Origin of the sequence: Paenimyroides marinum (assembly GCF_900108395.1) — a bacterium.
Lineage (GTDB): Bacteria > Bacteroidota > Bacteroidia > Flavobacteriales > Flavobacteriaceae > Flavobacterium > Flavobacterium marinum.
Genome location: NZ_FNXE01000024.1, coordinates 1 through 49,646, shown reverse-complemented (window position 1 = coordinate 49,646; position 49,646 = coordinate 1). Strand labels below are relative to the sequence as shown.

51 protein-coding genes, 2 tRNA genes and 1 pseudogene are annotated in these 49,646 nt (G+C 36.4%); 18 read left to right on the top strand and 36 right to left on the bottom strand.

All coding sequences use genetic code 11. The features are described from left to right. The 4 genes and pseudogenes from BLW20_RS09130 to BLW20_RS09115 form a co-directional block, all read left to right on the top strand. A pseudogene (locus BLW20_RS09130) lies at positions 1 to 578 on the top strand (DUF3050 domain-containing protein); the annotation flags it as partial. A 250-nt stretch (positions 579 to 828) separates the two neighbouring features. Further along, positions 829 to 1,719 carry an endonuclease/exonuclease/phosphatase family protein gene (locus BLW20_RS09125; RefSeq protein WP_245725302.1) on the top strand — a complete coding sequence of 297 codons (891 nt, stop codon included), beginning with the start codon at positions 829 to 831 and terminating at the stop codon, positions 1,717 to 1,719. A 196-nt stretch (positions 1,720 to 1,915) separates the two neighbouring features. Next, positions 1,916 to 3,172: a putative DNA modification/repair radical SAM protein gene (locus BLW20_RS09120; RefSeq protein ID WP_091099436.1), complete on the top strand. Its 1,257-nt coding sequence runs from the start codon at positions 1,916 to 1,918 to the stop codon at positions 3,170 to 3,172. Positions 3,173 to 3,174: 2 nt separating this feature from the next. Next, complete coding sequence (locus BLW20_RS09115) at positions 3,175 to 3,942, top strand: TIGR03915 family putative DNA repair protein (RefSeq protein ID WP_091099432.1); 768 nt, start codon at positions 3,175 to 3,177, stop codon at positions 3,940 to 3,942. A gap of 48 nt (positions 3,943 to 3,990) precedes the next feature. On the opposite strand, the gene BLW20_RS09110 is transcribed toward BLW20_RS09115, so the two are convergent. The 9 genes from BLW20_RS09110 to BLW20_RS09070 form a co-directional block, all read right to left on the bottom strand. Beyond that, positions 3,991 to 4,398 (bottom strand): RidA family protein, encoded by a 408-nt coding sequence (locus tag BLW20_RS09110; protein ID WP_091099429.1) that lies wholly within the window; start codon positions 4,396 to 4,398, stop codon positions 3,991 to 3,993. A gap of 142 nt (positions 4,399 to 4,540) precedes the next feature. Then, complete coding sequence (locus BLW20_RS09105) at positions 4,541 to 4,978, bottom strand: antibiotic biosynthesis monooxygenase family protein (RefSeq protein WP_091099425.1); 438 nt, start codon at positions 4,976 to 4,978, stop codon at positions 4,541 to 4,543. Between the two features lie 43 nt (positions 4,979 to 5,021). After that, positions 5,022 to 5,435: a nuclear transport factor 2 family protein gene (locus BLW20_RS09100; RefSeq protein WP_218143516.1), complete on the bottom strand. Its 414-nt coding sequence runs from the start codon at positions 5,433 to 5,435 to the stop codon at positions 5,022 to 5,024. Then, the gene (locus tag BLW20_RS09095) at positions 5,423 to 6,028 is read right to left on the bottom strand and encodes a hypothetical protein (RefSeq protein WP_143037767.1); all 606 of its coding nucleotides are present in this window, start codon (positions 6,026 to 6,028) and stop codon (positions 5,423 to 5,425) included. Before BLW20_RS09095 ends, BLW20_RS09100 begins: the two co-directional genes overlap by 13 nt. Before the next feature lie 59 nt (positions 6,029 to 6,087). Then, positions 6,088 to 6,924: a sigma-70 family RNA polymerase sigma factor gene (locus BLW20_RS09090; RefSeq protein WP_091099419.1), complete on the bottom strand. Its 837-nt coding sequence runs from the start codon at positions 6,922 to 6,924 to the stop codon at positions 6,088 to 6,090. Positions 6,925 to 7,022: 98 nt separating this feature from the next. Next, entirely contained in the window at positions 7,023 to 7,442 is a 420-nt protein-coding gene (locus BLW20_RS09085) for a RidA family protein (protein ID WP_245725301.1), read from the bottom strand. 47 nt (positions 7,443 to 7,489) lie between these two features. Beyond that, positions 7,490 to 7,948, bottom strand: coding sequence for a carboxymuconolactone decarboxylase family protein (locus BLW20_RS09080; protein ID WP_091099412.1), 459 nt, complete (start codon positions 7,946 to 7,948; stop codon positions 7,490 to 7,492). Between the two features lie 55 nt (positions 7,949 to 8,003). Further along, positions 8,004 to 8,636, bottom strand: a complete 633-nt coding sequence (locus BLW20_RS09075) for a hypothetical protein (RefSeq protein WP_091099408.1) — start codon at positions 8,634 to 8,636, stop codon at positions 8,004 to 8,006. A 94-nt stretch (positions 8,637 to 8,730) separates the two neighbouring features. Beyond that, positions 8,731 to 9,621 (bottom strand): helix-turn-helix domain-containing protein, encoded by an 891-nt coding sequence (locus BLW20_RS09070; RefSeq protein WP_091099405.1) that lies wholly within the window; start codon positions 9,619 to 9,621, stop codon positions 8,731 to 8,733. A 371-nt stretch (positions 9,622 to 9,992) separates the two neighbouring features. Between BLW20_RS09070 and BLW20_RS09065 the strand changes: the two genes are divergently transcribed. Continuing rightward, positions 9,993 to 10,394: an energy transducer TonB gene (locus BLW20_RS09065; RefSeq protein ID WP_177165064.1), complete on the top strand. Its 402-nt coding sequence runs from the start codon at positions 9,993 to 9,995 to the stop codon at positions 10,392 to 10,394. Positions 10,395 to 10,412: 18 nt separating this feature from the next. Here BLW20_RS09065 and BLW20_RS09060 read toward each other — a convergent pair. From BLW20_RS09060 to mraZ, 16 genes are all read right to left on the bottom strand, one after another. Continuing rightward, positions 10,413 to 10,484: transfer RNA gene (locus BLW20_RS09060), tRNA-Arg, on the bottom strand. A 14-nt stretch (positions 10,485 to 10,498) separates the two neighbouring features. Beyond that, positions 10,499 to 10,948, bottom strand: coding sequence for a GatB/YqeY domain-containing protein (locus BLW20_RS09055; protein WP_091099398.1), 450 nt, complete (start codon positions 10,946 to 10,948; stop codon positions 10,499 to 10,501). 89 nt (positions 10,949 to 11,037) lie between these two features. Next, positions 11,038 to 13,014 (bottom strand): cell division protein FtsZ, encoded by a 1,977-nt coding sequence (gene ftsZ / locus BLW20_RS09050; protein WP_091099394.1) that lies wholly within the window; start codon positions 13,012 to 13,014, stop codon positions 11,038 to 11,040. Positions 13,015 to 13,034: 20 nt separating this feature from the next. Further along, positions 13,035 to 14,462, bottom strand: coding sequence for a cell division protein FtsA (ftsA, locus tag BLW20_RS09045; protein ID WP_091099390.1), 1,428 nt, complete (start codon positions 14,460 to 14,462; stop codon positions 13,035 to 13,037). Between the two features lie 6 nt (positions 14,463 to 14,468). Continuing rightward, positions 14,469 to 15,194 (bottom strand): cell division protein FtsQ/DivIB, encoded by a 726-nt coding sequence (locus tag BLW20_RS09040; protein WP_091099386.1) that lies wholly within the window; start codon positions 15,192 to 15,194, stop codon positions 14,469 to 14,471. Between the two features lie 4 nt (positions 15,195 to 15,198). After that, a complete protein-coding gene (gene murC / locus BLW20_RS09035; protein WP_091099383.1) occupies positions 15,199 to 16,548 on the bottom strand; it encodes a UDP-N-acetylmuramate--L-alanine ligase in 1,350 nt (449 codons plus the stop codon). Then, positions 16,541 to 17,638, bottom strand: a complete 1,098-nt coding sequence (murG, locus tag BLW20_RS09030; protein WP_091099379.1) for an undecaprenyldiphospho-muramoylpentapeptide beta-N-acetylglucosaminyltransferase — start codon at positions 17,636 to 17,638, stop codon at positions 16,541 to 16,543. Before murG ends, murC begins: the two co-directional genes overlap by 8 nt. 3 nt (positions 17,639 to 17,641) lie before the next feature. Then, entirely contained in the window at positions 17,642 to 18,901 is a 1,260-nt protein-coding gene (locus BLW20_RS09025) for an FtsW/RodA/SpoVE family cell cycle protein (protein ID WP_091099376.1), read from the bottom strand. Between the two features lie 6 nt (positions 18,902 to 18,907). After that, positions 18,908 to 20,239: a UDP-N-acetylmuramoyl-L-alanine--D-glutamate ligase gene (murD, locus tag BLW20_RS09020; protein ID WP_091099372.1), complete on the bottom strand. Its 1,332-nt coding sequence runs from the start codon at positions 20,237 to 20,239 to the stop codon at positions 18,908 to 18,910. 2 nt (positions 20,240 to 20,241) lie between these two features. Next, complete coding sequence (gene mraY / locus BLW20_RS09015; protein WP_091099369.1) at positions 20,242 to 21,450, bottom strand: phospho-N-acetylmuramoyl-pentapeptide-transferase; 1,209 nt, start codon at positions 21,448 to 21,450, stop codon at positions 20,242 to 20,244. A gap of 1 nt (position 21,451) precedes the next feature. Then, complete coding sequence (locus BLW20_RS09010) at positions 21,452 to 22,915, bottom strand: UDP-N-acetylmuramoyl-L-alanyl-D-glutamate--2,6-diaminopimelate ligase (RefSeq protein WP_091099365.1); 1,464 nt, start codon at positions 22,913 to 22,915, stop codon at positions 21,452 to 21,454. Between the two features lie 178 nt (positions 22,916 to 23,093). Beyond that, complete coding sequence (locus tag BLW20_RS09005) at positions 23,094 to 23,465, bottom strand: hypothetical protein (RefSeq protein WP_091099362.1); 372 nt, start codon at positions 23,463 to 23,465, stop codon at positions 23,094 to 23,096. 57 nt (positions 23,466 to 23,522) lie between these two features. After that, positions 23,523 to 25,520 (bottom strand): penicillin-binding protein, encoded by a 1,998-nt coding sequence (locus BLW20_RS09000; protein WP_091099357.1) that lies wholly within the window; start codon positions 25,518 to 25,520, stop codon positions 23,523 to 23,525. After that, complete coding sequence (locus BLW20_RS08995) at positions 25,511 to 25,855, bottom strand: FtsL-like putative cell division protein (RefSeq protein ID WP_091099354.1); 345 nt, start codon at positions 25,853 to 25,855, stop codon at positions 25,511 to 25,513. Before BLW20_RS08995 ends, BLW20_RS09000 begins: the two co-directional genes overlap by 10 nt. Beyond that, positions 25,851 to 26,762, bottom strand: a complete 912-nt coding sequence (gene rsmH / locus BLW20_RS08990; protein ID WP_091099351.1) for a 16S rRNA (cytosine(1402)-N(4))-methyltransferase RsmH — start codon at positions 26,760 to 26,762, stop codon at positions 25,851 to 25,853. The genes BLW20_RS08995 and rsmH overlap by 5 nt, the downstream gene beginning before the upstream one ends. Further along, complete coding sequence (mraZ, locus tag BLW20_RS08985; RefSeq protein ID WP_091099347.1) at positions 26,752 to 27,213, bottom strand: division/cell wall cluster transcriptional repressor MraZ; 462 nt, start codon at positions 27,211 to 27,213, stop codon at positions 26,752 to 26,754. Before mraZ ends, rsmH begins: the two co-directional genes overlap by 11 nt. 325 nt (positions 27,214 to 27,538) lie before the next feature. Between mraZ and BLW20_RS08980 the strand changes: the two genes are divergently transcribed. Together BLW20_RS08980 and yihA are read left to right on the top strand one after the other, a co-directional pair. Further along, positions 27,539 to 28,306 carry an alpha/beta fold hydrolase gene (locus BLW20_RS08980; protein WP_091099344.1) on the top strand — a complete coding sequence of 256 codons (768 nt, stop codon included), beginning with the start codon at positions 27,539 to 27,541 and terminating at the stop codon, positions 28,304 to 28,306. Between the two features lies 1 nt (position 28,307). Continuing rightward, a complete protein-coding gene (yihA, locus tag BLW20_RS08975; protein WP_091099340.1) occupies positions 28,308 to 28,928 on the top strand; it encodes a ribosome biogenesis GTP-binding protein YihA/YsxC in 621 nt (206 codons plus the stop codon). Between the two features lie 28 nt (positions 28,929 to 28,956). Here yihA and BLW20_RS08970 read toward each other — a convergent pair whose 3' ends face one another. From BLW20_RS08970 to BLW20_RS08955, 4 genes are read right to left on the bottom strand one after another with little or no spacing between them, the layout of a single operon-like run. Beyond that, positions 28,957 to 29,244: a hypothetical protein gene (locus BLW20_RS08970; RefSeq protein WP_143037766.1), complete on the bottom strand. Its 288-nt coding sequence runs from the start codon at positions 29,242 to 29,244 to the stop codon at positions 28,957 to 28,959. A gap of 60 nt (positions 29,245 to 29,304) precedes the next feature. Further along, on the bottom strand, positions 29,305 to 29,616 hold the full coding sequence (locus BLW20_RS08965) for a hypothetical protein (protein WP_091099333.1): 312 nt from the start codon (positions 29,614 to 29,616) through the stop codon (positions 29,305 to 29,307). Between the two features lie 37 nt (positions 29,617 to 29,653). Then, positions 29,654 to 29,950, bottom strand: a complete 297-nt coding sequence (locus BLW20_RS08960) for a thioredoxin family protein (protein ID WP_091099330.1) — start codon at positions 29,948 to 29,950, stop codon at positions 29,654 to 29,656. A gap of 55 nt (positions 29,951 to 30,005) precedes the next feature. Beyond that, entirely contained in the window at positions 30,006 to 31,226 is a 1,221-nt protein-coding gene (locus tag BLW20_RS08955) for a metallophosphoesterase (RefSeq protein ID WP_091099326.1), read from the bottom strand. A 171-nt stretch (positions 31,227 to 31,397) separates the two neighbouring features. Between BLW20_RS08955 and polA the strand changes: the two genes are divergently transcribed. After that, complete coding sequence (polA, locus tag BLW20_RS08950; RefSeq protein ID WP_091099322.1) at positions 31,398 to 34,211, top strand: DNA polymerase I; 2,814 nt, start codon at positions 31,398 to 31,400, stop codon at positions 34,209 to 34,211. A gap of 42 nt (positions 34,212 to 34,253) precedes the next feature. On the opposite strand, the gene BLW20_RS08945 is transcribed toward polA, so the two are convergent. The 3 genes from BLW20_RS08945 to rnhA form a co-directional block, all read right to left on the bottom strand. Then, the gene (locus BLW20_RS08945) at positions 34,254 to 36,155 is read right to left on the bottom strand and encodes an amidophosphoribosyltransferase (RefSeq protein WP_091099317.1); all 1,902 of its coding nucleotides are present in this window, start codon (positions 36,153 to 36,155) and stop codon (positions 34,254 to 34,256) included. 55 nt (positions 36,156 to 36,210) lie between these two features. Next, on the bottom strand, positions 36,211 to 37,143 hold the full coding sequence (locus BLW20_RS08940; protein WP_091099312.1) for a PfkB family carbohydrate kinase: 933 nt from the start codon (positions 37,141 to 37,143) through the stop codon (positions 36,211 to 36,213). Between the two features lie 80 nt (positions 37,144 to 37,223). Next, positions 37,224 to 37,694 (bottom strand): ribonuclease HI, encoded by a 471-nt coding sequence (rnhA, locus tag BLW20_RS08935; RefSeq protein ID WP_091099310.1) that lies wholly within the window; start codon positions 37,692 to 37,694, stop codon positions 37,224 to 37,226. A gap of 72 nt (positions 37,695 to 37,766) precedes the next feature. On the opposite strand from rnhA, the gene BLW20_RS08930 reads away from it, so the two are divergent. Beyond that, positions 37,767 to 38,276, top strand: coding sequence for a hypothetical protein (locus BLW20_RS08930; protein WP_091099307.1), 510 nt, complete (start codon positions 37,767 to 37,769; stop codon positions 38,274 to 38,276). Here the strand turns inward: BLW20_RS08930 and purN are convergent. Then, positions 38,273 to 38,836: a phosphoribosylglycinamide formyltransferase gene (gene purN, locus BLW20_RS08925; protein WP_091099303.1), complete on the bottom strand. Its 564-nt coding sequence runs from the start codon at positions 38,834 to 38,836 to the stop codon at positions 38,273 to 38,275. The two genes, BLW20_RS08930 and purN, sit on opposite strands and share 4 nt — an antisense overlap. Before the next feature lie 190 nt (positions 38,837 to 39,026). Here purN and BLW20_RS08920 point away from each other — a divergent pair, with 190 nt between their 5' ends. The 5 genes from BLW20_RS08920 to pyk all read left to right on the top strand — a co-directional run bounded on the left by BLW20_RS08920 (position 39,027) and on the right by pyk (position 43,440). Beyond that, positions 39,027 to 39,263, top strand: a complete 237-nt coding sequence (locus BLW20_RS08920; RefSeq protein WP_007137004.1) for an acyl carrier protein — start codon at positions 39,027 to 39,029, stop codon at positions 39,261 to 39,263. Positions 39,264 to 39,425: 162 nt separating this feature from the next. Next, on the top strand, positions 39,426 to 40,679 hold the full coding sequence (gene fabF / locus BLW20_RS08915) for a beta-ketoacyl-ACP synthase II (protein ID WP_091099299.1): 1,254 nt from the start codon (positions 39,426 to 39,428) through the stop codon (positions 40,677 to 40,679). Positions 40,680 to 40,687: 8 nt separating this feature from the next. Continuing rightward, positions 40,688 to 41,428 carry a ribonuclease III gene (gene rnc / locus BLW20_RS08910; RefSeq protein WP_091099296.1) on the top strand — a complete coding sequence of 247 codons (741 nt, stop codon included), beginning with the start codon at positions 40,688 to 40,690 and terminating at the stop codon, positions 41,426 to 41,428. A 61-nt stretch (positions 41,429 to 41,489) separates the two neighbouring features. Beyond that, on the top strand, positions 41,490 to 42,008 hold the full coding sequence (locus BLW20_RS08905) for an IPExxxVDY family protein (protein WP_091099292.1): 519 nt from the start codon (positions 41,490 to 41,492) through the stop codon (positions 42,006 to 42,008). A gap of 1 nt (position 42,009) precedes the next feature. Continuing rightward, positions 42,010 to 43,440: a pyruvate kinase gene (pyk, locus tag BLW20_RS08900; RefSeq protein ID WP_091099289.1), complete on the top strand. Its 1,431-nt coding sequence runs from the start codon at positions 42,010 to 42,012 to the stop codon at positions 43,438 to 43,440. Positions 43,441 to 43,658: 218 nt separating this feature from the next. On the opposite strand, the gene BLW20_RS08895 is transcribed toward pyk, so the two are convergent. Both BLW20_RS08895 and BLW20_RS08890 read right to left on the bottom strand, forming a co-directional pair. Continuing rightward, positions 43,659 to 44,264: a 50S ribosomal protein L25/general stress protein Ctc gene (locus tag BLW20_RS08895; protein WP_091099286.1), complete on the bottom strand. Its 606-nt coding sequence runs from the start codon at positions 44,262 to 44,264 to the stop codon at positions 43,659 to 43,661. 27 nt (positions 44,265 to 44,291) lie between these two features. Further along, a complete protein-coding gene (locus BLW20_RS08890; RefSeq protein ID WP_091099282.1) occupies positions 44,292 to 45,233 on the bottom strand; it encodes a ribose-phosphate pyrophosphokinase in 942 nt (313 codons plus the stop codon). Between the two features lie 145 nt (positions 45,234 to 45,378). Here BLW20_RS08890 and BLW20_RS08885 point away from each other — a divergent pair. Continuing rightward, positions 45,379 to 45,458, top strand: a tRNA-Leu gene (locus BLW20_RS08885). A gap of 269 nt (positions 45,459 to 45,727) precedes the next feature. Further along, positions 45,728 to 47,905, top strand: a complete 2,178-nt coding sequence (locus tag BLW20_RS08880; RefSeq protein ID WP_091099279.1) for a TonB-dependent receptor — start codon at positions 45,728 to 45,730, stop codon at positions 47,903 to 47,905. Positions 47,906 to 47,976: 71 nt separating this feature from the next. On the opposite strand, the gene BLW20_RS08875 is transcribed toward BLW20_RS08880, so the two are convergent. Then, positions 47,977 to 48,402 (bottom strand): Rieske (2Fe-2S) protein, encoded by a 426-nt coding sequence (locus BLW20_RS08875; RefSeq protein WP_091099276.1) that lies wholly within the window; start codon positions 48,400 to 48,402, stop codon positions 47,977 to 47,979. Between the two features lie 136 nt (positions 48,403 to 48,538). On the opposite strand from BLW20_RS08875, the gene greA reads away from it, so the two are divergent. Further along, on the top strand, positions 48,539 to 49,015 hold the full coding sequence (gene greA / locus BLW20_RS08870) for a transcription elongation factor GreA (protein ID WP_091099272.1): 477 nt from the start codon (positions 48,539 to 48,541) through the stop codon (positions 49,013 to 49,015). Positions 49,016 to 49,025: 10 nt separating this feature from the next. Then, positions 49,026 to 49,412 carry an HIT family protein gene (locus BLW20_RS08865; RefSeq protein WP_091099268.1) on the top strand — a complete coding sequence of 129 codons (387 nt, stop codon included), beginning with the start codon at positions 49,026 to 49,028 and terminating at the stop codon, positions 49,410 to 49,412. Positions 49,413 to 49,646: the final 234 nt, after the last annotated feature.

Sequence of the window (49,646 nt, the reverse complement as noted above, 5' to 3'; positions counted from 1 at the left end):
AACCCAAACGTAAGGTATTTGATTAATGAAATTGTTTTGGCAGAAGAGTCAGATATTGCTATGGATGGTGCAGGTTAAGTCATTTTGAAATGTACCTGAAAGCTATGGTAAAAAGCGGAACAAGTACCAAATTAATTGAAGATTTTATCGCATCAGTAATCAAAACAGATGTGTTTACCGCTATAGAAAAAAGTACGTTACATCAAAATATAAAAGACTTTTTACGTTTTACTTTTCAGGTTATTGAAAATGGTAAAGCACATGAAATTGCGTCGACGTTTACCTTTGGTAGAGAAGATCTTATTCCGGCAATGTTTACTGAAATATTAAAAGGGTTGAACGAAAAATTTCCCGATATAGATTTGTCCGAGCTTGTTTATTACTTTGAGAGACATATTGAATTAGACGCCGATGAACACGGACCAATGGCATTTGAAATGATTTCTTATTTATGTGGCGATGATTCTTTAAAATGGGAAGAGGTTTTATTTGTTGCCCAAAACGCATTAAAACAGCGGATTAAATTGTGGAATGCCATAGAAGCGTTAATCGATCAAGAAAAATATGCAGAAGCATAACGGAATTATTAAATTGCTTAAATTTAAAATTTGATAATAGAAGTATCACTTAATAACTCATAAATGTATTGTATATGATAATGATAGTAATGTCGTTTTCTATTTTATTGATAGTGATCAGTATGTTGCCGTTTGTTCAAAATCAGCATTGGATATTTAGGGTCGCTGAATTTATCAAACTTCAGTTATTACCTTTGCAGCTTGTTACCTTTGGTATCGCCTTTTTCTATATAAATGAAACCTCCTTATTATGGTACTTACAAGTGATACAGTTGTTGCTGATTATTTATCATATCTATATTTTATCCGTTATACAAAATTCTGGAAAACCACCAAATTTAAAAAATCAGTCGAAACATCTGATAAAATAAAAATCATTTCGTGTAACATTTACCAATTTAATAATCAATATCAACGCTTTATTGAATTGATTAATAAAGAAAATCCGGATATTTTCATAACCATGGAAAGCAATAGCGATTGGGAAAAAGCAATGCGGGGTTTAGAAAAAGATTATCCCAATTTTGAGAAAGTGACCTTAGAGAATACTTATGGAATGCATTTTTACACCAGATTAAAAATTAATAAGATAAAGACGCATTATTTTGTTGCTGATGATCTTCCGAGTATTGAAGCAGAATTAGAAACAAAAGATGGTTATCGGTTTGTGTTTTTTGGAGTACATCCGCCACCGCCAAGTCCAACCGAAGAAGAAACGTCAAAAGAGCGCGATGGTGATTTATTAAGTGTTGCAAAAAAAGTAAGAAATTTTAAATTACCGGTAGTGGTAACAGGTGATTTTAACAACGTAGCCTGGGCTAAATCATCTATTCTTTTTAAGAAGACCAGTCAATTGATAGATGCTAGAATTGGCAGAGGTATATTGGCTACTTTTCATGCTAAATACTGGTTTTTCAGGGTTCCGTTAGATTTATTGTTTCACAGTCCTGATATTTTTATTGATAAGCTTTTTATATATCCTTCTATAGGTTCTGATCACTTTCCGATGGGATGTACTTTTTACATAGATAAATATTCTGAGGAACAGGAAGATTTAGTTAAACACATAGAAAAAGATGAAATGCAAGAGGTTAACGAACTTATCAAAGAAGGTAAAGAAGAAGAAAGCGATAACCGGTAAATATAAGCTTTTAACAGGCCAAGATTAATATAAATAAAACATTTACATACTAATATGTATTTTTACAACAAAGAAAATAAAACGACATAAAACGACAATTTTGTCTTGTAATTTTGATACTGCTTTAATTTAAAATGATATTGTGTTAGAATGTGCAATAATTTACTTTTTCAATTAAAATGCAAAGGAGTTTGTTATGGAACGAATTGAAGAAAAATTAAAAATACTAGCCGATGCTGCCAAGTATGATGTAAGCTGTAGTTCAAGCGGAAGCAAACGTAAAAATACAGGTGGGATCGGCGATGCTTCTGCGTCGGGAATTTGTCATACCTATACCGAAGATGGTCGTTGTGTTTCGCTCCTTAAAATCTTACTGACCAATCACTGTATTTACGATTGTGCTTTTTGTGTGAGTCGTAAAAGCAATGATGTTAAGCGAGCTGCATTTACGGTGGAAGAAGTAGTAGAACTAACCATGAATTTTTACCGCAGAAATTACATTGAAGGGCTGTTTTTAAGTTCGGGAATTTTTAAAAATGCTGATTTTACGATGGAACGCCTGATGCGTATCGTAAAAAAATTGCGCCTTGAAGAAAAGTATAACGGGTACATCCATCTAAAAACCATTCCCGGAGCCTGCGAAGAATTGATTAAAGAGGCAGGATTGTATGTAGACAGAATGAGTATCAATCTGGAAATGCCTACGGAAGCTGGATTAAAAATGGTAGCTCCTGAAAAAGATCATGAATCGGTTAAAAAACCGTTGGCATTCGTACAGAATCAGATTCAGGAGTATAAAGCAGAATCCAAGCTGATAAAACATACACCGCAATTTGTTCCTGCGGGTCAAAGTACGCAAATGGTTATTGGTGCCACTCCCGAAACCGATTTGGAAATTATGAACGTAGCCAAAACATTTTATAATGATTATAAGCTAAAACGGGTGTATTACAGCGGTTATATTCCAATCAACACAGAGAACTCATTGTTGCCACAAGTGGGAAGCAGGCCTCCGTTGGTTCGTGAAAATCGTTTATATCAAACTGATTGGCTCTTACGTTTTTATGATTTTAATTTAGATGAAATATTAAATCCGAAGCATCAGCAATTAGATTTGGATATTGATCCGAAATTGAGCTGGGCTTTGCGAAACCCGCACTATTTCCCGGTAGATATCAATACAGCCGATTATAAACAAATTATTCGAATTCCGGGAATGGGAAGGCAATCGGCAATGAAAATTATCCAGTCAAGAAAATTTGGCAGGCTGTGCGAATATCAGGTTAAGAAAATGGGTATTGCTTTTAACCGTGCCCGGCATTTTATGCGTTGTGCAGATACGCCTATTATTCTGGGGTCGCCATCAATGGAATATGTGAAACAAACCATATTACAAAGAAATTCAAATAAATACCTCAAAGAAACTTCGAGTGCACAGTTGACTCTTTTTTGAAGATGAACTATATTTTTGACGGAACATATAACGGTTTTTTGTGCTGTGTATTTGAATATTTTGAATACAAGGATACTGATGTGCAATTACAGGTTGAAGGCGACAATGCAACCCAAACCACTTTGTTTGGTTTAAGTAAAAACATTATTACCGATTTGGCTAAAGCAAAAAGAGTACAAACTGGATTACAAAAACGTTTGGAAAAATCGGTGGCGATGGATTTTTTCAGGGTTTTTCTTTCGGAAGACCGAAAAGCCTGGGCAGCAAGTTTTAGTATTATATGTCAGATATTTTCAGGCAAAACGAATATTCTTCAAAATTACGGAGATGAAGAAGTGCTGTATTTTAAACAAACTTTGAAGAAAGTAAGCCGGGAGCGCCATCGGATGAAAGCTTTTATCCGGTTTAGTAAAAGTAGTGACGGACTGTTTTTTGCCATAGCTGAACCGGACTTTAATGTATTGCCGTTGATTACTACTTTTTTCAAAAATCGTTATACCGACCAAAAATGGCTGATTTATGATGTAAAAAGAAAATACGGATTGTTATATGATAAACAAACCGTAATGGAAGTAAAGCTTTCTCCCGAAGAAAAGTATGCTTTAACTGCAGATGCCATAATTACATTGGATGAAGAAGACGAACATTTTCAAAACCTTTGGAAACGTTATTATCGAAGTACCAATATTGAAGCCCGGCGCAATATGAAACTGCACCTGCAATATGTTCCTAAAAGATACTGGAAATATCTGGTGGAAAAACAAATATAAAAGTACAATCAACCAAAAAATGGTTACAGTCTAACAATGTGAATAGTATCACTTTTCCCAGTCTGCCGATTCGTCTGCTACTGCAATGGCTTCGATTTCAATTAATGCATCCGGTGAAAATAGTGATGTTGCTGCAAAGATAGTATCTGCCGGATAAGGAGGTGTAAAATACTTTCCTCTCAGCTCAACAATCTTCTCGAAGTTGCCCATATCACGAAGCATAATGGTTACTTTTACTACGTTCTTCAAGCTTGAACCTCCGGCTTTCAAGACCTTATCTAAATTTTCAAAAGCCTTCTGGGCTTGAGCATCAAAGTCGCCTATACCTATTAATTTTCCGTCATCATCAATAGCTGTTTGACCTGAAATAAACAATAGATCGCCTACACGATATCCTTGTGCTAAACGAAAAGGTTCATAAGTATCTGGAGTAATTTTAATCTGTGAAATTTTCATGATTTTATATTTGTATAATTATTGTCGCTTTAATTAGTAAAAAGACATTTTGTAAAGAGGCTTAATTAGATTGTATGCGTGCTTACCCTTAATCGTATAGAACCTGATATAACCAAATCAAGATTTATAATTCGTTATTATACTATTCATCAACAGAATAATAAATACCTCTTTCCATCGAAATACCGTGTTGTTTCAAAAATTCAGGTATATTTAGCCCTGTTTTTTTCATCTCTTCCTGAATTATAGACTTAGCACGATCCAGATGTTGTTGATTTTTCCAGGTAGCAATCGTAATAATGGTAAGATTACCGCCTTCGTCTTCTTGTTGAAAGATTTCGTATTTTACAAAACCTGCTTGTTGGCGGAGTATATTTCTGATGTAAACCGATTTCTCAGAATACTCGGACACGGCTCTAACAGGAACGGTAATTTTATCAATTATGCTTACTTGTTCGCCATAAGGATGATTTGTTGAATGATCTTGTTTCATCGTTGTTTGATTTTTATTCTGTGTAAAACCACTGAATGCTATAAACATCAATGAAATTACGGTAATGATTCTGAATGATTGTTTCATATTCTTTTATGTTGTTATCATACATTTAGGTGATGAAATTATTCTATGGTAGTTGCATAAAACTTGCACCTATGATTTTTAATGTATCTTCAAACTGTTTCCAAACTCTAAAATAGCGGAACGTACCTTCCAACGGTGTGCCCATCATTTTCCCTTTCGCGGTCATTGTTACGACTGTAAGTGCAGTGTTTCCTGTTATTTTAATGTCATTAATTTCTGTCGAAGCCTCTTCGATAATCATTGTTTTTGCTCTGTGAGCATTTAAATCCATTTCCTTAGTTACAATTTCTCCTGTTGGTGTAACTGCAATTAAGTCATCGTGTAATAGTTGATCGAAAATCTCTACATTGCTGACAAGTTGAGCCGAAAAAAGTTTATTTTCAGCTTCAATAACATCTTCTTTGGTAATCTTTAGTTTGTTCATGTTTAATGTTTTTTCATCTTTCAATTTTGCCATTTAGTTTTTCCGTTTTCATCAAACATTTGAATGGTAGGGTTACCTAAACTATCAACTTTTAAAACAATTCTCGGCACTTCATTGTGGTCTTTCATAATCAGTGAGGCATTGCCATTTTCTGTCATCAGATTGATTCTGTCGATGTTGTACCCGGGTTTGCCCGAAAGATCTTTGTCGTTGATGAATAAACCAGCTCTGAAATAATTGTCGTGCTTATTGTCTTGTGCCAAAATTCCGATAGCGTCTGCATTCTGGTAATCAAATGCCAGGGCGTTCAAATTGGTTTCCTCATTATCAGTTATCGCCAAACCTCCTCTTTCATTTCCATTTTTGTCATAAAAAATAAGCCCCGCTGGTTTGTAAGCCCTCTGAAAAGTCTTCCCTCCGACAATAGGATCAGGAATATACTTGGTATTTGCTATGACGATTCTGTTGTTTCCTGTATCGTCGTCTTTTATCGTTATCTTCTCGGCTTCCATAAAGCTACTTGACTTATCATTTAAAAGCATATAGGATAGTATGGAAACAAGTACGATATTGAACAGTAAAAGTGCTCCAAATAGAAGTTTAAAAAATGTAGATGTTGTTTTCATAATTAAAAATATTTATATTGGGTTTGTTTTTAAGTTATTTATTATTAATAAGATATAAATTAAATTAATGTTTTAAGCTTTTCAGGATCGACAACAGCATCAATCCGGATAATCTTGTTTTGATATATCTCAAAAATCTGACACGACTCAATCACACCACCTTGTATAAATAGCACTGCGGGCTGATGGTTAATCATAGTCAATTTAATTTCTAAAGCACTGTTATATGTTTGATGTACATACATTAATAATTTATTTACCTGATCAGCACCTATACATTCTTTGGCTACCACTTTAACCTTAGTGCCACCGTCAGCATAAAACTGAATATCTTCGGCTAATAACGTTTTCACATTGTCAGTATCGCCATCTCTGATGGCATTGATTAATTTCTTTACTATATCAGAAACTACTGGCCGAAAATGTAATTTGTTTATACTTCCTATTGATTTCAACCTTTCTTTGGCTCTACTCAAAATTTTTCTGGAATTCTCAGTAGTCAATGACAGTATTTCTCCGATCTCTTCGTGTGAGTGCCCAAATCCTTCTTTCAAAATAAAAACGGCTCGTTCTTTGGGATTGAGCTGCTCCATTCTTGCCAATAACGAAAAATTAAAAATTTCCTGATGTTGCAAATCCTCATCGGTAATCACAGGTTCAGGTAACCAAACATCAGCCGGAACCGTCTTGTTTTGCTTTTGTTTTAGCTGGATTGCCTGATTAATTACACTTTTGATCAGATAATTCTTGGGATTATTTACGATACCTGACGATACTTTAGAAAACTGAATGACTACGTCCTGAATGACATCTTCAGCATCTTCTACTGTCCCTAACACATTATAGGCATAAGGAAACAGCATACGCTGATAATTTTCAATGGAAATACTCATCATGATCGTATTGTTTTAGGCTTTGGATAATTAATCAAAGATATAGCTAAAAGAATAAATGAACGCTTCATTAATGACATATTTCAGCAAGTTTTTTTTCATTAATTCGGACTTTTGACAGCCAAAGCTTCGATTTCTATCAACATGCCATCTATAGCTAGTTTGGGAACAGGTATTAATGTATTGATAGGGAAATTTTTCTCTGGCCATACTTTATTAAACTCTTCTACAATAATGTTTAATTTCTCTTCATTATGATCCACGACCAAAGTAGTTAATTTAACCACGTTGTTCATGTTAAGATTTTCTGTTGCAAGTGCGTCCTTGATATTCTTTAAAGAAAATGCCAGCTGCCTTCTAAAATCGGGACTCAGTTTACCTTCTGTATTTTCTTCGCCACCTTGTCCGGCAACAAAAATTAGCTTGTAGCCTTCCGGAACGGTAACCATATGAGAAAATCCGTACGGACTGGGATCGAATAGAGACGAAGGATTTTTAAATTCCTGTACTTGAGTTGTCATAGTAAAAATTATAGCGGTTAAAAAAAATAAGTGTTTCATAAGTTCTTTTAAATAGTATTTTCGACATACGTTCCCGGTATCGCACCAATCGTTTTATTAATTCTGTTCCAGGCGTTGATTTGCGTAATTACTAGAGTTAGAATAGATATTTGTTCTATAGAGAAATGTTGTTGTAGCAAAGCATAAAGGCGATCATCAATTTCTTTCTGATGAGCTAAGGTCAAATTTTCTGCAAATTCCAATGCGACTTTTTCGTAATCTTCAAAATACGGACATTCTTTATAGGCAATAAGCGTATGCAACCTTAGTTCGGTTTCCCCAAGAGCTAACGCCTCTTTGTGGTGCATATCCAGGCAATATCCACATTTGTTTATTTGTGAAACTCGGTATTTTACTAATTCAATCAGCTTTAGGTCAAATCCTGATTTTTTTATATACAATTCCGTTTTCATCATGCCATCCAATAATCCTTTTGGCATCTGGCTTAAGTCAATTCGTGTGTTCATAAAACTTCTTTTTATTATAATAGATCCTGTTTTCTATAAAACGTGACACATTTTATCAAAATTCTTTTCTGATAAAAAATCCAATACTGTTGTAATCGGTTCCTGTGTTTCCATATTGGTCAAAATTTGCAACTGCCCCCAGTTGCATATCTCCCAAACTAAATCCAATTCTCAAATATTGATAACTTCGAACATGCTCTTTACTATTCCACGTGGTCATATACTGTAAACGGGCATATAGCTTTAATTTCTGATTTGTTGTGCCCTTGTATTCAATGAAACCCATCAATTCGAGATTTGGATTTTCCCAAAGATCAATTCTGGGATAAACCATAACAGATGTTGTTTTTCCTTTTCGAAAATACTGGAGAAAAAAAGATGGACGAACACGATTTAAGGGCGTGAAAATAGATCCTACTCCCGTACTCCAAGTGTTATTTAGTGTATAGGAAAGGTACGATTGACTCATAATTTCATTTCCACGATTCTTGTCATAAGGAATGAGAATGGATGAGGTATGAAAGAAACCCAATGGCTTTTCTTTATTAAATCTGGCAGCAAACGAATGTTGGTAATAATAGCTGGAATGCCCCACACTGACTTCTACGGGTATTTGTGCCCAAACAGGATACTGACACATATTAAAAAATGCCACTACCAGAATCAACTTTGCTATTTTTTGCCTCATTGTACGTCATAATTAATATCAATGACAAAGCTATCGGGAAATCAAACAACGATTGGTGTAAATAAAGCGGTAAGTACTGTAATTTTTACGGTTTTTAATTTAAAGAAGGTGATAAATTACATACAGCATTTTTGAATTCGGTAGGCAATTGCCCATCGTAATTCCTGAATGCTCGTGAAAAGTGCGATGTATCGGTGTAGCCCAACTGAAAAGCCACTTCTTTAACAGATTGATCTTTAAAACTCAACAGGTATTTTGCTTCTTGCATGACATGGAATTCAATCCACTTTTTAGCAGACATGCCTGTTTGGTCAACTAATAGCTCACTCAGGTATTTGGAAGAGATATTTAGCTGCTGTGAGTAAAATGCAACATCTTTGTGATTGGCAAAATTTTTGGCAACTAATTCCCTGAATTTTACAGCCGTATGTTCTTTATCACTTAATTCTATTTTATTGCCACGATGTAATCTCCAGAAATGTTTCTGCGTAATAATAAGAATTGAATATAGTATTCCGCATAATACATCGGGTTTGTCTACCACCATTCGAAGCGTTTGGAAAAGCTGTTGCATTTCTTCAAATTGCTTATCAGACAACTGAATCACACTTTGTTCATCTGGGCAGAAAAACTCCAAAGAGTAAAAAAATGAATTGCTGAAATTGTTTACGAAAATATCATCATAAAACAAAAGTGTATCATTCAAAGGAAAATTGGTTTTCAGCCACTGGCAACTAACTCCAGGACCAATGGTTAGTAAACTCCCACGGGTCAATTCGTACGTTTTATTACCTATTCTAATAGTCGCTCCATCACCATAATATAGCCCAATTGTATAAAAGTAATTTTTAAAAACATGCGTAATTTCCACATTTTCCAAACATTCTTTTGATGCTAAATAATAAGGTACATCCAAACGATCCATTTTTTTGGATTTTAGATGTTTCAGAAAATCAAAGCTAATCGAATGTTCTTCAGATTTCATGGCAATAGGTTAATTCCACTAACAAAAATATAGAATTTTGTATTATATTGTAAAGTACAAGAAAAAAAGGAGTCGGTTATAAAGCATTTCAACAAAATGCCAAACCGAAAAATATTCTAAATCCCAACAACTGGGATACTACGTAGATACTATATGGCAAAGGCTACTATAGAGCGTGACGCACATTTTCGTAAAAAATAGTAAAAAACAGAAAGTTATTCTAAATTCTTCAATTTAGTCAGAAAATACGGAAAATTCAAAAAAAGGAAAAACCGGTGTTTTAAGAAGTAAAAACAGTTAAATATAACAAATAAAAAAAACACTATGTAAAAATCAACTTAAAACGCTTAAATTTTTATATCTTTATGTTTATGAAAGTATTTTTAGCATTAATTTTCGGTGTGTTTTCTATAACTGGGTTTTCGCAGAATCTTGAAGAGGTTGCTGGTTCTGACAAGGGCAGTATAAAGACAGAGGATGTGTCATTGTACAAAACCATTCACAATAAAAGTGTAGCAGCTTATATAGCTGAAAACTACAGGTATCCGCAGGAGGCTTTTAAAGAGGGTGTAAGCGGAACAATTTATGCCGAATTTGTCGTTGAGAAAGACGGTACAGTAAAAGAGGTTGTGATTGAAAAAGGATTGTGTGCTGCCTGTGATAAAGAAGCGGTACGCGTGATCAAAACTGTCCGGATGAACCCTATAGAGTTCGATGGGGAAGCTGTACGTATCCGTTTTAAGATTCCAATACGTTTAATGTTGCAAGAGTAATGAAACTTCTTTAAAAAGTGTCCTCGGCGGGATTCGAACCCACATCATCAGAACCGGAATCTGACATTCTATCCATTGAACTACGAAGACGTTATAAGTTTATTTTAAGCTGTTAAAAGTTTTTTAACGATGGTAGAAATGGTTTTACCGTCAGCTGACCCTGCTAATCTGGCGTTTGCCAATCCCATTACCTGACCCATAGACTGCATTCCGGAAAAATTTCCTTCTGATATAATGGTTTTAATAATTTCTTCTACTTCAGCTTCTGATAATTGTGCAGGTAAAAACTGTTCAATCACTTTTGCCTGAGCCAATTCCGGATCTGCCAAATCGTTTCTGCCTTGTTCCACAAAAATGGCAGCTGCATCTTTACGTTGCTTTACCAGTTTTTGTAACAGCTTAATTTCGTCGGCTTCGGTTAATTCTGTACCACTGCCCGATGTTTGTGCCAGTAAAATTTCCGATTTAATTGCACGTAACGATTCTAATGCGGTTTGATCTTTGGTTTTCATAGCTTCTTTCAAAGCTGCTGTTATATTTGTTTGTAAACTCATGGCTCTAAATTTTAGAAGCACAAATATAAATAAAAAACCTCAAAAAGAAAGCGTCTTTTTGAGGTAAGGTAAATATAAATCTAATTAAATTAGTCTACATTGTCATGTAAAAATGAATTGTTAGAACGCAACTGTATATCGTTGTTTCGGTCTGATGAAACCGAGGTACGCGATACGTTGCTTGAGTGGTCTTGTGTTAAATCAACACCCATTCGTTTGTATGCCGGTTCTTTTTCTAAATCATTAATCTGGGTTGTCGATGCGGCATTGAATTTATGGTTAAATTCTTTCATTTTGCGTTTGCGTTCTTCAGCCCGTTCACGTAAAATATCGTTTATTGATGTTTCCATCGGGGAATTTTCATCAATAATCAAGCGTTGTTGCGATACTTCGGGTTGTTCTGTTCGAACGGTAAACGACAACGCTTCATCTTCTTTTACAGGCCCGGCAACTTCTTGTTTTGAGTTTAACAACTGCTCTTCAACTTCCATATAATCATTTAAATCGTAACGGATGATTTCCTCTTTTGATTCCGAGCTTGCTTGATGAGCCGGTTCTTCGTGTGATTGAATCTCAAATGAGAATTCGTTCTGTTGTTCAGAAAAATCATTCTCTTGTTGTTGCAAATCAAATGAAAACTGTTCTGCCATAACGTTTTCGGTTTCTTTAACGACTTGTTGTGGCTTTACAATGACAAATTTTGGTTCGTTTACAACAATGTTGCGAATGTCGGTTGTTTTAACAGTACTTTGAGGTTCGTTATTTTGACGAATTGTTTCTGCTTGATTATCAGGTGTTAAATTCATGTTCTGAACGCTTTCAGAAGGCTGAGTCTGAACTATTGTTTTTTTTTCAACTTCGCTGTTTGGCTGTTTTACGGGCTCGTCGTCTAAATTATAAACGATTTTTGGAACCGCCTGATGCCCTGTATTGTTTTGCAAAGGCTGATCTGGTGTTGGCGCGTTTGTAAATAGCGGTGCATTGTTTCCTGTTAAATCAGTCGTTGCTTTTTGTTCTTCGCCTAAATGATGAATGATTTTGTTTTTGCTTTCATCGTTTGCGTTTACAATTATTTTTTGTTGCTCCACATCGAAACCTGTAGCAATAATTGTTACCGAAATAGCATCACCTAAAGCAGCGTCTTCACCAACTCCCATGATGATGTTCGCATTGTGACCTGCTTCCATTTGAATGTGGTCATTGATTTCGCCAATTTCATCAATAGTGATTTCGTTTTCGCCTGAAACAATCAATAACAATACGTTTTTGGCTCCGGTAATTTTATTGTCGTTCAACAACGGAGAGTCTAATGCACTGACAATAGCTTCTTTTGCACGATTTTCTCCGCTTGCTTCTGCCGATCCCATAATGGCTGTGCCCGAATTAGATAAAACGGTTTTGGCGTCTTTTAAATCGATATTTTGCGTGTAGTGATGTGTAATTACTTCTGCAATACCACGAGATGCGGTGGCTAACACTTCATCGGCTTTAGAGAAACCTGCCTTGAAGCCTAAGTTTCCGTAAACTTCACGCAATTTGTTGTTGTTGATCACAATTAACGAGTCAACGTTTTTGCGTAGGTTTTCCACACCGCGCAATGCTTGTTCCTGACGTACTTTTCCTTCAAACTGGAAAGGAATCGTAACAATACCCACTGTTAAAATATCACGGTCTTTAGCTAATTGGGCAATGACAGGTGCAGCACCGGTACCGGTTCCACCGCCCATACCGGCAGTAATGAAAACCATTTTGGTATTGGTGTCTAAAAACTGTTCGATTTCCTCAATGCTTTCAAGGGCTGATTGTTGTCCCACTTCAGGATTTGCGCCTGCACCTAATCCTTCGGTTAAAGTAACCCCTAACTGAATTTTTATAGGCACGGGACTGTTGTTTAATGCCTGAGAGTCTGTATTGCAAACCACAAAATCTACTCCTTTAATACCCTGATTATACATGTGATTAATGGCATTGCTACCACCACCACCAACTCCAATTACTTTAATTACATTCGATTTGTTTTTTGGCAAATCTGGAGAGAATGCTAAATTTTCAAAAACTTGATCCATATAGTTGAGGTGTTTTTCTTTTACTCTGCTTTGTCAATAAAATCTTTAAACTTTTTTATAAATTTTCCAAGGAAACGGTTTTCAATATATGCCGATGTGCCTTGTTCCACGTCTGTTTGTTCGTCTTGGTTATTTTCGGGTTGTTCTGTTTTTTGTTGCGGTTTGTCGGTAATCGTGTTCATTTTAAGGGGAACGCTGTTGTTTTCAACCGGTGTGCCGATAGGTTCTGTTTTTGCCTGAATTTTTACAGAACCCGGATGTTCCTGAACGTATATACGGCTGCGTGAATTGTTAATGTCACTTTCCATCATCAAACCAACTGCCGTGGCAAATAATGGTCTTGAGACCAATTTTGCTGATTCGCCCGAAATATGCTCGTTGGGATATCCAATACGCGTATCAATTCCGGTAATGTATTCAACCAGTTGTTTAATGTGTTTTAGTTCAGATCCGCCGCCTGTTAGTACAATTCCTGCAATTAATTTTTTACGGGGATTGTCGTATCCGTAGGCTTTTATTTCCGAAAAAACCATATCGATGATTTCAACCACGCGTGCGTGAATGATTTTTGAAAGGTTTTTTAAGGATATTTCTTTTGCTTCCTGACCTCTTAATCCCGGGATAGAAACAATTTCGTTGTCTTTATTTTCTCCCGGCCAAGCCGATCCAAAACGTATTTTTAACTGTTCTGCCTGTTTTTCAATGATAGAACAGCCCTCTTTAATGTCTTCTGTAATCACATTTCCGCCAAACGGAATTACCGCTGTGTGGCGAATGATGCCGTCTTTAAAAATGGCTAAATCTGTGGTACCGCCACCTATGTCTATTAACGCAACGCCGGCTTCTTTTTCTTCATGACTTAAAACAGCATCTGCTGATGCTAATGGTTCTAAGGTTAAACCAGACAGTTCTAAACCGGAATCTTTTACGCATCTGCCCGCGTTTCTGATCGATGCCGATTGCCCTACAACCACGTGAAAGCTTGCTTCTAAACGGCGGCCGTACATACCAATAGGTTCTTTAATTCCGCCTTCTTCATCAACCTTAAATTCTTGTGGCAGTACGTGGATAATTTCTTCGCCCGGCAGCATATTCAGCTTTTGTACCTGAGCGATTAACTTGTCGATGTCTAATTCAGAAATTACGATATCGGGCTTGTCGCGCGTAATGTATTCCTGATGATGGATACTGCGAATGTGCTGTCCGGCAATTCCCAAAACCACATCGTTAATTTTACATCCTGCTTCTGCCGATGCCTGTGCCACCGCATATTGAATAGATTGTATGGTTTGCGTTATATTGTTAACAACACCGCGTTTTACGCCTAAACTTTTTGCGTTACCAATACCCAGAATTTCAAGTTTTCCGTACTCGTTCCTTTTACCTACCATTGCAACAATTTTCGTTGTTCCAATATCTAATCCTACAGCAATGCTTTCTTTATTCATATCCTTTTATTTCGTGCAAATTACTTGCTCTGTAAATCTCAAATTAACGTTTTTGTAATATCCAATAAGGGTGTCTTTTTTTGAATAATGTACAAAAGCTTTGTAATTGTCAAACTTTTTTTCTATTTCTTTCAAGTGACCGAATTCTATGGAATAATCGTATTCTCTTACGGAAAAGATCAACGATTGATCACTGTTTATTTTAATACTTGTTATAGAGGTTTTTAAAAACTCGTCGTTGTTGATGGTATTCAATAAGCCAGCAAAAACTTCTCTGTTATTTGGTTTCAATTCCCCGTACACAATGGGTACATGAGCACTAAACTGATTTGATAAGGGCATTTTATCGCCGTTTTCATCAATATAAAATGAACCACTGCCGTTCATTACGCGTGCAATTGCTTTTTTCTGGGTAACCTCTGCGTGCAATTTTCCGTCAACATCTACAAAAACCTCTGAGTTTGCAATCATTGAATGATGATTCAGCTGGTCTTCAATCTTTTTAAGGTTCAGGTCACTGTTTATTATCTTTGAATCGCGGGGAAAGGTTTGAACAATTAATTTTTCTACCATTTCCTGCGTAATAAAGTGATTGTCAGAACTCAATAATTTTACATCAACCTGTTCAATGTAACGTGCACTGTTCCGGCTGTTGGCAAAGGCTAACAACGAAAACATAGCGATCGTTACAAACGCCAAAAATACATCGAACCAATTGATTTTTTTAATCATTTTATCAATTATTTTTTTCTAATGTTGTTTTAATTTCATCTACCATTTCGCCTACATCGCCTGCGCCGATAATTACAAGAACTTCTGGTGTGTTTTCTGATAAAAAAGATACTAATTCTTCTTTTTGCAACAAAATTTTAGAAGGCGATTTTATCTTATTTATCAACATTGTTGAATTAATGTTTTCTATCGGTAACTCCCGTGCTGGGTAGATTTCAAGTAAAATGACGTTGTTAAATGTTGATAAACTTTCTGCAAATCCATCCATGAAATCCCTTGTGCGAGAGAATAAATGGGGTTGAAACACAGCCGTAATCTGCTTATCTGGATACATTTCGTGTACCGCCTGGCTTACCGCGTTAATTTCTGTGGGATGATGGGCGTAATCATCAATCATCACTAATTTTTCGGTATTGATCTTGAACGAAAAACGACGACGGATTCCCTTAAAACTGTCTAACCCCGATTTTATTTCTTCGTTACTTAAACCATACGTTTTAGCCATTGCAAATGCCAGTGATGCATTTAATACATTGTGTTTGCCGGGCATTGATAATTTAATATCCTGTATCTTTTCGCCTTTAAAATCTAAATCAAATACGCGTTTACCGTTTTCAAATCGCAGATTGTGTGCGTTGATTACAGCTGTTCCGTTTACCGAAACTTCCTTTCCGTTGATGTTTTGAATTCCTTGCGCGATAAACAATTTGTCTTTATCGCTTATTTTTGATGCAAATTCAGCAAACGATGATTTAATGGCATTGTTGGTTCCGTAAATATCTAAATGGTCTGCATCGTCTGAAATTACACAGGCAATATCCGGGTGCAGATGCAAAAACGAACGATCAAACTCATCGGCTTCTACCACAGAAACTTTTGTGCCGTTGCCTATTAAATTACTGTCATATCCTTCTAAAACCCCGCCTAAAAAACCGGTTGCCGGAGCGTTTGCGGCTACCAGAATATGTGCCAGCATACTCGATGTGGTGGTTTTTCCGTGGGTTCCTGCAACTGCTAATGAAAAGGTGTTTTGAGTAATAATTCCCAACACTTCGGCACGTTTTTTTATGGTGAAATTATTTAAAAGGAAATAATTCAACTCCTGGTGTTCTTTTGGAATTGCCGGTGTGTAAACCACCAACGTATCGCTGTTGTTTCGGTAACTTTCGTTGATGTTTTCCAAAGCATCGGTGTAATGAATGGCAATTCCTTCTGCTTCCAGCTCGTGCGTTAACTGCGTAGGTGTTTTGTCGTAACCGGCAACATTTTTACCAATACGTTTAAAGTATCGGGCAATGGCACTCATGCCAATACCGCCGATCCCAAGAAAAAATATGTTTTTGTAATTAGTCATTTATCAACTTAAAAATTTCTTTTACGATATCTTTTGTAGCATTTGGTAATGCCAGTGTTTTAATGTTTTTTGATAACGCTTCAACGACCTGATCGTTTGTTAACAGGCGAAGCATTTGTTCCTGGAACTGACTGTCTAAATCGGTTTCTTTCAACAAAACGGCTGCATTTTTATCGGTAATGCTTTTGGCATTTTTTGTCTGATGATCTTCGGCAACGTTTGGCGACGGAATAAAAATAACCGGTTTACCTACAATTGCCAGTTCCGAAACCGATGATGCGCCGGCACGTGAAACAATAACATCGGCTGCAGCAAACAACAAATCCATTCGTTCTATGAAATCAAAAACCAAGACGTCTTCGTTGTTGTGGTATTTTTTATATTCATTGATGTAAAACTTACCACATTGCCAGATTACCTGAACATTTTGTTCTTTAAAAAACGGCAGTTCTTTTTCTATCAACTGATTGATTCTGCGTGCACCCAAACTTCCGCCTAAAACAACTACTGTTTTTTTATCTTTTTGTAAACCGTAAAAAAGTTGCCCTTCTTCACGTTTTTCATCTATATTTAATAAATCCTGGCGAACCGGATTTCCTGTTTTTACAATGTTTTTTGATTTAAAATAAGTAGCCAATCCATCATAAGCCACGCAAATGGCATTTGCTTTTGGAGCCAACATTTTATTGGTAATGCCCGGATACGAGTTTTGTTCCTGTATCACCGTAGGAATATTCATTTGTTGAGCCACTTTTACTACGGCACCACTTGCAAATCCGCCGGTTCCAATCACTACATCGGGTTTAAATTCTTTGATGATTTTTCTCGATTTCATTAAGCTTGATAAAAACTTAACAGGAAACAAAGCGTTGTCAAACGTAATTTTACGCTGAATACCCGAAATCCACAATCCTTTAATATCATAGCCAGCTGCAGGAACTTTCTGCATTTCCATTTTATCCTGTGCACCCACAAACAAGATTTCGGCATCAGGAAGCTGTGCTTTGATTTCGTTTGCAATGGCAATTGCCGGATAAATATGTCCGCCCGTGCCGCCTCCGCTAATGATAAATTTTGGATTTGCTTTCATAATTTATTTATTTAAAACTGCCCGCATAGGATTGTCTTCTGAATCTTCTTCAAATGATGCTTCTTGTTCTTCCAGCAATTGTCTGAACTCTTCTTGTTTACGTTCTCTGTCTGCCTGCTGTTGTTTTACCTGTTCTTCCTTCCGTGAAATGCTGAGAATAATTCCCAATGACACACACGTCATCCAGATAGATGTACCACCCGAACTGACCAAAGGCAGTGGCTGTCCGGTTGTCGGGAAAATCTCTACCGCCACGCCCATATTGATAAATGCCTGAAAAATGATGGAAAACCCAAGTCCAAAAGCAAGGTATTTTCCAAATAAATTTGGAGCTTTTCTGCTGACTACTAAAAACCGGAACAAAAGCAGTACATAGACAATCAATATGGAAATTCCGCCTAAAAAACCAAATTCTTCGACAATAATGGCATAGATAAAATCGGATGATGATTGCGGCAGAAAATTCTTCTGAACGCTTTTTCCCGGACCCACACCAAACATTTGTCCTTGTGCAATGGCAATCTTTGCATTGTCGATCTGGTAACGGTCTTCGTCTTTATCTTCAGAACCAAAACGGTCAAAACGGGCTTCCCATGTTTTATAACGCGAGGGAGCCATATCGGGGAAAGCCTTAAACATTCCAATTGCAACAACAATCACTATAGCACCTGCCGCAATAATTTTTGCCATATACTTTATAGGGTATTTTCCTACATAAAGCAATAAGGCAATAGTGAAAAGTATTATGGCGGCGGTTGATAAATTTGATGGTAAAATGGGTAATACAATGGCACCAATAGGTACACCAAGCCATAAAAGAGACCATCCAAAGGTGTATTTTTCATCGGCAAAACGCCATAAAAACCACGAAATGTAGGCTATTAAAGCAATCCAGCCTAATGATGACGGCTGAAAAGAGATGTTTAACAACGGAATTTTTAACCACCGGCTTGCATTGGCCCCGCCAATCATCATACCTTGTAAAGAAGTGATGACTAACAAGGCGGTTACCGGTATCCACGCAATGGGAGCAATGAACTTTAAACGGTCAAACGGAATGCGGTGAATGAAAAATATAATGACAATACCTACAAAAATATGTCCGAAATGTTTAAAAAGCAACCCCACAATGGTACCTGTACCAACAACGTGAACCAGGTTGGTGCTGGCACTAAATACAGGCATAAATGAGAACAGGGCTAATAGTACCACGTACGCCCATATAGCTTTATCGCCTTGAAATTGGGATAATAACTTTCTCATTGTTTTCTATAATTTATGTACTTCGTTTTTAAATTGTGTTCCGCGTTCTTCGTAACTTGAAAATAAGTCGAAACTTGCACAAGCCGGAGAGAGCAAAACGGTGTCGCCTTCCTCTGCTGCACTCGCAGCCAGTTTTACGGCCTCCTGCATTGATGAAGCTTCAACAATTACATCGATAATAGGTGAAAACGCATTGATGATTTTTGTGTTATCAATTCCCAGACAAATAATGGCTTTTACTTTTTCGTGTACAAAAGACATTAATTCATCGTAATCGTTCCCCTTGTCTATACCGCCAACGATCCACACGGTTGGTGCAGTCATGCTTTCCAAAGCAAAATAAGTAGCATTTACATTTGTTGCTTTAGAATCGTTGATGTATTGCACTTTATTAATTTTAGCAACTTTCTCTAAACGGTGTTCTGCATTTTGAAAATTTGACAAACTCTCGCGGATGGTTTGTTTGCGAACGCGCATCATTTGCGCAACTAATGTGGCTGCCATAGCATTTTTTACGTTGTGTTTACCTTCAATTGCAATTTCGTTTACCGGAATAGTGATTTCTTCGTTATTTATCATTGCTATAATATTATTGTCCTTTAAATAGGCACCGTTTTCAACTGTTTTTGTTAGTGAAAAAGGAACCAACTGTGCTTTTGTTTTATTGTTCTTAAGCCAATTGTTTATGGCTTGGTCGTCTGCATCGTAAATCAAATAGTCTTCGCTGGTTTGATTCATTGTGATACGGAATTTTGATGCAATGTAATTCTCGTATTTATAATCATATCGATCTAAATGATCGGGACTGATGTTTGTGATTACGGCGATGTGCGGTTTGTAATTGATGTTTCCGTCTAACTGAAAACTGCTTAATTCCAGCACAAACAACTTTTCGGGATCAACGGCAACTTGTTTTGCGTAACTTTCGCCTATGTTTCCTGCCAGTCCCACATCTAAACCGCCCTGTTTTAACAAATGATAGGTTAAAAGGGTAGTGGTGGTTTTACCGTTGCTGCCCGTAATTGCAACCGAGGTGTTTTTAGCAAAGCTATACACAAATTCGATTTCTGAAATAACCTTTACACCTTTCTCACGCAATTTTTTAACGATGGGAGCTTTGTCCGGAATGCCCGGGCTTTTTACCACAACATCGGCATTTACTATTTTATCTTCGGTGTGTTGCTGCTGTTCCCAATCGATTTCATTTTGTATAAGAACTTGTTGATACTTTTCGCTGATGGATCCAAAATCGGATACAAAAACTTCGTAACCTTCTTTTTTTCCTAACAAAGCAGTGCCTACACCACTTTCGCCTCCACCTAAAATAACCAGTCTCATTTTTATCTTAATTTTAATGATACTACACAGAAAATGGCTAAAAAGATTCCTACAATCCAAAAACGGGTAACGATCTTACTTTCGTGGTAGCCTTTTTTCTGGTAATGATGGTGTAGGGGAGACATCAACAAAATACGCCTGCCTTCGCCATATTTTCGTTTGGTATATTTAAAATACGAAACCTGTAACACCACCGATAAATTTTCTGCCAGAAAAATTCCGCATAAAACAGGGATTAGCAGTTCTTTGCGAACCGCAATTGCCAAAACGGCAATGACTCCGCCTATGGTTAAACTTCCGGTATCGCCCATAAAAACTTGTGCCGGAAAAGCATTGTACCAAAGGAAACCGACCAGCGCACCTACAAAGGCAGCGATGAAAACCGTCATTTCACCCGAATTGGGTATGTACATAATGTTCAGGTAATTCGCAAAAATGAAGTTCCCCGAAACAAACGCAAAAATTCCCAGGGCTACAACGGTAATTGCCGATGTTCCTGCTGCCAATCCATCAATACCGTCGGTTAGATTGGCACCGTTTGAAACTGCTGTTACAATGAAAATCACAATGGGAATAAAAATCAGCCAAACGTAATTTTCATATCCGTCGCCCATCCAAGAAATCAGCTGTCCGTAATCAAATTCGTTGTTCTTTAAAAATGGAATGGTCGTAGCGGTCGATTTGATATCAAACTGACTTGTGGTTCCGGTTTCTAACAGGATACTTGGTGTGTCGCGCACGGTAACATTTGGATGGAAATAAAAGATAGCTCCAACAATAACTCCTAACCCAATTTGTCCAACAACTTTAAATTTTCCTTTTAATCCTTCTTTATCCTTTTTAAAAACTTTGATGTAATCGTCTAAAAACCCTATAACTCCCATCCAAACGGTGGTTAAGATCAAAACCAACACATAAATATTTTCTAATCGTGCTAATAAAAGTACCGGAATCAACGTTGCCATAATTATGATGATTCCACCCATTGTTGGTGTTCCGGCTTTTTCGTTTTGTCCTTCCAATCCTAATTCGCGAACCGTTTCGCCAATTTGCTGACGACGCAGATAGCTGATGATTTTTTTACCGAATATGGTTGAGATCAACAACGACAAGATAAACGCCATTCCTGAACGGAAAGTGATGAATTGGTATAGTGCCGATCCCGGAAAATCGAACAATGAGTCTAAATATTTTAATAAGTAGTACAGCATTTTACTTATTGAATTCGTTTAAAAATTTGATAACTTCTTCCATATCATTAAAGTGGTGTTTTACCCCTTTAATTTCCTGATAATCTTCGTGCCCTTTACCTGCAATTAAGATGATGTCGCCCTGCGTAGCCATTTTACAAGCCGTTTTTATTGCCTGATGACGATCTTCGATTGTGATGTACCGGTTGGTATTTTGAGCTTCTACACCGCTTTCGATCTCTTTTAAAATTTCAAAAGGATCTTCGTTTCGCGGATTGTCTGACGTAAAAATCACCGTATCGCTCATTTCAGTTGCAATGCGTCCCATAACCGGACGTTTTTCTTTGTCGCGGTTTCCACCACAGCCAACAACCGTAAACACCTGTTCATTAAACGTTCTTATTTCTGAAATGGTTTTTAATACGTTTTCTAAGGCATCGGGTGTGTGAGCGTAATCTACAATTGCCGTTATTTTGGTTTTTGATACAATAAACTGAAAGCGTCCTGATACGCTTTTTAACGTGCTTAAGTGCAGTAAAACTTCTTCTTTGCCTAAACCCAATTCGGTTGCAGCTGTGTAAATTGCCAGTAAATTCGATGCGTTGAATTTACCGATCAGCTGCACCCAAACTTCTTGGTTGTTGATGTTTAACAGCATTCCGTTGAATTGGCTTTCAATGATTTTTCCATGAACGTCAGCCACATTCTGAATGCTGTACATAATTTTTTTTGCAGAGCAGTTTTGCAATATATAAGTACCATTTTTGTCATCGGCATTACTGATGGCAAAAGATGTTTTAGCGAGTGAATCGAAAAATGATTTTTTTACATTACGATACTCTGCAAATGTTTTGTGATAATCTAAATGATCGTGCGATAAATTTGTGAAAATTCCTCCTTTAAAAGCCAGTGCGGCAGTGCGTTTCTGGGCAATGCCGTGCGAACTTACTTCCATAAAACAATAACTGCAACCTGCCTGAACCATTTGGTTTAAATAGCGGTTAATCGTTATAGAATCGGGCGTGGTGTGGGTTGCGGGATATTCTTCTTCGCCCACTAATATTTTTACGGTAGATAACAAACCCACTTTATAGCCTGCCCTTGTAAACAATTGATGTAATAAGGTGGCAATAGTGGTTTTACCATTTGTACCTGTAATGCCGACCAATGCTAATTTCTCTGACGGATTGTTGTAAAAATTAGAAGCGATATGTGCCAGTGCATCATTAGCATCGTTAACCTTTACATAAGTTACCGTATCAAGAAAAGTAGCCGGAGTATCTTCATAGATAATAGCAATAGCACCATTTTCAACGGCTTTTTCTATGTAATCGTGCCCATTTGAAAGGGTACCTTTTTGTGCAATAAACACACAGTTTTGAGATACTTTACGAGAATCAAAGACAATATCCGAAACCTCCACACTGGTGGATCCCCGAACAGCATCAATGGATACTTTGTATAATATGTCTTTTAATTTTTTCATAAAACTCACTCTTAATTTCCTCTCTAAAGAAGAGAGAATAAGAAACTTTATTTTTTTTTGTTCTTGTCACTTAGAGTGATTTTCCGTAGTGAAACTGAGGAAAATTGTATCGAGAAGTTTTTGTTCTCGATACATTTTTTGTTCCATCTTATTTCACAAAAAACACTCGAACTGACGTTTACTTTATATGTTTATTTATTCTTTTATATCTTAAAAAATTTGAACTAAATACAGCTATTATCAACGGAAAACCTACAAATAACCCTTTATTCTCAATTGATATTGTTGTTAGAAATTGTAAAAAGAAAAATATCATAATCAAACTTGGTAAAAAAGTAAGAATTAATCTTCTTTTAGTATTAGTAACAAATGTGTCAATTGTTGTTAAAATTAAAGCATTGATCAATGACATTGCCAATAAATAAATTGTAAAGGAAAACATCATATGAAATATTGCATCTTCATTTAATCCTTCAACAAAAAGACCAATTGGTAACAACACTAACAATATAAAAAACGTTAGTAAAAAATTTATACCAATTTCTTTCATTACTTAATTATTATTACAATTTTATTTCACAAAAAACATTCGAACTGACGTTTACTATTATGATAGCTCTAATATTATTATTTTATTCTTTTCTACTTTTTCTCCGTTTTTAATTGATTGTCGGATGACTTTTCCTGTACCTGCGGTTTGCACTTTTAAACCTAAATTTTCGAGAATTGCCACGGCATCCATTGCCGGTAATCCTAGCACATCGGGCATAACGTTACCTGATTGTTTTACGTTTGCATAATAGTTTTTATAGCTTTTAACCGCTTTTGGCAATGGCGATTCAATATCTTTAATTTCGTTTAGCGAAGGCACATCGGTAAATATTTTTTGGGCAATGCGTTTAAAGACCGGACCTGCCACATCGCCGCCGTAATAGCTGTGTTTTGTGGGACGGTGAATAACCACAATGCATGAATACTTTGGATTATCAGCCGGAAAATATCCTACAAACGATGATGCGTAATACATACCGCCTTTTGCTTTACCGTAGTTCATCTGTGCCGTTCCGGTTTTTCCTGCCATTGAAAAATCGGGTGAGTACAATCTTTTTCCTGAACCTCTGATGACCACATTTTTCATAACCGCCTGCATTTTTTTGATGACTTCAGGTTTTACAATTTGCGGATTAATTACTTCCTTTTCAAATGTTTGCAAGGTGTTGTTTACATCGCGTATTTCTTTTACAAAGTGCGGTTTTACCATTTCGCCATTGTTTGCAACAGCATTGTATAATGTTAAAGTCTGCAACGGCGTTACCAAAATTCCGTAACCATACGCCATCCACGGCAAGGCAATTTTACTCCAATTGCGATCGCCCGGTACGGGAATGTATGATGCAGGTTCCCCTTTTAAATCCAATCCCAAAGTTTGGTTAAAACCAAATTCTTTCATTTTATCTGTGAAAGCTTTTGGATTGTCTTTATATGCCTGATATACAGCTTGCGTAGCTACAGTGTTCGATGAAACTTCGAAACCGCGTGCCAATGAAATTTTTCCGTAGCCTCTTCTGTTAGAGTCAGTCACTCTTCTGTTAAAAAAGGTCACTACTCCGTTGTGGGTGTCGTAAATGGTTGCTGTATCGGCTTTTCCATCATCTAACAGAGCCAGATAAGATGCAAGCTTAAAGGTTGAGCCCGGATCGTGACGTTCTAAAACAGCATAATTAACCGTTTCTGTATAAGAACCATTGCCGATTTTTCCAAGATTTGAAATTGCTTTTATCTCGCCGGTACTTGTTTCCATAACCACTACCGTTCCGTGATCTGCCTCGTAATATTCCAATGAACTTAATAAAGCGTGATGTGCAATATCCTGAATATATACATCAATGGTTGTGGTAATGTCGTAACCGTCTTGTGGATCTATTTCGTTTTCATCGTGAATGGGTTTCCACAGGTTTTTAGACATTTTCTGAACTTTTCTTCTACCTTCTTTACCTGTAAGATAATCGGTAAAAGCCGCTTCAATTCCTTTTCTGGTTATTGTTTTATCATCGTTGACACGTTCGTAACCTATGGTTCTGTTGGCGATCATCCCCATGGGATATTCGCGTACATTTACCTGGTTTACAATCATTCCGCCTTTGTATTTTCCTAAGTTAAACAGCGGAAACGATTTTAGTTTCATATACTGCGTATAGCTTAATTTGGTGGCAATGTGTATGTATCTTTTTTTGTTTGAACGTGCTTTGCGAAAATAAGCTTCGTACTGACCTGCCGTTTGCTTAGGGATAAATTTTGCCAATGAATCAGAAAACGGACGAATATACTTCTCGAAATTTTCAGTTGATGGCGACATCGGGTCAAAATAAACAGTGTATTTCGGGATAGATGTTGCCAACAAACTGCCATCGGCTGAATAGATGTTTCCGCGGTTTGCAGGAATAATTTCGTCTTTAATGGTTAAACTGTCTGCTTTGCTGCGCCAATGCTCGCCTTCTTTAAACTGAATAATGCTCATTTTGGTAAAAATGGCGATACCAATGGCTAACATTCCAAAGAAAACAAAGTAAATCCTGTTATTTTCGCTCTTTTTTGCTAATCCCATAGTTTATACCATTTTTTTTCTTTCTCGACAACAACCTTGATTTTTTTAGGAGGGACCGATGACGGTAAAATTTCATAAACTTCCATTTGTTTAGAAATGTTCGATTCCATTCGCAATTGCATCAATTCAGATCTTTTATCAACAAATTCAGATCGCAATTCTTTAACCTGCTCGGTTAATTCTTTAACCCGCATCATTTTTTGTTCGTAAAAGTGGTTGTTTGCAATAAGCACCAACGTCCAAAAAACAATGTATATAATAAAAAGCCAATTCTTCAGCGATTGCCCTTCGACTAAAAATTTTGCTTTTATTATACTGTTTAAACCCATTTTAATTTTTTTCTGCTATTCTTAATTTGGCACTTCGTGCACGATTGTTCTGTTTAATTTCTTCTTCAGATGGAACGATTAATTTTCCTATTGATTTAAGAGGAACGTTGTATCGTCCAAAAAAATCGCGTTCCGGTTCGCCTTCAAACATTCCGTTTTTAATGAAGCGTTTTACCTGGCGGTCTTCTAATGAATGATACGATATAACGCTTAAGCGCCCGCCCGGCTTTAGTAATTCTAAGGCTTGTTCTAAAAACTCTTTTAAAACAACAATTTCTTCGTTAACTTCAATACGGATTGCCTGATAAATCTGTGCCAGTATTTTGTTGCTTTTATGTGCCGGTAAAAACCGTGATAATACCGTTTTTAATTGTTCCGAATTTTTTATAGGTTCTTCTTTTCGGGCAGTTACAATGGCGGCAGCTAAACCGCGAGCGTTCTTTAATTCACCATAAGTAAAGAACATTTTGCTTAAGGCTGATTCGTCGTAATTATTGATTACTTCATAAGCTGATAAGCTGCTGTTTTGGTTCATTCGCATATCCAGTTCGGCGTCAAAACGGGTAGAAAAACCTCTTTCTGCAACATCGAACTGATGCGATGAAACGCCAAAATCTCCTAAAATTCCATCGACTTGTTTAATTCCATACACGCGTAAAAAGCGCTTAATGAAACGGAAATTTTCATTTATCAGTACAAAACGTTTGTCATCTAAGGCATTTGCCAAGGCATCGGTATCCTGATCAAAAGCAAATAATTTTCCGTTGGGACCTAAACGGCGCATAATTTCTTTTGAATGTCCGCCACCGCCAAAGGTTACGTCTACATAAACGCCATCGGGTTTTATGTTTAAGCCGTCAACCGTTTCTTTTAACAGCACGGGGTTGTGGTATTCGTATTCGTTATGCTCCATAATTTGTTATTCCTCCCATTACTTCTTCGGCTAAATCGCCAAAATCCATTTCTTCGTCGTTTACAATTTGTTCGTATAAATCTTTATCCCAAATTTCAATCAGGTTGATTTTTGATGAAAAAACCACATCTTTTGAAATCCGTGCAAATTCTATTAAATCTTTGCTTATCTGCAAGCGTCCGGCGTCATCAATATCTATTACCTTTACACCTGCCATAAATTTGCGGATGAACGTATCGGCTTTACGGTTAAAACGATTTAATTCGTTTAATTTTTCCAGCATAATGTTCCATTCGTTCATGGGCCAAAGCTCAACGCATTTCTCGTAAACAGAGCGTTTTAATATGAATCCTTCTCCAACGGCAACCAGTTGTTTTTTCAATGCAGCAGGTATCAGCACCCTTCCTTTGGTGTCGATTTTACATTCGTATGTACCTACTATTGGTTGCATTAAAATTTGACTTTAGATTATTTACAAAACAAAAGTAAGTAAAATTTTACCACTTTCTACCACTTTTTACCACTTTGTTGAAAAGTTTTTTTTTTCAGCGTATTGAAAGGTAAGTTGTTGATTTTTAGCAGTGAAGTAATTTTTTAAAGATTTTTAGATAACTTTAAAGAATATATGGTTATCTTTCAAAATAAAGAAGTTTTCACATTGAAAAAATGTAAATGTTTTAAATACTCTGATTAAACATCACTTGTTAATTAAACTACTTTAATTTTACACGGTTTTTTATTAATGTCGTATATTTGTACGAATTGAAATCGCATATATGGAGCGAAATATTAAAGAAGAAGGAAAATTTAGATATGTTGAAATTGGTGAAGGTACACCAATTGTTATTTTACACGGCTTAATGGGAGGGTTAAGTAATTTTGATGGAGTAACTGATTATTTTCCAAAGAAAGGTTTTAAAGTGGTACTGCCCGAATTACCCATTTATACACTAAATATTTTAAAGACCAACGTAAAAGCATTTGCCAAATTTGTCCACGATTTTATAAAACACAAAAAGTTTGAAAAGGTAATTTTATTAGGCAACTCGCTGGGAGGGCACATTGCATTGTATTATACCAAAATGCATCCCGAATTTGTAGAGGCGTTGGTAATTACCGGAAGCTCAGGTTTGTACGAAAGTGCCATGGGCGATTCGTACCCACGTAGAGGCGATTATGAGTTCATAAGAAAAAAAGCCGAAGATGTTTTTTACGATCCGGCGGTAGCTACTAAAGAAATTGTTGATGATGTTTTTAACACGGTAAACGACCGTATGAAACTGATAAAAACACTGACCATTGCCAAAAGTGCCATTAGACACAACATGGCGAAAGATTTGCCAAAGATGAAAACACAAACGTGTATTATTTGGGGGAAAAACGATATTGTGACGCCGCCAAATGTGGCAGAAGAATTTAATGAATTATTGCCCGATTCTGATTTATATTGGATTGATAAATGCGGACACGCGGCAATGATGGAGCATCCCGATGAATTCAACGAAATTTTAGACGGATGGTTTAATAAACGAAACATTAAGTAAAATGAAGATTAATACGGCTGAATTTGTCATAAGTAATTCGGATGTAAAGAAATGTCCAACAGAACCCATTCCGGAATACGCATTCATCGGACGGTCAAACGTGGGCAAATCTTCATTGATTAATATGCTTACCAATAACAAAAATCTGGCAAAAACATCGAGCAGACCTGGAAAAACTCAGTTGATTAACCATTTTAAGATTAACAGTAATTGGTTTTTGGTCGATCTGCCCGGTTATGGATACGCCAAAGTTTCTAAATCTATCAAAGCCACATTTCAAAAATTTATTACCGAATATTTTGAGAAGCGCGAACAATTGGTAAGTGCTTTTGTTTTGGTGGATATCCGTCACGAAGCGCAAAAAATAGATTTGGAATTTATTAATTATTTGGGCGAAGGCGGCATTCCGTTCAGTATTATTTTTACAAAGGCCGATAAAATAAGCAAAGGCGCTATCCAAAAACACGTTGCCGCATACCAAAAAGCCTTATTGGCAAATGGCTGGGAAGAATTTCCGCAGTTTTTTGTAACCTCTTCAGAAAGTGAATTGGGTAAAGACGAGGTACTAAATTATATAGACCAGATCAATCAGGATATTTTTAAAAATAACAGTTTTGTATAAAAAAAGGTTCTCAAAATGAGAACTTTTTTTAATTATAAATGGTAAATAATAATGTAATAGTTAATACTAAAATGACTAAAGCGATATAGTATTTTTTGTTGAGGTTGACCTTGCTTACCAATGCCATTACTAATATAAATAAAGGCAAAATATAAGTAGCCGCTAAAACAAGTAAAGCACTCATTTCATACAATGCACCTACAACTATGTATTTGTAAACATCAAAATTATGAACGAAGTTCCAGTAAAATAAAATAAAACAGCTTACTATTAAAATTACATTTGCTGCCTTACTGTTTTGTGCGATGTTTTTCATAACCATTAATTAGGAAATTTAATTTATTTGATGTTACGTTTTTTAATGGTAGTCTTTTTATTAAATTTCGTGGTTGTTATTCCGGTCTTGGTATATTTTACGGAATTTTATTTTTTGTAGTTGTCGTTCAATCATTAAATCCGCAATGGTTTCTGAGGGAGGTAAGGGATTTTCGAATAAAGCAGTTTTTAGCTTTTGTTCGTCAATATCTATTCTGTATAGAATATTAATTAGTTTGCTGAAATCGTTTTGAATCAATTGGTCTATTGCAAAAATCAACTGTTTCCGGTTTTCTTCAAAAGAAAACTCTGACAAATAAGGTTGATTTTCCAATAATTGTAAACTCCATTTTAAGGCTTCGTTTTCTTCCATAAAATAAAAGCAGCCTTTACATGAGACTATTGTTTTTTTAATTAAACGCTTTAGCAATCATTACCAACGAGCTTTTATCGGTAATGCCCGATTGTCGCCACACCATTGCACCGTTTTTGTACACCATTAAAGTAGGAGCGGTTTTTATGCGTAATGCTTCAACCAACTCTTGATTTTTTAAAGTGTTAATATTAATAATCGTCAATTTTTCGCCCATTTCCAAAGCTACTTCTTCAATAATCTGTTGCATTTGCTCGCACTCAGGATTGTGTTCGGTAGTAAACTGGATTAAAACCGGAACAGTTGAATTTATTAAATCGCCAAACTTCGACATATATACTTTTTTTCAATCTATACAAAATTATAATTTTTCGGTAATTAACCTTTTATTATTTGTTTTTTTTTAGATGTAGTAAAGTAATTTCGGGCCAAATACCAATTCGTCCTGAATAGGCGTGAAAACCAAATCCACGGTTAACATATATGTACTGGCTTCCTTTTTGATACAAGCCGCCCCATTCGGGATAAATATATTCTGCCGGACTCCATTCTATAAGTTTTGGTATGTTAAAACCAAACTGCATTCCGTGGGTGTGCCCTGATAAAGTCAATTGGTATTTTTGCTGATGGTTCACAATTTCGGCATCCCAATGTGAAGGGTCGTGTGTCATTACTATTTTAAATGCATGTAAAGGAACGTTTTTAGATGTTTCTTTTAAATCACCGGCTTTTTTAAAGTTCACTCCCCAATTTTCAACACCTAATAAATAGATGGAATCATTGCTGTTTTTTATCACTACATTTTCGTTTAAAAGCAATTGAAAACCACTTTTTTCAATATTTTTTTTAATTGCCATAAAGTTTGCTTCTTTGGCAGCTTCGGTATTCCATTTAACATATTCACCGTAGTCATGATTTCCCAAAACGGCATATTTTCCGTATTTAGGCGTTTTGATTTTTTGCAATGTTTCAATCCAGGGATCGGCTTCAGTTGCCAGAGTATTCACAAAATCTCCAGTAAAAAGCAACAAGTCAAAATCTTGTTTGTTAATCATTTCGATGCCTTTCTCAATGGCGGCTTTGTTGTCCCAGCTGCCTACGTGCAAATCTGAAATCTGCAAAATTTTCAGTCCGTCAAAAGCCTCAGGCAGATCGTTAAAAACAATGGTTTCTTCACGTACCTTAAAGTTGTATTTGCCTACAATTACACCGTAAATAATTGTAACAGCAAATAAGGTTGCAGCAGATAAAACAATACGTGTAAGTAATTGGCTTCTTGTGTTTTTTACCAGTTTTTTATAGATGAATTTGTGGCTTGACCAGCGGGTGAACCTATAAATATCTTCAAAGAAAAGCGGAATGCTGATCAGTAGTTTTGGAAGCAGGAAAAGCAGCATTAACGCCATTATATGCATACTTTCAGAGGTTTGCCCAACCGATTTGTCTATCCCTTTATAATATAAGACTAAACTAATGATAATTGTTGCCAATAGTAATAAATAGGCAAAAATAACCGATCGTTTTTTTGTGTATTTATAAAGCAAATGGCAGGTATAAATCTCGCCCAATGCAATAAATATTAAGAATATAGGGAAAATTTTAGCAATCATTCTGTTTTTAGTTTGTACCAAAAGTACATAAGTTTACTTTTTTATCGAATATGGTTTTTAATACTTTAACAATTTTTCAGTTTTAGAAGAAAGTAATGAGTTTTCAAAACACAACTAAAAATGTACAACTCATAACTTTTTCGTACTTTTGAAGTTTAGGAAACAGATACTATGAACCAAAAACGATTATTTCTTTTAGATGCCTACGCACTGATTTTTCGCGGGTATTACGCTTTTATAAAAAATCCCCGAATCAATTCCAAAGGTATGGATACATCGGCGATCATGGGTTTTATGAATTCGTTAATGGATGTTATTAAACGTGAAAAACCCGATTATTTGGCGGTAGCTTTTGATAAAGATGGAAGCCACGCACGCTGTGAGATTTTTCCGGAATATAAGGCAAACCGTGATGAAACGCCCGAGGCTATTAAGATTGCGGTGCCGTACATTCATGAAATTTTAAAGGCAATGCACATTCCCATTATTGAAGTTCCCGGAATTGAAGCCGATGATTTAATTGGAACCTTATCAAAAAAAGCCGAAAAAGAAGGTTTTCAGGTATTTATGGTTACGCCTGATAAAGATTATGCACAGCTGGTTTCTGAAAATATTTTTATGTACCGTCCGGCGCGTATGGGCAACGGTATTGAAATTTGGGGGGTAGATGAAGTAAAAGCTAAATTTGAAATAGAGCATCCGCTACAGGTAATTGATTTCTTGGGAATGATGGGCGATGCCGTTGACAATATTCCAGGGTTGCCCGGAGTGGGTGAAAAAACAGCCAAAAAACTGTTGGCAGAATTCGGTTCATTGGAAAACTTACTGGAAAATACCGATAAGCTCAAAGGAAAAATGAAAGAGAAAATAGAGGCGAATAAAGAAATTGGTTTGCTTTCAAAAAAACTGGCTACCATCTTTTTGGATTGCCCGGTAGAATTTGACGAGGAATTTTTCCGTTTAGATAAACCCGATGTTGAAAAAACAGAAAACATTTTTCAGGAGCTGGAATTTCGCAGGATGAAAGAACAGTTCGATAAGATTTTTGCAGATGGGGCAACGGTCGTTCAACCAACACCTATAGGGAAACAACCTGCCAGACAACAAGAACAATTTTCATTATTTGAAACAGGAGATACCGAAATAAAAATTACCGACGACGGATATTACAAAACCTTATCCAATACCGATCATTTTTATCAGTTGGTAGAGGGGAAATTTGCCGTTCAGTTGTTTGTAAAAACCTTATTGGAGCAAACCGAAGTATGTTTTGATACCGAAACCACAAACATTGATGCTAATTTAGCCGAATTGGTGGGTATGGCATTTTCATACACAAAAGGGTCGGCGTATTATGTTCCGTTTCCTGAAAATCAAACCGAAGCTCAGGAATTGATCGAAGTATTACGTCCGTTTTTAGAAAATGAACACATTGTAAAAATCGGACAGAATTTAAAATATGATATTAAAGTTCTTAAAAACTACAACGTAGAAGTTAAAGGCTTTTTGTTCGATACTATGATTGCCCATTATTTGATCAATCCGGATATGCGGCACAATATGGATGTTTTATCGGAAACCTATTTGCAATATCAGCCAAAACCAATCGAAGAATTGATCGGTAAAAAAGGCAAAGGACAAAAATCTATGCGCGATGTTTCGGTTGAAGATGTTAAGGAATACGCAGGTGAAGATGCCGATGTAACGTATCAGTTAAAAGAAGTTTTCGCTCCGAAGTTAGATCAAAGCAAAACCCGCGAATTGTTTGATAAAATCGAAAGTCCGTTGGTTTCTGTATTGGCTGATATGGAAGCAGAAGGTATCCGGTTAGATGTGGATTACCTAAAAACACTTTCGCTGGAATTGTCAAAGGAAGCTCAAACATTACAAGCAAAAATATACACAACGGCAGGCGAGGAGTTTAATCTGGCATCGCCAAAACAGCTCGGAATCATTTTGTTTGAAAAGCTAAAAATAGGATCGGGTAAAATCAAAAAAACAAAAACAGGTCAGTATGCCACAGGCGAAGAGGTGTTAAGTGACCTGGCAAAAGACAACGAAGTGGTACGCGATATTTTAGAATGGCGACAAATTGTAAAACTTCAAAACACGTATGTAGATGCTTTGCCAACGCAAATCAATCCGAAAACAGGTCGGGTACATACCGATTATATGCAAGCGGTAGCGGCTACAGGACGTTTGAGTTCTAACAATCCCAATTTACAGAATATTCCAATCCGTACAGAACGCGGACAAAAAGTTCGTAAAGCGTTTATTGCGAGAGATGAGCATCACGTATTGGTTTCTGCCGATTACTCACAAATTGAACTGCGTATTATTGCAGCATTGAGTGGAGAACCCAATATGATTGAATCGTTTAAAAAGAACGAAGATATTCACCGTTCCACAGCCGCTAAGGTTTTTAATGTAGCGCTAGATGAGGTAAACCGTGAACAGCGAAGCAATGCCAAAACAGTAAACTTTGGAATTATTTACGGTGTTTCAGCTTTTGGATTGAGCCAGCAAACAAGCTTAACCCGCTCAGAAAGCAAAGAATTGATTGATACCTATTATGCAACCTACCCTAAATTACGAGATTATATTGATAACCAAATTGCGTTTGCACGAGAATATGGTTATGTACAAACGGTTTCGGGGCGTCGCAGGTATTTAAAAGACATTAATTCGCAAAACGCGGTAGTTAGGGGAGGAGCAGAGCGAAATGCCGTAAACGCTCCCATACAGGGATCGGCTGCCGATATCATTAAAATTGCAATGATTAACATTCATAACCGATTGATAAAAGAAAATTTGCAAACCAAAATGTTGTTGCAGGTACATGATGAGTTGGTCTTTGATATTCCAAAAACAGAACTGGTAATCGTTAAACCAATCATTAAAGAAGAAATGGAAAATGCCTTTCAGTTAGCTGTTCCGTTAGTAGTGGAAATAGGCGAGGGCACTAATTGGTTAGATGCACATTAATAAAAAAACGCTGTTGAATTTCAACAGCGTTTTTTTATTTTATCAATAAGCTCTTGCGTCTTTACCTTCAACAAAGTTCATAAATGCACGGTTTACCACTCTGTTTCCTCCGGCAGTTGGATAATTTCCGGTAAAATACCAGTCGCCTAAATTATCAGGGCACGATATATGAAGGTTCTCAACCGTTTGAAACATCACTTTTAAATCGGCTTTTACTGTTTCAGGATGAAGCATTTCTGATATTTTATCAGAAATTTCCTCATCGGTAAACGGTGCGTAAATTTCTTTTACATAATTAATTACTTCTTCATCGGGCAAATGCTCCTGCGCTTTACATTTTGCATAAACTTCATCAATGATATGATACATATTGCGGTCTTTCAGCAATTCTAAAGTCGCATTAAAAGCAATTAATGTTTCCATTTTTGCCATATCAATTCCATAACAGTCCGGGTAACGGATTTGTGGTGCCGATGAAACTACGATGATTTTTTTAGGGGTTAATCGATCCAGCATCTTAACGATTGATTTTTTCAACGTTGTTCCGCGAACAATACTATCATCAATTACCACCAAAGTATCCGTAGGTTTTACAACACCATATGTAACATCGTACACGTGTTCCACCATATCGTCGCGGTTGCTGTCATCGGTAATAAATGTACGAAGCTTCGCATCTTTTATGGTGATTTTTTCTGAACGAATGGTTTTTGAAAGAATTTCCTGTAATTTTTCAGGTGTTAAATGTTCTTTTTCAGCTAAAATTCGCTCTTGTTTTTGTTGATTCAGGATATCCTGAGCCCCTTCAACCATACCAAAATAAGAAACTTCAGCTGTATTGGGAATATATGAAAAAACCGTATTTTCCAAATCGCCTTTTAATTCATCTAAAATTAAAGGCATCATGGTTCTGCCTAACATTTTACGTTCCTGGTAGATCGATGCATCGTTTCCGCGCGAAAAGTAAATACGTTCAAACGAACAGGCTTTTCTTTCCAACGGATCTAAAATCTGTTCAAAAGAAACACTTCCGTTCTTTTTAATAATGATTGCCTTGCCGGGATCTAATTCCTTGATTTCTTCAAAAGGAACGTTAAAGGCAGTTTGAATCACCGGGCGTTCTGATGCTACTACAACAATTTCATCGTCTTCATAATAAAATGCCGGACGAATTCCTGCCGGATCACGCAACACAAAAGCATCTCCATGCCCCAGCATACCTGCCATTGCAAAACCACCGTCCCAGTTTTTAGAAGCGCGGCGAAGAATACGTGCTACATCTATACGCTCACCAATTACAGGCGAAGCGTCTTTTTTAGATAATCCTTCGGTATCGCGTAAGTTATAGTATAGTTCTTCTACTTCGTCGTCTAAAAAATGACCTATTTTTTCCATTACCGTTACGGTATCAGCCATTTCTTTAGGGTGCTGTCCTAAACGAACCAAATCATCAAACAAAACCTTTACGTTGGTTAGGTTAAAGTTTCCGGCTACAATAAGGTTGCGGTGCATCCAGTTGTTCTGACGTAAAAACGGATGTACGCTTTCTATGTTGTTCTTGCCAAAAGTACCGTAACGAACGTGTCCCAGATATACTTCGCCCAAATAAGGGATTTCTTTTTTCTGTGCATCGATATCGTTTGCCAATTCCGGACGATCTTCTAATTCTTCATTAATTCTTGCGTTTATCTGCGAAAAAATATCCTGAATGGGAGAGGTTTTGTTGGATCTTACACGGCTTATGTACCGTTCGCCAGGTTCCATATCCAGTTTAATGCTTGCTAATCCGGCACCGTCTTGTCCGCGGTTGTGCTGTTTTTCTAATAGCAGATACATTTTTTGAATGGCGTAAAAGCTTGTTCCGTATTTTTCTTTATAAAAAGACAACGGTTTTTTTAATCTTAAAAGTGCAATGCCGCATTCGTGTTTTATAGCGTCGCTCATAGTTGTTGTGTGTTGTTGTTTAGCCAAAAAAAGCCCGTAATAAGGGCTTTAGTTTTTATTGTGTTAGTTCTATATCGAACTGGGTTAACATTTTAAATTGCTGTAAACGTGTGTTTACTTCTTCTTTTTCTAATTGTTCCATACGTTGTGTTCCGAATTTTTCAACACAGAACGATGCCAGATTGGAACCGTGTATAATGGCGTTTTTCATGTTGTTGAACGAAACATTGCCTTGCTGTGCCATATAACCTGAGAAACCACCCGCAAAGGTATCGCCGGCACCGGTTGGATCAAACACTTCTTTCAATGGTAATGCCGGAGCAAAAAACACCTGATTGTCGTTAAAAAGCAATGCACCGTGTTCACCTTTTTTAATAACTACATATTCTGGTCCCATGGTATGAATAATTTCAGCAGCTTTTACCAACGAATATTCGCCTGAAAGCTGACGGGCTTCTTCATCGTTCACTGTTAGAACATCTATACGTTTTAAAACTTGTTTTAGTTCTTCTAAAGCACAGTCCATCCAGAAGTTCATGGTGTCTAAAACCACTAATTTGGGTTGGGCGGTTAATTGATCTAAAACACTGATTTGAATGTTTGGATGCAGATTTCCCAACATAATCACTTCGGCATCTTTAAAATTCTGCGGAACAACCGGATTAAAATCTGCCAGAACATTTAATTGTGTATCTAAGGTATCTCGTGAATTTAAATCGTTGTGGTACAATCCGCTCCAAAAAAACGTTTTCCCGCCTTTTACGATTTCGATACCCGAAATATCAATGTTTTTGCTTGATAACAAATCTAAATATTCTTGTGGAAAATCATCTCCAACTACGGAAACAATTGCAGAATCTACATTGTTAAAGTGTGCCGCCGATAGCCCAATGTAAGTTGCGGCACCACCTAAAATTTTGTCGGTTTTGCCAAAAGGGGTTTCAATTGCATCAAAAGCAACTGTTCCTACAATCAATAACTTACTCATATAGTTGTTTGTAAATGGAGATGCAAAGATAATACGAAACCAACTAATACGCAAACACGTTTGTTATTCATTAACATAGATTAATTTTCATTTTCTTCGTACCCCTCGTCTATTAAAAGTTTGTTTTGTTTTGATGCTTCAACTGCCAGGAAATCGCATCTTTCGTTCATTGGGTGGTTGTTATGCCCTTTGATCCACTGAAATTTTACTTGATGTTTGCGGTAGATCTTTAAAAATCTGATCCATAAATCGGGATTTTTTTTACCTGCAAAGCCTTTCTTTTCCCAGCCAAAAACCCAGCCTTTTGTAACCGAATCTACTACATATTTAGAATCTGAAACGACCAAAACCTTTAAATTGTCTTTTGTTAAAGCTTCTAAACCAACAATTACAGCCAGTAATTCCATACGGTTATTGGTTGTTTTTTTATAACCTTGCGACAATTCTTTGAAATGATTGGTATTGTTTAAATGAAGTATTACACCATAGCCGCCCGGACCGGGATTTCCGCGTGATGAACCATCGGTATATAAAAGGATTTCTGGTTGCATATTGTTTTAATTTCGACAAAAATACGATTCTATTTTGGCATTTTTTTTGATAGGTTTGATAAAAATTTCTTTATGAAAATACTACTTCCGCTTTTATTTATTTTTGTATTTACGAAAAGTAACGCACAATACTTACAGAACGATACCATTTATTTTGATATTCCAAACGATACCCTTGCACGACTTTGGGATAGTAAAGACTACAACCACACAGATATTGATCTAAAAAACAAAGCAATCATTAACGATTATTACGTTTTTGAAAACGATATTATTTTTGCAGTTGATGATTCGCTTTCGTTTGAAATTGGCAGTTACGACAAAAGAAATTTATATTTTGACAAACATTATAAATTATCAAAACCTTTATTTAACCGAATAGAAATTACTGAGATTGAAAGCAAAAAATCGGCTAAAGTGCGTACCAAAGCTGATCATATTATTTTTGAAGATCCACACAATATGTTAACCGATGTTATTAAACTGTGGTTAAGCGAAAAGTGCATTCGCCGTTTACTAAACCGTGAAGAAGCAGAGGGTTTTATTAGCGAAATATTTATAGGTGTGGGGTCATCTCTTTAATCGCTCAATAATTTTTCAATTACTTTCGGGAAATGTTCATATTCTAACTGATGTACTTTTTGGGCAACATCATCCGGTGTGTCATTTTCAGCTACTGAAGTTTTTGCCTGAAAAATAACAGCTCCTTCATCATATAATTCGCTAACATAATGAATGCTGATGCCTGTTTCTGTTTCATTATTGGCAACCACCGCTTCGTGAACAAAACTGCCGTACATTCCTTTTCCGCCATATTTTGGCAGCAACGCAGGGTGAATGTTGATGATTTTGTTCGGGAACTGTTGAACAATACCGGCAGGAAATAACAATAAATACCCCGCTAACACAATTAAATCAGGATTTAATTCGAGTAATCTTTTTTCTAACACCCCTTCGTCATTTTGTTTTTTAGTGATGATTTCTGCAGTAACACCAAGTTTTTTTGCACGCTCTAAAACAAAAGCGTCTTTTTTATTCGTAATAATATGAAATTGATGTAAAATATTTTTTTTTCTAAAATATCCAATAATATTTTCGGCGTTGCTGCCCGATCCTGACGCTAGTATAACAATGTTTTTCATATAATTACAAGAAAATTTATTTGAATTTTGATTTTGAATTCGTAATTTAACCACCACAAAAGTCGAAAAAAATATTCATTTAAAGATTATTTTTTTAACTTCGCAGTTACAAAAACAATTAAATGTGTGGTAATAAGCGAAAGTTTTATATTTTTGCCACATCAATTAAACTTAAAAAATAGAAAAGATTATGTCAGACATTGCATCAAGAGTAAAAGCAATTATCGTTGACAAATTAGGAGTTGACGAAAACGAAGTTGTAACAGAAGCAAGCTTCACAAATGATTTAGGAGCTGATTCATTAGACACTGTTGAGCTTATTATGGAGTTTGAGAAAGAATTTGATATTCAAATTCCAGACGATCAGGCTGAAAACATTGCTACTGTTGGTCAAGCTATCTCTTACATCGAAGAGGCTAAAAAATAATAACTAATAAGCCTGCGTAACAATAATGTTACGCGGGTGTTATTATTTCCTTTTTTAAGTTAAGATTAAAATTTTAGATTTAAAATCTATAAAATATAGCAACCCAATGTTTCGTTTTTTTTTGAAACTTGGGTTTTACTATTTTAATTAAAATATACTTATATGAATTTAAAGCGAGTTGTTGTTACTGGTTTAGGTGCCCTGACTCCTATTGGAAATAACGTTGCTGAATATTGGAACGGACTTATTAATGGAGTAAGTGGCGCGGCACCAATTACCCATTTTGATGCTTCTAACTTTAAAACACAGTTTGCCTGTGAGGTAAAGAACTTTAATGTCGAGGATTTTATCGATAGAAAAGAGGCAAGAAAAATGGACAGATATACCCAATACGCTATGGTTACTGCAACCGAAGCAATGGAAGATGCTAAATTTGATCTGGAAAAAATCAATTTAGACAGAGCCGGTGTTATCTGGGGTTCCGGAATAGGTGGTTTACAAACTTTTCAGGACGAAGTGACCAGTTTTAACGAAGGAAACGGTACACCAAAATTCAACCCGTTCTTTATTCCTAAAATGATTGCCGATATTGCCGGTGGATTAATTTCTATGAAATTCGGTTTGCGCGGACCCAACTTTACAACGGTTTCTGCCTGTGCATCATCAACCAATGCCATTATCGATGCGTTTAATTACATTCGTTTAGGTATGGCCGATGTTATTGTAACCGGTGGATCTGAAGCAGCTGTTACCATTGCAGGTATCGGTGGGTTTAACGCCATGCACGCCTTATCAACAAGAAACGACGATCCCAAAACAGCTTCCAGACCAATGGACAAAGGGCGTGACGGATTTGTTTTAGGCGAAGGTGCCGGTGCATTAGTATTAGAAGAGTACGAACACGCTGTAGCTCGTGGAGCAAAGATCTATTGTGAAATTGGCGGTGGCGGTATGTCGGCAGACGCACACCACATTACAGCGCCACATCCTGAAGGCTTAGGTGCTAAAAACGTAATGTTAAACTGCTTACAAGATGCCGGATTGAAACCAACCGATGTAGATGGCGTAAATATGCACGGAACATCAACACCATTGGGAGATATTGCAGAGTCTAAAGCCATTTTAGAAGTTTTTGGAGAACACGCTTATACAATGAACCTAAACTCAACAAAGTCTATGACTGGACATTTATTAGGTGCAACAGGTGCTATTGAGGCAATTTCTTGTATTTTAGCAATTGAACACGGTGTGATTCCGCCAACAATTAACCATTTTACCGATGATGAAAATATCGATCCAAAATTAAACTTCACTTTTAATACGGCTCAAAAACGAGATGTGAATGTTTTAATGAGTAACACGTTTGGTTTTGGAGGACACAACGCTTGTGTTTTAGTAAAAAAACTAGAGAAGTAATAAGCATTATGAACTGGCTAAAAAAAATATTCATAAAAAAATCCCCTATTAAAAATAGTGGGATTTTTTGTTCTGAAATTTCAAGAATTATTGGATATAAGCCAAATAACACCCCTCTTTTTGAGTCGGCATTTACACACCGGTCGTTAAATAAAACCATAAACGGCGAAGTGGTAAATTATGAACGTTTAGAATTTTTAGGCGATGCCATTTTGGGTTCGGTCATTGCAGCCTTTCTATATAAAAATGCACCGATGGGAGATGAAGGGTATTTAACCCAAATGCGTTCAAAAATTGTAAACAGAGCTTATTTAAACAGCATTGGAAAAAAATTGCAACTCATAAAATTCATCCGCTCAAAAACTAAAATTTCTAACTTTGGCGAGAATATTTACGGCAATTTGTTAGAAGCTTTAATTGGTGCCATTTACATTGATGCCGGATTTACAGCTTGTGAAAAATTTATCTACCAAAATATCCTGATTGATTTTAAGGATTTAGAATATCTGGAAAATAAAATATCAAGCTACAAGAGTTTGTTTATTGAATACTGCCAGAAACACAAATGCGATTTCAAATTTGAAAATTGTGACGACAACGGAAAAGATCCTGTAAAACATTTTTGTGTAAAACTTCACTTTAACCACGCTGTGATTTCGCGCGCACGTGCAACCAGCAAAAAAAAGGCAGAAGAAAAAGCGGCACAACGTGCCTATTTCGTTCTGCAAAATCAAATAGAGCATCATTAAAAAATGATTAAATATTTGGTTTAACTTATTAAGTCTGTTTATATTTTGTATTTTTGTTAAAATGACACTACAGAGAAAAAATACAAACGAAATAATCTATAAATTAGATGATATGAGCGACTGCAATGAGGATATTGTCTTGGTTGCCATAAAATCTAATATGCCCGATTATAAAATGGCTTACTGTTTAAACCGATCTTTAGGTGTTCATTTTCATAAAGTAAGTCCGGAAATTTCGCTGACAGATAACGGAACGGCTTTTTTTAGAAGTTTTAAATACGAAGACCAAAAAAATCATTTGATATGGCGGTTGTTTGAAAACAAATCAAATTTTTCTGAAAATAATGAAGATGTCAATCATTCGTTGTTTCATACAGATGATGAAGTGTTTAATGCAACAAATTATCTGATTCCGGAATGGAAAAACATTGATTTTTTTATGTTGATCGAAAATGCCGACTTGTTATTTAATACCGATGAATTATTGGAAAAGCTTCAAAATATAAAGAACATATCTACGCAGTTTATTGTTGATATGGATTCTTTAAGTATAAAATCACAAAAAAATTTAATTTTTTAATATGTTACCAAGAAAGAAAACAAAAATAGTTGCGACCTTAGGTCCGGCTTGCAGCACCAAAGAGATAATTAAACAAATGATTGAGAGCGGTGTGAATGTTTTTAGGATCAATTTTTCACATGCAGATTATTTTGATATCGAAGATAAAGTAAAGATCATTCGTGAATTAAATGAGGAGTTTAATTATAACACATCTATATTAGCCGATTTACAAGGTCCCAAATTGCGCGTAGGCGTAATGAAAAATGAAGTGGTTCTTAAAAAAGGCGATATCATTACCTTTTCTACCAAAGAAGAATTTTTAGGAACAGCCGAAAAGGTTTACATGACGTACAAAAGCTTTCCGCAAGATGTAAATCCGGGAGAAACCATTTTATTAGACGACGGCAAACTTATCTTTACCGTGCTTGACACAGATGGGGAACACGAAGTAAGAGCCATGGTTGTTCAGGGCGGTCCTTTAAAATCAAAAAAAGGAGTTAACTTACCAAACACCAAAGTGTCGCTACCGGCATTGACCGAAAAAGATATTAAAGACGCCATTTTTGCCGTTAAATTAAGCGTTGACTGGATTGCTTTGTCTTTTGTGAGAACTCCTGAAGATTTAGAAGATTTACGTTTGTTAATTGAAGAACACAGCGATCACAAAATTCCTATTATTGCGAAAATCGAAAAACCGGAAGCAGTTGCAAACATCAACAAAATTGTTTCGCATTGCGACGGATTAATGGTTGCCCGTGGTGATTTGGGTGTTGAAATTCCTGCACAAGAAGTTCCGTTAATTCAAAAACAATTGGTGCACAAAGCAAAATACGCGCGTATTCCGGTTATTATTGCCACGCAAATGATGGAAACCATGATTACCAGCTTAACGCCAACCCGTGCCGAAGTAAACGACGTAGCAAACTCGGTCATGGACGGCGCCGATGCAGTGATGTTATCTGGCGAAACATCGGTAGGTAATTATCCGGTTCAGGTAATCGAAAAAATGACGCAAATCATTAACAGCGTTGAAAATTCTGATTTAATTAAATTGCCTGTTAATGATCCTAAAATTAAGACGAAGCGTTTTATTACCAAATCAATCTGTTACCACGCGGCTATTATGGCGAATGATATTGAAGCAAAAGTTATCAATACGCTCACCAATTCGGGTTATACCGCTTTCCAGATTTCAGCCTGGAGACCTAATGCGCATATTTTAGCATATACATCCAACAAACACATGTTAACACAGTTGAGTTTGCTTTGGGGTGTTACCGCTTTTTGGTACGATAAATACGAAAGTACCGATATTACTATTGAAGATATTAACCAAATGGCAAAAGACAATAATTATGTAACTACTGGCGACTACACCATTAACTTGGCTTCGATGCCTTTGATCGAAAAAGGTATGGTAAATACTATTCGTGTTTCTGAGATTGAGTAGAGAAAAATAATTTAAAAAAAAGACCATTCTTTATCGGAGTGGTCTTTTTTTATGCAAAAGGGGACTGTAGCCTCTTGGTTGGGACTCTTTTTTTTCAAAACAAAAAGCGATGGCGGAAAGCCCGACCGTTCCGATAACTATAAGGGGTTACCCCAAATTATAAAAAACAGAAAAGCCCCGAATAAATCGAGGCTTTTGTTTTGTATAAAAAGAATAAATTATTTTTTCTTTTTTGCTCCGCCTTTTTCTGCTTTTGCAGCTTCCTGAGCAGCTTTCATAGCCGCACGAGAGATACGTACTTGAGCAACCACAGTGTTGTCTGGGTGCAACAATTTAAAGTTGTTTGTTGGCACTTTAGTAACGTATAATTTGTTACCCATTTCTAAATCGGTAATGTCAGCCTCTACGAAATCAGGTAAGTTAGCCGGTAAAGCACGTACTTTTAATTTACGTTGGTTTAAACGTAACACACCACCTGCCATAACACCTTTAGAGTTACCTACAACTTTTACAGGTACTTCCATCGTAATTTCTTTATCAGCTTGTAATTGGTAGAAATCGATGTGTAAAATTTTGTCAGATACCGGATCAAACTGGATATCTTGTAAAATACAGTCGATTGTTTTTTCACCTAAATCAACAGCAACTGTGTGTACGTTTGGAGTGTACACTAAGCTTTTAAATGCTTTTTCCTCAGCTGTAAAATGTACTGGTTGTTCTCCTCCGTAAACTACGCAAGGAACCAATCCAGCATTACGTGCGGCTTTAGTGGCTACTTTACCCACGCTTTCTCTTTCTTGTCCTTTAATTGAAATTGATTTCATTTTAAATATATAAAAATTAATAAAAAATTACATGATAAATTTATCACTGATCGATGTGTTGTTCTGAACCATGTGCATTACATCTGCAAATAATTCTGAACAGCTTAACACACGGATTTTACTGCTTTGTTTTTTTAACGGAATAGAATCGGTTACGATTAATTCTGTCAATGATGAATTTTCGATTTTCTCGTATGCTCCACCAGATAAAATAGGATGCGTACAAATCGCACGAACGCTTAATGCACCGCGTTCCATCATAACATCGGCAGCTTTTGCCAATGTTCCTCCGGTATCGATCATGTCATCTACTAAAATAACGTTTCTGCCCTGTACATCTCCAATTAATTCCATAGTGTCGATTACGTTGGCTTTTTTGCGTTGTTTGTAACAAACCACTACTTCTGAATGCAGATATTTTGCATACGCATACGCCCGTTTTGAACCACCCATATCAGGTGATGCAATGGTTAGATTTTCTAACCCTAATGATTCAACGTACGGTAAAAAGATGGTCGATGCATATAAATGATCAACCGGTTTTTCAAAGAATCCTTGAATTTGGTCTGCATGTAAATCCATAGTCATTACACGGGTTGCACCGGCAGTTTCCAACATTTTAGCGACTAATTTTGCACCTATCGGTACACGCGGTTTGTCTTTACGGTCTTGACGTGCCCACCCAAAATAAGGTATTACCGCGGTAATGTGACGTGCAGATGCTCGTTTGGCAGCATCACACATTAATAATAATTCCATTAAATTATCGGCACTTGGAAAAGTAGAGCAGATTAAAAATACCCGCAATCCACGGATAGATTCTTCAAAAGAAGGTTGAAATTCTCCATCGCTATAATGTGAAAAGGTAACATTACCTAATTCCACACCATAGTGTTTAGCGATCTTCTCTGCTAATTCTTTACTTTGTGAACATGCAAATACTTTTGCTTCGGGTTCAAAGTAACTCATTATTGCTTAATTTAATAGTTATTATTGTTTGTTGTATTGTGGGTGCAAATTTAAAAATAATTTTAAAGCTATTGTATTTTTTTTTAAATTTTATTTGTTTTAAAAAAATTTGTATTTACATTTGCACTCACAATTTCAAGCAAAAGCCTGAGTGGCGGAATTGGTAGACGCGCACGACTCAAACTCGTGTTCTTCGGAGTGTGGGTTCGATTCCCACCTCAGGTACATAAAACACCTTGTAACTTATTGATTACGAGGTGTTTTTATTTTTGCTCTTTAAGTTATAAATATAAATTATTGTTTTATCTTTGCCCTGTCTCAAAGGGGTGCCTTTCGGCTGAGATCATACCCGTAGAACCTGGGCAGGTAATGCTGCCAAGGGAAATGAACAAATTACTTTATGAGTGCATACATAAATAGTTGTTCATAGCGAAAATATTTTTATTAATCACAACAAAATAATGACCCCTTTTATTTGTAAATATATTTTACGAATGAAATTCAATTTTTTGTTAACCGGACTCTGCTTGTCTTCGTTGTCTATACAGGCACAAATTGCTAATGAAGTACAAAAGGATACAATTACATCAGAGGTTTTAGACGAGGTTTTGGTGCAAGCTGTTCGAGCGAACAGTAAAACACCTGTTGCATTTAGCAATCTCAACAAAAAAGAACTGGCAAAACGCAATCTTGGTCAGGATATTCCTGTTTTAATGAACTTTATGCCGTCGGTTGTAACTACCACCGATGCAGGAAACGGCGTGGGATATACCGGAATTCGAGTGCGTGGGAGCGATGGAACACGCGTAAATGTAACCATAAACGGTATTCCGTATAATGATGCTGAATCACATGGAAGTTTCTGGGTCAATATGCCCGATTTTGTCTCAAGTGTTGAAAACCTGCAGTTGCAACGCGGTGTGGGTACATCAACCAATGGTTCCGGTGCTTTTGGAGCGAGTTTAAATTTATTGACCGATGCTTATTCTTACGATGCGAACGGAGAAATATCTAATTCGTTCGGAAGTTTCAATACCCGTAAGCACACCGTGAAATTTTCTACCGGATTGGTCAATAACACTTTTGAATTAACCGGAAGATTATCCAATCTGTATTCAGATGGTTACATTGATCGTGCTTCCTCCAAATTACATTCTTATTTTTTACAGGGGACTTTTGTGAACGAAGGAACGTTGTTAAAAGCTTTGGTCTTTGGTGGGAACGAAAAAACATATCAGGCATGGAATGGGTTAGAAGAGAGTGATATTACAAAGTACGGACGCCGTTTTAATACATCGGGAATGTATTTTGATAATGACGGAAAAATGCAGTTTTACAATAACGAAACCGATAATTACAAACAAGACCACTACCAGTTACATTGGAACGAAAAGTGGAATGAATATTGGAATACCAGTATTGCCGTGCATTACACCAAAGGTTTCGGATATTATGAAAACTATAAAGCAGACGAAGATTTAGCAGATTACAATATTACACCGGTTGAAGTAAATGGAGAAACACAGGACAAATCAGACATGATCCGCAGAAAATATTTAGACAATCAGTTCTACGGAATTACTTTTTCGGCACAATACATTAAAAATAATTTAGAATTATTGTTCGGTGGTGCTGCAAACACGTACGATGGCGATCATTTTGGCGAGGTATTATGGATAAGATCACAGCCTCAAAGTACATTTCCACAGGAATATTACCGTGACAATTCTACTAAAAATGACATAAACGGTTATGCAAAAGCAACCTATACAGTTAACGACCAATGGATTTTCTATAGCGATCTTCAATTGCGAAACGTATCTTACAAAGCCAATGGCAACGATACAGGCTTGGTAAACGATACGTTTAATTTCTTTAATCCGAAAGCGGGATTAACCTATAAAATCAACCCGAACAATCAGACTTATTTCTCGTATGCCCGTGCACATCGCGAACCCAACCGAACCGATTACGAAAACGGTAACCCAAAACCTGAAAAGTTAAACGATTTTGAAATAGGGTGGCGTTACGCGTCAGAAAAATTGTCATTAAACGTAAACGGATATTATATGTTGTACAAAGACCAGTTGGTTTTAACAGGTGCATTGAACGATGTTGGGGCAGCTATTCGGGAAAATAGTGGAGATAGCTATCGTTTAGGTTTGGAAATCGACGGGACGTGGCAATTTGCAAAAAAATGGCAAATTAATCCAAGTGTTACGTTAAGCTCTAATAAAAATAGTGATTACAAGGCACAAATTAACGGAGAGATGGTTAGTTTAGGAGATACCAATATTTCGTTTTCGCCCAATGTAATCGTAGGGAATGCTTTGACTTTCAATCCGGTTAATCAGTTAAATATTTCATGGTTAACCAAATTTGTTGGCGAACAATACATGGGGAATACCGATTCTGATGCTTCAAAATTAGATTCGTATTTTACAAACGACATCAGTATCAACTATGAAATCCCCTTGACGAAATGGTTTAAGAGTATTACGTTCAACGTGCTGGCAAACAACATTTTCAACGTGAAATACATATCTAACGGATTTTATTACACCTATGATGATGATTATTCTGTACCGGGAACCATTATAACCAAAGATGGAGCTGGTTATTATCCGCAAGCACAGTTTAATATTTTGGGCGGAGTTTCGCTGAAGTTTTAAATTTTTATTTATGCTGTTTTATAAACCCCCGATGAGTTTTAAAATTCGTCGGGGTTTCTGTTTGTAGAAATTCAATTATAAATCGTAATCATATTGCCACTTTGGCTTACGCGATATTCTTTTAACGGATATTGTGCATCGGTAGTCGCCAGCCCTAAATACAGATTGTAAACCAATGCGTCAGAACAATTACATTTTGCTTCAATCCCTTCTAATGTTAATTTAGAACAAGAGCTGATTCCGTGATTGGCACAAGTAGCTTCAAAAGCCCTGATGCCCGTTCCGGTGTTTATTACTAAAATTCCGTTTATTCCGTACCCGCCAATATAAATGGCGTTTCCCGGATAATTTAAGGTGTTGTAAGTAGGTAATGATGTATTAATAGGAACGTTTACCGCCATTTCAGGCAAATAAGGGTTTTGGTTGTTCCAATCGTCTTTAGAACAAGAAATTAAAACAACTGCGCTACATATAATCAAGGTGATAAACTTTTTCATTATAAAACATTTGGAAAACAAATTTAATTAATTAACTTTGACTAAATAATCAAAGCGAAAAATATTAACAAATAAACGCATAAGAACAAAATCCCGTTTGTATGGGATTTTTTCTGTTTTATAAATTGAATTGAAAATGAGTAACGTATCATATTACACGGCAGAGGGATTAAAAAAATTAAGAGACGAAATTGAATTTCTAAAAAGCGTTGAACGTCCAAAGGCGTCGCAGGCAATTGCAGACGCACGTGATAAAGGCGATTTATCTGAAAATGCAGAATACGATGCAGCCAAAGAAGCACAAGGCTTGTTAGAATTGAAAATTGCTAAAATGGAAGAAGTTTTGGCAAATGCCCGTTTAATTGATGAGTCGCAGTTGGATACATCAAAAGTATTGGTGCTTTCTACGGTTCGCATTAAAAATAAGGTAAACGGAATGGAATTGACCTATAAATTGGTTGCAGAAAGTGAAGCGGATTTGAAATCGGGAAAAATCTCGGTTACATCTCCTATTGGGAAAGGTTTGTTGGGTAAATCTGTAGGTGAGATTGCAGAAATCAGCGTACCAAACGGAACATTAAAATTTGAAATTTTAGAAATCAGCAGAGACTAAACTTTACGTTATGAGTATTTTTACTAAAATTATCAGCGGAGAAATTCCATCGTACAAAATAGCAGAAGACGATGAGTTCATTGCCTTTTTAGATATCAATCCCAATACAAAAGGACACACGCTGTGTGTACCTAAAAAAGAAGTAGATAAAATCTTTGATTTGGATAAAGATTTATACAATAGATTGATGGATTTTTCTTATGATGTTGCTAAAGCCATTGAAAAGGCTATTCCGTGCAAGCGCATAGGGATGTCGGTTGTTGGATTAGAAGTGCCACACGTACACGTACACCTGATTCCGTTACACGACATGGATGATATCAGATTTCAGAGAAAAACATCATTAACACCACAAGAATTTGAGACAACTGCAAAGCAAATCGCAGCTAATTTATAGAAAGAGGCTGTCTAAAAAGTCACAAAACGCAAAAATCCCGAAAATTTTCGGGATTTTTTTTGTGTTTATACACTCAAAATATGTATCTTGAGCTCGTATGATAAACAAGTCAAAAATACGCTTTAAGTCGCTACCAGCCAATAGTCCAAGTCTTTTTTCTGAAGATATTTTTAATAAAATTCCTCAAAACCATCCCGTTCGATTGGTTAACGAAGTAGTCAACCAATTAAATAT

Bases quoted from the DNA above. Each gene is read 5' to 3' on its own strand.
- BLW20_RS08970 (WP_143037766.1), bottom strand. From the start codon at position 29,244: ATGAAAAACATCGCACAAAACAGTAAGGCAGCAAATGTAATTTTAATA.
- BLW20_RS09115 (WP_091099432.1), top strand. From the start codon at position 3,175: ATGAACTATATTTTTGACGGAACATATAACGGTTTTTTGTGCTGTGTA.
- BLW20_RS08890 (WP_091099282.1), bottom strand. From the start codon at position 45,233: ATGAGTTACTTTGAACCCGAAGCAAAAGTATTTGCATGTTCACAAAGT.
- BLW20_RS08945 (WP_091099317.1), bottom strand. From the start codon at position 36,155: ATGAGCGACGCTATAAAACACGAATGCGGCATTGCACTTTTAAGATTA.
- BLW20_RS08895 (WP_091099286.1), bottom strand. From the start codon at position 44,264: ATGAAATCAATTTCAATTAAAGGACAAGAAAGAGAAAGCGTGGGTAAA.
- BLW20_RS09105 (WP_091099425.1), bottom strand. From the start codon at position 4,978: ATGAAACAATCATTCAGAATCATTACCGTAATTTCATTGATGTTTATA.
- BLW20_RS08905 (WP_091099292.1), top strand. From the start codon at position 41,490: ATGACACTACAGAGAAAAAATACAAACGAAATAATCTATAAATTAGAT.
- murG (WP_091099379.1), bottom strand. From the start codon at position 17,638: ATGAAAGCAAATCCAAAATTTATCATTAGCGGAGGCGGCACGGGCGGA.
- fabF (WP_091099299.1), top strand. From the start codon at position 39,426: ATGAATTTAAAGCGAGTTGTTGTTACTGGTTTAGGTGCCCTGACTCCT.
- BLW20_RS08930 (WP_091099307.1), top strand. From the start codon at position 37,767: ATGAAAATACTACTTCCGCTTTTATTTATTTTTGTATTTACGAAAAGT.
- polA (WP_091099322.1), top strand. From the start codon at position 31,398: ATGAACCAAAAACGATTATTTCTTTTAGATGCCTACGCACTGATTTTT.
- mraY (WP_091099369.1), bottom strand. From the start codon at position 21,450: ATGCTGTACTACTTATTAAAATATTTAGACTCATTGTTCGATTTTCCG.
- BLW20_RS09000 (WP_091099357.1), bottom strand. From the start codon at position 25,520: ATGGGATTAGCAAAAAAGAGCGAAAATAACAGGATTTACTTTGTTTTC.
- BLW20_RS09120 (WP_091099436.1), top strand. From the start codon at position 1,916: ATGGAACGAATTGAAGAAAAATTAAAAATACTAGCCGATGCTGCCAAG.
- BLW20_RS09095 (WP_143037767.1), bottom strand. From the start codon at position 6,028: ATGAAAACAACATCTACATTTTTTAAACTTCTATTTGGAGCACTTTTA.
- BLW20_RS09090 (WP_091099419.1), bottom strand. From the start codon at position 6,924: ATGATGAGTATTTCCATTGAAAATTATCAGCGTATGCTGTTTCCTTAT.
- mraZ (WP_091099347.1), bottom strand. From the start codon at position 27,213: ATGCAACCAATAGTAGGTACATACGAATGTAAAATCGACACCAAAGGA.
- ftsA (WP_091099390.1), bottom strand. From the start codon at position 14,462: ATGAATAAAGAAAGCATTGCTGTAGGATTAGATATTGGAACAACGAAA.
- BLW20_RS08875 (WP_091099276.1), bottom strand. From the start codon at position 48,402: ATGAAAAAGTTTATCACCTTGATTATATGTAGCGCAGTTGTTTTAATT.
- BLW20_RS08955 (WP_091099326.1), bottom strand. From the start codon at position 31,226: ATGATTGCTAAAATTTTCCCTATATTCTTAATATTTATTGCATTGGGC.
- BLW20_RS08940 (WP_091099312.1), bottom strand. From the start codon at position 37,143: ATGAGTAAGTTATTGATTGTAGGAACAGTTGCTTTTGATGCAATTGAA.
- murD (WP_091099372.1), bottom strand. From the start codon at position 20,239: ATGAGACTGGTTATTTTAGGTGGAGGCGAAAGTGGTGTAGGCACTGCT.
- BLW20_RS08965 (WP_091099333.1), bottom strand. From the start codon at position 29,616: ATGGAAGAAAACGAAGCCTTAAAATGGAGTTTACAATTATTGGAAAAT.
- greA (WP_091099272.1), top strand. From the start codon at position 48,539: ATGAGTAACGTATCATATTACACGGCAGAGGGATTAAAAAAATTAAGA.
- BLW20_RS09075 (WP_091099408.1), bottom strand. From the start codon at position 8,636: ATGAGGCAAAAAATAGCAAAGTTGATTCTGGTAGTGGCATTTTTTAAT.
- murC (WP_091099383.1), bottom strand. From the start codon at position 16,548: ATGACTAATTACAAAAACATATTTTTTCTTGGGATCGGCGGTATTGGC.
- ftsZ (WP_091099394.1), bottom strand. From the start codon at position 13,014: ATGGATCAAGTTTTTGAAAATTTAGCATTCTCTCCAGATTTGCCAAAA.
- BLW20_RS09080 (WP_091099412.1), bottom strand. From the start codon at position 7,948: ATGAACACACGAATTGACTTAAGCCAGATGCCAAAAGGATTATTGGAT.
- BLW20_RS09065 (WP_177165064.1), top strand. From the start codon at position 9,993: ATGAAAGTATTTTTAGCATTAATTTTCGGTGTGTTTTCTATAACTGGG.
- BLW20_RS09125 (WP_245725302.1), top strand. From the start codon at position 829: ATGGTACTTACAAGTGATACAGTTGTTGCTGATTATTTATCATATCTA.
- BLW20_RS09040 (WP_091099386.1), bottom strand. From the start codon at position 15,194: ATGATTAAAAAAATCAATTGGTTCGATGTATTTTTGGCGTTTGTAACG.
- BLW20_RS09055 (WP_091099398.1), bottom strand. From the start codon at position 10,948: ATGAGTTTACAAACAAATATAACAGCAGCTTTGAAAGAAGCTATGAAA.
- pyk (WP_091099289.1), top strand. From the start codon at position 42,010: ATGTTACCAAGAAAGAAAACAAAAATAGTTGCGACCTTAGGTCCGGCT.
- BLW20_RS09070 (WP_091099405.1), bottom strand. From the start codon at position 9,621: ATGAAATCTGAAGAACATTCGATTAGCTTTGATTTTCTGAAACATCTA.
- rsmH (WP_091099351.1), bottom strand. From the start codon at position 26,762: ATGGAGCATAACGAATACGAATACCACAACCCCGTGCTGTTAAAAGAA.
- BLW20_RS09010 (WP_091099365.1), bottom strand. From the start codon at position 22,915: ATGAAAAAATTAAAAGACATATTATACAAAGTATCCATTGATGCTGTT.
- BLW20_RS08960 (WP_091099330.1), bottom strand. From the start codon at position 29,950: ATGTCGAAGTTTGGCGATTTAATAAATTCAACTGTTCCGGTTTTAATC.
- BLW20_RS09005 (WP_091099362.1), bottom strand. From the start codon at position 23,465: ATGAAAGAAATTGGTATAAATTTTTTACTAACGTTTTTTATATTGTTA.
- BLW20_RS09110 (WP_091099429.1), bottom strand. From the start codon at position 4,398: ATGAAAATTTCACAGATTAAAATTACTCCAGATACTTATGAACCTTTT.
- BLW20_RS08920 (WP_007137004.1), top strand. From the start codon at position 39,027: ATGTCAGACATTGCATCAAGAGTAAAAGCAATTATCGTTGACAAATTA.
- BLW20_RS08980 (WP_091099344.1), top strand. From the start codon at position 27,539: ATGGAGCGAAATATTAAAGAAGAAGGAAAATTTAGATATGTTGAAATT.
- BLW20_RS09100 (WP_218143516.1), bottom strand. From the start codon at position 5,435: ATGGCAAAATTGAAAGATGAAAAAACATTAAACATGAACAAACTAAAG.
- yihA (WP_091099340.1), top strand. From the start codon at position 28,308: ATGAAGATTAATACGGCTGAATTTGTCATAAGTAATTCGGATGTAAAG.
- rnc (WP_091099296.1), top strand. From the start codon at position 40,688: ATGAACTGGCTAAAAAAAATATTCATAAAAAAATCCCCTATTAAAAAT.
- BLW20_RS08880 (WP_091099279.1), top strand. From the start codon at position 45,728: ATGAAATTCAATTTTTTGTTAACCGGACTCTGCTTGTCTTCGTTGTCT.
- BLW20_RS09025 (WP_091099376.1), bottom strand. From the start codon at position 18,901: ATGAGAAAGTTATTATCCCAATTTCAAGGCGATAAAGCTATATGGGCG.
- purN (WP_091099303.1), bottom strand. From the start codon at position 38,836: ATGAAAAACATTGTTATACTAGCGTCAGGATCGGGCAGCAACGCCGAA.
- rnhA (WP_091099310.1), bottom strand. From the start codon at position 37,694: ATGCAACCAGAAATCCTTTTATATACCGATGGTTCATCACGCGGAAAT.
- BLW20_RS08865 (WP_091099268.1), top strand. From the start codon at position 49,026: ATGAGTATTTTTACTAAAATTATCAGCGGAGAAATTCCATCGTACAAA.
- BLW20_RS09085 (WP_245725301.1), bottom strand. From the start codon at position 7,442: ATGACAACTCAAGTACAGGAATTTAAAAATCCTTCGTCTCTATTCGAT.